Below are 57,671 nucleotides of genomic sequence, written 5' to 3'. Positions count from 1 at the left end.
AGCCCTCTTTCATGAGTGGAAACACCCTATAAAAAAACAAAAAAGCACTCCCGTAGTACGGGGCACTTTTATACAAAAAGCAAACATATAAGTGAATCAATCATAAGCCCAAGCAATAGTTTACCCCGTGTCCAATCCGCTGTCAAGGAAGTTATCTGTGTTAATTTGCCCATTGAACAAGATTGGAGGGAATCCACTTAAAAGCTTCAAATCAGAAGGAGTTTCAAGAAAATGGTCATGAAAAAGGGGAGAATACATCTCCCCTTACAGCCTGATCTTAACGAAGCGAATCATCGTCTTCTTCCGTCGACTCGTCGTCATTTTCATCTTCAGTGTCTTCCTCATCACTGAGGTCTTCATCGTCTATAACCACGTCTTCATCACTATCATCATCTTCGCCGTCGAACAGCTCTTCTTCGCCATCCTCGTCTTCACTGTCTGCATCGAAGTCGTCATCGGCGCTGTAAGTTTCTTCTTCCTCATGATAGTCCTCTTCGTCGTCATCGTCTTCGTCATTAATGATACGAGGACGTTTGGCGCCTGTCAGAGTATCTTCGGATTTATCCACTGGATACCAACGTTTCAAGCCCCACAGATTCGTACCGACACAGGCGAAACGCCCGTCAATGTTGATTTCAGTATATAGCTGAGCGATAACGTCATTAATGTCTTCGTCGGACATGCCGCGCAATTTGGCGACTTCATTCATCAGGTCACGGTAATAATATGGAGTATTGGCCGCTTTCAATACCATAAATGCCAAATCCACCATTGGAGTCTCGTGGACTTTCTCCGGGTCAATCTTCAAGTTGAGTGGGGTACTCACCTAGGGACACTTCCTCTCACACGTAATTCACAAGAACATGTTTCAGAGCATACACGATACATGCAATACTAACATATCCATTATCAAAACTAAGTAAAACCTATTTGGAAGCAAATTGCAAGTTAAACATGGGTATCCGTACAATTTGCAGTAGTATGCCTTGAACAAGGCGGCGCACGTTAAAAAGACGGGGTCCCCCCCGTCTTTCGACTGTACCCGCTCCGGGAGAAGTCCCCAAAGTTGTTGCACAAGAGCTTATGCCCTCCATGTATCGTATGTGTCCACGATCACTTTGACACGACAAGCAGGCCTATTTCAATAAAAAAGGGGCAGGTTTCCCATGCCGCTGCTGACGCTTGCTCATACAATACCTCAGCATGGCTCATCGGAGGGGGACTGTCTCAAATGGACTATCCGGGTTTTTTGCAGCGTTTGCACGAGGGCATTTCGGAGCCGTCCGGCAGTGGACGGCACAAACATATCATTACGTTCGATAAGCCTCACCAATACCGGGAATGCCTGTCCTATCTCAGGAAGCTGAAACCAGAGCTTGCGGGATTACGGCAAGTACAACCAGCGCGTCTGATTCGCGCTCTGATCGCCCCGCTTCCAGTGGGAGACAGGCTGGGCAAATATCACAACGGTGTTACCGTTGAAGAAGATACGCGCATGAGGGTACATGGAGGAGCGGCCCACATGCCGAGGACGGAGAAAAACCTGCCCATGCCGTGGGGAGTCAAACAGGTACGCGCCTACAAGGCTTGGCCTTCCTCTACAGGAAACCGAATCAGGATTGGTGTGATCGACACAGGAGCGGATTTTCAACATCCTGATCTGCGGCATTCTCTTGCCAGAGGCATCAATCTGCTTAATCGGACCATGCTGCCCTATGACGATAACGGTCACGGCACTCATATTGCCGGTACCATCGCGGCATCCAACTATGACGAGGGTATGGTTGGTGTAGCACCACAGGCGCTAATTCATCCTGTAAAAGCGTTTGACCATAACGGGGCCGCCTACGTCTCGGATATTATTCTTGGCATCGACTGGTGTGTATTGAATCGTGTCGATATCATCAATATGAGCTTCGGCATGAAATCGCGCAGTAAAGCGCTGCTTGATATGGTAAACAAGGCGTACCAAAACGGTATCGTGATCGTAGCTTCCTCAGGAAACGAGGGTAAGCGTCGGAGTATTGACTACCCCGCCCGTTATTCCCAGACCATTTCGGTCGGAGCTACTGATAAATACAGACGCATCGCGCCTTTCAGCAACCGGGGACAATTTGTAGACGTGTACGCGCCGGGTGAAAAGATCATTTCCTCATGGATACACGGCAAGCATCACGAAATGAGCGGCACGTCTATGGCTACTTCCCATGTGACTGGAAGTATTGCCCTACTCCTTTCACTGAGACCGGAAATGGAGCCTGGAGAAATCAAAGCACTGCTCAAGCGTACCGCTACACCGCTGCGCCTTCGTAAAAGCACCGGGCGCAACTCTATATCCACGAAACTTGGAGAAGTCGATGCCTTCCGACTGATGCAGGAGGGAACGAAATAACTGATGAAGTAAATGAATTACCTCTAAACGTTTAACGTTGCGCCCGGCCCCAAAGAGTGAATGGCTTTTACAGAGCTTTCCTGTTCAGTCCAGCCTTCTCTTATCAGCTCGTCACGCACAAGATCGGTCTGCGGCTTGGGCGCATGAACGAGCACAACCTGTTTACCGGGCAACTCCTTCAACATTTGCCTCACATCCGATACCCCCTGATGCACCTTGTAAATCAAATGCCGAACTATACAACAGTCATTCTGGTCTGTTTTCTGACGCGTTTTTTGATTCGTACAATCCAGCAGATGTTTACCAAAAGAACCACTCGCAGCATGTCCCGTCAAAATAACACCGTTAAGATTACTTTTTCCGCTACCTTCTCCATCCCCTGCACTCGGCGGATGATCTGATAAATACTGATAGTACCACCGCGCCCGTGGCGAATCCATCATGCCATCTCCGGTTACGATCACAGCCGCAGTATTCTGTTCCAGCAGCCGTGCTCGCTCCGCAGCATCACGAGGCACAAAGATCCTGCCACTGTGCAGCACATGTTCTATCCGCACGGGTGCTTCCGGGCGCAGCCATTCTTTCAAACGGCTCAAACGCTGTAATCCCTGCCATATGTCCGGCTCTACAATTATTGCTTGTTCAGGGAACTGCTCGCTGGCCCACACGATCAAATCCTGTCCCCGGCCAAAGGCGGGTACTGGAAGCAGCACATGACCACCAGAAGACAATATCTGTTCCATCCCGGCCCGCAGCCGCTCCAGCTTCACAGGTTGCGGGTCTATATCCATGCCATAGGCATTATCCATAATGGAGATATCGGCTAGATTAGGTTCCGGTGCGTCAGCAGCGAGCAGCTCGGATTCGCGGCTGTAGTCTCCCGAAAAGAATAACCGCTTCCCTTCCATTTCTACCACGTACCACACTGCGCCAGCCAAATGCCCACTGCGTCCCCACATGATCCGTACATCCGGACAAGCCTCCTGCCACACCCCTAACGGCGCTTCATCCTCCAGATGACGGTAAGCAATGGATTCGATATCTCGTTCGTCGTATGGCAATTTGCCGCCTCTCGATTCTACATAAGTATGCCAGGAGCGAAAATAGGAACCTAACTGTTCCGCAGTGGCCTTTGTCGTCCAAACCTCTCCCCGGTATCCATACTTATACAGTAAGGGGAGCGCCATTGAATGATCTTCATGTGCATGAGACAGCAATACAGCAGTCAGCCTCTCAGCCTCCTGCGGCGGAAAAACCGGATACTGCCCGGTTCCTTCCTTTTTCACGCCACAATCCAGCATGATACGATGCTGCTTTCCTTCCAAAACATAGCAGGAGCGGCCGTGTTCGCCCGCACCACCCCAAATTCGAAGCTTGGTCATCATCATTTCCACTTTCTTTGCGAGTTTAAGCTTTCCATTAAGATCAGCAGCAGTGTGGTCAAACCGACTGATATGACCGCCATTGCCATACCAAGCGACACCTGCCCCTGTTCGAACTGGGCAAATATGTAGGTTGCAGACGTCTGGACGGATGGCGGCAAAATCAACAATGAGCCGACCAGTTCGCGCGAAGCAATGGTAAAGGTCATCATCCAGCCTGCCAGCATCCCTGGTAAAATCAGCGGCAGCACAATCCGGCAGAATACATAAGACGGGCGACCGCCAAACACCTGTCCTGCCTGAAAAAGAGCGGTGTCTACCTGCGTAAAGGCGCTTTTGACATACTGGACTGTATAAGGAACAAACAAGACAACATACGTCAGAATGACCATACCGTACGTGTTATACAACGGAATCGGCATCCACGGCGAGTTCCACCATAAAATAAGGCCGACTACCATAACAATCCCCGGAACCGTGTTCGGAAGCAAGCTGAATGCATCCACTGTCCGCTGGAGCCTCGTACGTGAGCCGCCAATAACGAGCGCAAACCATGTGCCCAGCACAACGGCAATCGTCGATGCACCCAAAGAGAGAAATACGCTGTTCAGCAGCGCCTCCATGCTCTCTGAGCCCCAAGACAGCAGTTCCTTGTAATAATCGAGCGTAAAGTTATCCCAAGCCAAGCCGATCCCCCGCAGCTTCATGGTGGAAGCAGCGATAATTGAAAAATAAGGGATACCGATGGACGCAATTAGCAACAATAGGATAAATGTGACACTTAATCCCGTAGTCCAGCCAGATACACGAAGACGGGAAGGACGAGAACCTTTACCACCTACCAGCCTGTATGTGTACTTACGGTTGATTACCGATTGCACATACCATACGAGCAGACAGGCGGTTAAAAGCACCGAGGCCATTGATGTCGCCTTGCCAAAATCAATCGGCCAACTGGAAATGTATTTGTGAATTTCCGATGTCATGACTTCATACCCGATACGTCGTCCAAAGGTGGCGGGGGTTCCAAACTCGGCAATCGTTTTGACGAAAATAAGCAGTGCGCCCATTCCGTAAGCCGACAGCAGCAGTGGTAAAATGATCCGGCGGAACCTGTACAGAAAGCCGCCGCCCATAACGGATCCGGCCTCTTCCAGACTGCCGCCAATCCTAACCAGCGCACCGCGCAGCAGCAGGTACAGGAACGGAAACAGATGTAGACTCATGATCATCACCATGCCGCCAAAGCTGAAAAAGAACGGGGTCAAGAAATGCAGGCTCGGAAACAACTGCTCCAGATACCCGTTTTTTTGCATAAACAAAATCCAACCCATGGACCCGATATAGGGCGGGGTCATAAACGGAATCAATAGCACCACGTCCAACCAGCGCCAGCTAGCGAGACGCGTGTTGGACATGATCCACGCGAGCGGAAGTGCAAGCACCGTCGTTCCGGCAATAACACAGATGCCCAGCCAGATCGAGCCGAACAGCACACCCGCAAATCGGGATGCAGCCAACGTCTGGAAAGGCGCAGACCATTGTAATCGTCCATCTACATACACACTTTGGATGAAGATTTGTAGTAACGGCAGCACGATCAGTAAAGCAAGCGCGATCAGAGCGAGCGTCAGACACCACGCTCTGATCTGTTTGACGGATAAGACCCCCATCCGCTTACTTGAACATTTGCGTGAACTTCTCCGTCACGTCAGGCCCGTGCTCGCCCATCCATTCCCAATTGGTTTTCAGCAACGGAATCTCATCCAGATTGGCGCGCTTATCTGCTTTGACATCCGTGCGGCCCGGAAGCAAGGAAGCGTCCGCTACCAGCTTCTGTGCCTCGTCCGACAGCAGATAGTCAATGAATGCCTTGGCATTCTGCTCATGCTGTGTCGATTTGAGAATCGCCGCAGGGCGCGGGCTGATGACTGTTCCTTCCTTCGGATAAACAATGTCGATTGGCTCGCCTTTGGCTTTGGCCTTGTAAGTCATGTAATCGACCGCAGCAGCGACCATGCTTTTGGCTCCGGTAATGACCGGGTCCAACGCTTCCTGATTGGCTCCAGCCATCGCTACGCCGTTAGCCTTGTACTGCTCGAACAACGTCCAGCCCCCATCGCCATTGGCACTCAGGTAGCCTGTCATAAAATCCAGCGCCGAACCAGACAGCGACGGATCAGGAATGTTAATTTGGTCCTTGTACTCTGGCTTCGCGAGATCGGCCCATGAAGTCGGCGGTGTCTTCACCAGCTTCGTGTTGTACGCGATGCCTAATGCGGAAGCACTGGTGCTGAAGTAGTTGCCTTCTTTGTCGGACCAATCGGGATTCAGCTTGTCCGCGTTTTTGGCATCCGGGTAAGGGAGCGTGAGACCGTCTTTTTTCAAGCCTTGCACGGACGGAAGAGATGCCAGTACCACTACGTCTGCTACCGGATTCGCCTTCTCAGCTTCCATCCGGGCCAAAATTTTACCCGTCGTTCCCTGGAACAGCTCGACCTTCACTCCGCTTTGCGCCTCATACCCCGCTACCAGCTTTTTTGCCAGCCCGTCAGGGCCTGCGCTGTAGACAACCAGCTTCTGATCGGTGGATGCCGCCCCGGCTTGTCCTGCTGATCCGGTGGCTTGCGCTCCATCCTTGGATGGTGTAGCCGTTCCACAGCCTGCGACAGCCAGTCCAAAGGTCAATGTTAATGCGAGCATCGCGCCCTTTTTCCAACCTGTACGAAAAACGTGCTTGTTCATCATCTTGTGTTATACCCCTTTTCCCTATGAATCGAGTTGGTGGATGTGTTGCGGTGATACCCAAATTTGCTTTTGTTCCCCGATAGGCAAGCGGGTGGAATGATATGCAGTCCATAGCTCGCCGTTCTCTGCCCGTATTCGGATTTCATAACGGTCTCCAACATAACTGATATGACGAATCTCCACTGTAAAAGAATGCTGGTCTACTTGATCCTGTTCCCAGCGGACATGCTCGGGACGGAATAGCGTCCGTTCCGGCTCCAGCCAGTTCGATTTACCGATGAACCTCGCCACCTCTGGATGAGATGGGCGACCGTAGATTATCTCCGGTGTTCCGGTCTGCAAAATATGTCCGCTTCTCATGACGACCACTTCATCGGACATCGACATGGCCTCGATCTGATCATGGGTGACGTACAGGGCAGTCAGCCCGAGATCGCGCACCAGCGACAGCATTTCGATGCGCATCTCTTCGCGAAGCACCGCGTCCAGCGCACTGAGCGGCTCATCGAACAAGACAAGCCGCGGCCGGATGGCAACCGCGCGGGCAAAAGCGACCCGCTGCTGCTGGCCACCAGACAGCTGATGAGGATACCGATCCTCCATCCCCGACAGTCTGACCTTGTCCAGCGCCTCCAGCACCGCTATTCGCAGCTCCTTGCCACGACCGCTACCAGAACCGGGGCCTTTTCCATGCTTGCCCGCTCGCAGGCCGAAGGCCACGTTTTCAAACACCGTCATATGCGGCCACAACGCGAAATCCTGAAACACCATGCCGAAATGACGAAGATGCGCAGGAATATCCTTTTTGCGTTCAGCCGAAAAAAGAACTTCCTCTCCCATCGTGATCGTGCCGGTATCCGGCGTCTCCAGCCCAGCGATCATACGCAGAAGCGTTGTTTTTCCACAGCCGGATGGACCGAGCAGTGTCGTGAATTGTCCCCGCCGTACGACCAGATTCGTCTCGTGCAATGCGGTCATATGGCCGAAGGTTTTACTCAACCCGTGAATATATAGATCCTGATTCATCGCATTACCTGCCTGTTCTTATGACTGACCCCAGTGTAAAGCTTGAATTCGCAGCCTGTGTTATTGGAAAGTTAAAACAAAATTAATTATTTCAATGAATTGTGTTAACACTCATAGATTTAATCTATATAGAGGGGATTGATACCGCCGCGCATGGAGCGGGCATGAATTTCCGATCAACGTGAAAGCGAGGCATTCCAAGTGAATTTAAGTCTTCTGAAGCTGCATATTGTAGAGTTACTGGACAAGCACCATAAAATTACCACAGTAGCCGAGCTTCTCGGTCTGAAACAACCGACCATTACCTTTCATATGAGAAATCTGGAGCGGGATTTGGGGGTGAAGCTGTTCGACACGCGTATGGGCAAAATCATCCTGACGGATGCCGGGCACGCGCTGCTCCACTATGCCGGCAAGATTAATGCGCTCGCCGCCGAGGCGGAGCGGGTCGTATGCGAGTTCGACACACTCCAGCGGGGGAGCATTCGAATCGGCGCAAGCTATGTACCAGCTACCTATGTGCTTCCTGCGGTGCTGCACCGTTTTGCCCGGGAACATCCGGGAATTCATATTGCCTTGTCCGTGAAAACTGCTCCGGTAATCAAGGACATGCTTGCCCGTCACGAAATCGACCTTGGCGTTATTTCAACAGAGCCGTTTCAAGTGCCCACGCTTGTATCGGAATCCTTGGGCGAGGATGAACTGGTACTAATCTGCGCACCTGAGCACCCGCTCGCAAGCGAAACCGATTTAACACCTGAGCGAATCGCTTCTTCCTCTTTCGTGCTGCACGGCAAGGATTCCAGCACACGCCAAATGACTGACAAATGGCTGGAGCGTGGCGGACGCCGCCTCCCCTCCTATTTGGAGCTGGATTCGCTGGAGGCGATCAAACAGGCGGTCATGCTGGGAGAACACGTCTCTTTCGTCTCCCGCATAGCTGTGCAGTCCGAGGTCGAACGCGGGATGCTGGTCATACGGCCCATTCCGGGCCAACGTGTGGAGCGGTACATTTATATGGTTAGCAATAAGGACCGTCACCGCTCGGCGCTAATCCGCCAATTTGCTGAATATTTGTCAGGGAACCAAGAATAAATCTTACCTGTCATATAGAAATTATGTAATTTTTTAACCGGAGTACCCGCTTGCCTTGACATACGACTGACATTACACCCGTAAAGTGTAGCGTGTACCCCCATTCGGACGAACAGGAGATGATTGGATGAAAACTGGTCTTCGTATCACAAAGGCTTTATCGGTACTAACCCTGAGTGCAGTGCTGCTTGTAACGGGATGGAAAGGTGCCGAGCCTGCACAGGCTGCCGCCAATGCCACACCAAGCTATGAGGTAAAGCTGCTGCTGGATACAGCTCAGGTCCTCAATGCGGACGGCTCTTTGAAAAGCAGCGTAGCCAACGAGTTTCAAATTAGCGAAGATGCGCAACGATTGAGCATCGAATATTTTGACACGGATCAACTGCAATTGAACAACGAGGGCTGGAACGTGAGATTTCGCAAAAAAGAGGATAAAAAGAATTATGAATTAACCTACAAAAAGCGGTACACAGTCACGAACGGAGATATCAACGCGGCTCTCAACCAAGCGAATAAAGAAGGCTTCAGCGCATCCGACGATAACTACGATGCTGAGGTGGATTGGGGTTATAGCAAGCAGACGCTGAGCTTTTCCAATGATAAAAAAACGAACGCTTCCAAAGGATTAACTCTTCCTTCCCCGGATCAGGCGTTAAAGCAACTATTGGACAATCTTCCGGGCAAGCTGCAAAACTGGAAAACCAGCAACTGGGGCAAACAAGCCTTGGCAGACTCCAGAGTACGCGGTCCTGTACAGGTCAGCAAATATGGAGGAAGCTTCCAGGGATTGGATACCGATGTTGAAGTCTGGCCTATCCGCAGTGCGAACGGATCAGGTACAGATACCATCATTGAAATCTCCTTCAAAACCTCGGACTACAGCGTTGCCTCCAGCAATCGCACCAAGCTGATCAATCTGCTGCAATCCAAAGGATGGCTGGTTCCCGCCGATTCCCTGAAAACGAATTTAGTGCTGGAACGCTACTAAGCTACTCGAACAAAAAAGGAACCGCACATGCCACCCTGCTGGGGATGGTACGGACGGTTCCTTTTATCATTAAAGTGGTTTGCTTACATGCGTTCCGGTGCAGACACGCCTACCAGCTTCAGCACATTGGCAATGGTGGTGCGGACCGCGCCAAACAGCGCCAAGCGGGCCTGCGTTTGAGCGGCATCCTCAGTGATAACGCGCTCTGCTTTATAGTAGCTGTGGAACAACGATGCCAGCTCATAGACGTAGCGAATCATACGGTGTGGCGCAAAGCTCGCAGCCGCTACCGATACTTCCTCCGGCAGCTCGCCGATTTTGCGCAACAGGTCGTATTCATGCTCAGCCGTCAGTTTGGACAGATCAACCTCTGCCAACGGCAGTACGGCAATTCCTTGCTCCTCGGCTTGACGGTATACGCTGCACGCGCGAGCGTGGGCATACTGCACGTAGAATACCGGATTTTCATTGGAAGTGGAAATCGCCAAATCCATGTCAAAATCCAAATGTGAATCCATGCTGCGCATCGTGAAGAAGTAACGGATCGCGTCCACGCCCACTTCTTCCATCAGGTCTTCCATCGTCACGGCCTTGCCGGTACGTTTGGACATTTTTACCTTTTCCCCGTTTTGGAACAGACTGACCATTTGGGCAATCAGCACTTTGAGCTTATCCGGGTCATTGCCCAGTGCTTCCATAGCTGCTTTCATCCGTGGAATGTAGCCGTGGTGATCCGCTCCCCAAATGTTGATGATTGTGTCATACCCACGGGCATATTTGTCGCGATGGTAAGCGATATCCGGGGTCAGGTACGTGTATGTACCGTCATTTTTGATCAAGACACGGTCTTTATCGTCGCCGTACTTGGTTGTGTTCAGCCATGTGGCTCCGTCCTTCTCGTAAATCTCCTCACGGTCACGCAGCTCATTCAGCGCTTTAAGCACTTCACCGTTTTCATACAGCGATGTTTCGCTGAACCAGGAGTCAAAAGGTACACGGAACAACTCCAGATCGCGCTTGATCTTGTTCAGTTCCTTTTCCAAACCGTAGTCACGGAAATATGCTGCGCGGTCGCCTGGTGTCAAAGACAGCAGAGAATCGCCCTTCTCAGCCACCAGCTCCTTGGCAAACCCGACGATGTCCTCACCGTGATAACCGTCCTCCGGCATCTCAGCAGGCTGTCCCAGCTCTTGCAAATAACGCGCCTCAATCGAGCGGCTCATGTTGTAAATCTGGTTACCCGCATCATTAATGTAGTATTCACGAGTTACTTTGTATCCGGCAAAATCAAGCACGTTGCAGAGGGCATCCCCTACTGCCGCACCGCGCGCATGGCCCAAGTGAAGGCTACCTGTCGGGTTCGCACTGACAAACTCGATTTGTACCTTTTTGCCTGCACCTTCCTGCACACGTCCGTAATCTGCTCCCTGTTCCTGCACTTGCTGAATAACTGCATAGAGGTAGCTCTTGTTCAGGCGGAAGTTAATAAAGCCCGGTCCAGCAATTTCCGCGCTTTCAATTGAAGCGGCAGCCAAGTCCATATTTGCGATCAAATCTTCTGCAATTTGACGCGGGTTTTTCTTCGCAATGCGGGTGAGCTGCATCGCAGCGTTTGTAGCCAAATCACCGTGCGACTTGTCCTTCGGCACCTCCAGCGTAATCGTCGGCAGCTCTTCGCGGCTCACGATTCCGGCAGCCAGTACCGCTGCCTCGATAGCTGAGGTCACCTTTTGATTAATGAGTTCCAGTGGATTGCTTGTCATGATTGTTGCTCCTCCTGTATATGCAAACTGATGGCAAAGTGCCCCGAGAAATCCTCAAATACGTACAGATCATAAGTCCAGCTCACCTGTCCGGTAAATCCGTCCATTCGAATATCGAGCTTCTGCGTATGCGCAGACATGTTCAGGCTTAAATAAGGCGATCGGTAAAATCCAGGCAATCTTCGTCCCAGCGCAAATGACTGCTCTGATTGCACTTCGCCGTGACGGATCAGCTTGAGCTCATCCGGTCCGATTTTGACCGTATTCCTTATCGTTCCGCCCTCAGGTCCCTCTTGGGGCTCATCGTACCTTATATATAGATGCTTCCCACGCATGATGGCTTCTCCGGGAAGTTCCTGTACCACATCTTCTCCGTCGTGATGACTATGAAGACGGATTTGGACCTTTGCATTGTGTGGCATGTGTTCAAACTCCATTCTATCGCTATCCTACTGTACTACTATATCCAGTTCCCGTTTGCAATTCAAATGAGATTTTACAAAAAGATGCTTTCATCCACAAAAAAAACAGCTACTGCGGAGTGACTCCATCGGCTGCTTGGCTAAAGCTTTCGATAAATCGGGAAGCCAGTGAAGACATGTATTTATCCTTGAGCCAGACAGCCGCCACACGAGTATGCAATTCTTCACACATAATTTCCTTCACAATTAACTGGTTATTGCTGCCCAGAGACAGCGCGGACCGCGAAATCATACCGATACCCAGTCCTTCATTAGCCCAGTGAAGCGTAGTGCGGGCATCATCGTTTTTGCAAAAGAAATTCGGCTCAAAGCCATGCTTCATGCAGGCATCGTGGATCAATTGCTCAAAGCGGCGGTATATGATTAGCGGTCTGTTTTTCAAGTCAGACAGTGGAATCGTCTTCTGGTCAGGGTTCCAGTCATGCTCTTCTGTCATCACCGCGACCATCGGCTCCGAGGCTGCATATCTGCACCCCAGATCGGTGGTGTTGAACGGCGTTCTGACGATACCGACCTCTACAATCCCCTTGTTCAACAGATCGAGGATCATGAACGTATTTCCCTCATGGATTTCGAATTTTACGCCCGCATAGGTTTTGTGAAATTCGGAAAGCCTGTCTTTCATCAGGGCTGCGCCGGAAGAAGAGACGGTTCCAATCGTGAGCGTTCCCTTCATACCCATAGCAAAATCGTTTATTTCCCTCGTCGTGGCATCCGTCAGCTCCAAAATCTGCTTGGCCCTGTTCTGCAAAATGATTCCGGCCTCTGTCAGATGAATGCTTCGCGGGCCTCGATGCATGAGCTTAACACCAAGCTCTTCCTCCAGCTGCATGAGCTGCTGACTGAGGGGAGGCTGTGCAATTTGCAGCTTTTTAGCTGCCGCTGTGATTTGTCCCGCCTCTGCAATCGCAAGAAAATACTTGAGATGTCTCAATTCCATCATGAACCTCCGGTACTGATATATGTAAAACCTATACCTCTAATATATATTAAATATTATTCATATAGTTTGGGATATGCCATAATCATATTCAGTTATCAGGTTGGGGCAACGGGCTTTATACAATATTCATGTTAGGTGATGGTTTATTTGCTGAAATTTGCTGTTTTTTTGAAGCCTTATAGGAAGGAAAGTATTCTTGGACCTCTGTTTAAACTGATTGAGGCGATTTTGGAATTATTGCTGCCTACCATGGTAGCCCTAATGATCAATCATGGCGTGGGCAAAGGAGATACCCATTATGTTTGGCAGATGGGCTTTTTGATGTTGCTTATGACCGTGCTGGGCTTTGGCAGTTCAATGGTGTGCCAGTTCTACGCAGCCCGGGCCTCTCAGGGATTCGGAACCACGCTGCGCAATACGATGTTTAAGCACATTTCATCGTTCTCTTATGCCGATCTGGATAAGTTTGGTACGCCCTCACTCATTAATCGGATCACGAACGATGTGAATCAGCTCCAGACGGCTGTGGCGATGCTGATTCGTCTGGTCATTCGCGCTCCTTTTATTTGCATTGGGGCTATTATCATGTCGATGATTCTGGACTTCCGCCTCGCTTTGGTACTGTTGGCGGCTACGCCAATTCTGGCTTTGATCCTGTATCTGGTGATCACGAAGGCTTCGCCGCTGTATCGCCAGTATCAGAAAAAGCTGGACAACATCGCTCTTGTGCTCAGCGAAAATCTTACAGGGGTAAGGGTCATACGGGCCTTTGCCAAAAGAGGAACCGAGCGAGTCAAGTTCAATACAGCCTCGGATGACCTGACCCAAACCGCCATCCGTGTCGGGCGCATTTCCGCTTTGCTCAGCCCAGCCACCTTGCTGGTGGTCAACGGAGCCATTATTGCGATTCTGTGGGTCGGCGGCATTCATATTCAATATGGATCTCTTACGCAAGGGGAGATTATTGCTTTTATTAATTATATCACGCAGATTTTGCTGGCTCTGATCGTGGTGACCAATTTAATCATTCTGTTCACCAAGGCCGCAACCTCGGCAGCACGGATTCAGGAAGTTCTGGATACACAAGCTTCGATTTCCGATGTTGCTACATCTGAAGGTCAGCCAAGTAAAGATCATACGTCCTCACAAAAAACCGTACCAGTTATCGCTTTTGATCACGTCTCCTTCGGATACAACCAAACGGGACAATTGACGCTGAGCGATGTTACCGTAAACATCTACCCTGGTGAAACGGTCGGTATCATCGGAGGGACGGGTTCGGGGAAATCTACATTTGTGAATCTCATTCCCCGGTTCTATGATGCGGTGGAGGGGCGTGTTCAAGTCGATGGCATTGACGTTCGCCAATATAAGCTTGAGCCATTGCGTCAGAAAATCGGGATTGTTCCACAGAAGGCGCTGCTGTTTACCGGCACCATAGCGGAGAATATTCGTTGGGGTCATGAACACGCCACCGATGAGGAAGTTGCCCGAGCCGCAGCCATCGCGCAAGCGGATGAGTTCATTTCCAATCTGCCCGAAAAATACGATGCTCCGATTGCCCGGGGGGGCCTTAATCTGTCGGGAGGTCAAAAGCAACGTCTAACCATTGCCAGAGCTATTGTAGGGAATCCGCAAATCCTCATTTTGGACGATTCCTCAAGTGCACTTGATTTTGCAACCGATGCCGCCTTGCGTACATCGTTACGGGAAAATAGCAGCAGCATGACCGTCCTGCTTGTATCGCAACGGGTCAGCAGCGTACAGCATGCTGATAAAATTATTGTGTTTGATGAAGGGCGGATTGTCGGTGTCGGCACACACGAACAGTTGATGAGCAGCTCAGATGTATATCAGGAAATTAATCGTTCCCAGCTCTCAACGCAGGAGGTAGACCAATGAGCGGTAAGGAAACCTGGAGAAGATTATTAACCTATGTGGGTCAATATAAAAAAACAACGTTTTGGGTCATCATCAGCGCGATTCTCAGCGTGCTTGCCAGTCTGATCGGCCCCTACATGATTGGTCAGGCCATCGACCACATGGTGGATAAGGGTGTGGTGGATTTTAGAGGGATTGCGCACATTCTTGCCGGATTAGGCATGGTGTATGCCGTAGGCAGTTTGTTTAGCTGGCTGCTCACCTATTTGACGAACCGTATTGCTTATCAGACGGTCAATGATATGCGGCGAGAGTTATTTGATCATTTTAATATCCTGCCATTAAGCTTTCATGACAATCACCCACAAGGTGACAGTATCAGCCGTTTTGTGAACGATATGGATGCTGTGTCGGATGGGCTACTTCAAGGCTTTTCCACCTTGATTACCGGGATGATTACGATTATAGGCTCGATTGTGCTCATGCTGTATATCAGTCCGATCATGACGCTGGTCGTGCTGGTGTCAGCCCCGGTTACGTATGGCGTGGCACGGTTTATTACCACACGATCCCAACGCATGTTCCGCGAACAGGCCCAAATTTTAGGGAGCCTGAATGGTTATGTGGAGGAAATGATTGGCGGACAGCGGGTGGTTACAGCCTTTCATTATGAAAACCGCTCTTTTGACGAATTCGCCGCCAAAAATGACCAATTGTATCAAGCCGGGGTAAAATCACAGTTTTATGGATCATTGTCCAATCCCTCCACCCGGCTGGTGAACAACATGACCTTCTCGGTCACGGCGATGATCGGCTGTATATCCATCATTTTGGGTGTAATTTCGGTAGGAGGATTGTCAAGCTTTCTGATCTATACGAACCTGTTCGCCAAACCCTTTAATGAAATCACAGGGGTACTGACTCAGTTCCAAGCCGCTACGGCTTCTGCCCAGCGCATATTCGCTATTTTGGACTCACCGTCTGAGCAGCCGGAAAAATCGAACGCCGTACATTTGGAACGCAGCAAAGGCACGATTCTTTTTGATCATGTCAAATTCTCCTATACCCCGGAGCGTACGCTCATTACGGACTTTAGTCTGGAGGTTAAGCCGGGTACCCGTGTTGCGATTGTCGGTCAAACCGGGGCAGGCAAAACAACGCTCGTCAACCTGCTCATGCGCTTTTATGATGTAGATAGCGGCTCGATATCCATCGACGGGGTAAATATCAATGACATGAGCCGGGATAGCCTGCGGACTAATTTTGGCATGGTGCTTCAGGATACATGGCTGTTCAGCGGTACGATTCGGGACAATATCGCTTACGGAAAGCCTGAAGCGACGGAAGAAGAAGTGATCGCGGCTGCAACGGCTGCCAATGCACATAGCTTCATCAAGCGGCTGCCTCATGGCTACGATACGGTCATCAGCGGCTCAGGCGACAGCCTGTCGCAAGGTCAAAAGCAGCTACTCACCATCGCGCGGGTAATCCTCGTCGATCCACCTATGCTCATTCTGGATGAAGCGACCAGCAGTATAGACACCCTGACAGAAGCGCGTATTCAGAAGGCGTTTATGAAAATGATTGCCGGACGCACCAGCTTTGTGATCGCCCACAGACTATCGACCATCCGCGAAGCGGATCTGATTTTATACATGAAAAACGGCGATGTGGTCGAAAGCGGAACCCATGAGGGTCTGCTTGCAAGCGGGGGGCATTATGCCTCGCTCTATAACAGCCAGTTCACTACGGCCTAGCATAGGGGGCTGAGGGGATAAGCCGATTGCTCTTTTGCAATCGGCTTTTTTTGTGATGTACGCTAAAACAGAGGGTACTTCGTTAAATAAGATTAATATTTTTTCATGAAAGTTGTTACAGACTTTAGGACTGACTGCATATCATGCAAGTCAGCTTTTTGCCTTTTTGAAATGAGTGTAATTTTAACGATTACATTTTTGTAAGTGAGCATGGCTTCATCAAAAGATTGCAGTACGGCTTCTTTTTTATATGCTTCCGTTTCATGTGTCGGCCAAAATACCAAGTCATTACTTAAGGTATCTTTCAGATAGATCAGATCAATAAGCAACAACGTGTCATCTTTTTTCTTATAGATGATTCTCTCTTGCGTTTCCTCGTCTGTTGGCTTACCATCACGGGTTAACATCGACCTGGCACCAAATGACCAATCCTTTTCAATGGCAACAATATTATTCCCTTGGGTACTTTCCAGAAAATTAAAGGGTGCCAATTGAAGCTTTTCGGACATATCCATGAATAAATCACGATATTGTGCATAGCTAAGAGATGCATCTTTCTTGCTATCGTCCACTCGTACACTTGGAGCAGGGAACATTGGGTTTGCCGCTATCTGGCTGCTGTGTAGCATCATTGCAGCCGGTGATGATAAGAATACACAAGAGAGCGAGCATCATTTTTTCTTTTTTCATCCGAATAGCCTCCTGAGCTTTAGATTAGAATCTTAAATAATAGCGTTTTCACAAAACTGAACCCGGTCACTCTCAACGGTTTGGACTTTCTCTGTAGCCTCACAAAATGTTTACCAGTAAAAACCCCCATCTTCCCAAGCCATTGTTTAAAACTGGTTGATAGGTGATACTTTTACCAATTCCCATCCGTGATCGAAAGATTAGGAAGTGTATGCGATCTTACTTGTAGGTACTCATAAAATTTTAATTAATGGTAATTATTTCAATTAAAATTGTATCATAATTTCTCCATGCCCAAGGCCAATCCCTCCCTAATAGAAAAAGGCCGGCACATTGGCCGACCTGATCAACACTCGTAAGCGGTTTTGATATTATTATTCCAATTCGCCTCTTGTAGTACCTGTACGAACTGAAACTTGACCCGACATATCAGCACTACCACTTGTGAGGTTAACATAAAAATCTCCGGTAGACCAAGCACTTGAGTTAATAGGAGAAGACCAATCTTCACCGGGATATATAGTTCCACTAAGCTTAACCGTGCCTGCACCTGAGCCTTGAGTTACTGTTAACTTAATTTTTTGACTGCCATAATTACGTACCCATACTTTAACGTATCCATACCCTGCACGAATGGTGAAAGGCTTTGACATTTCTGTACCCCTAAGTCGTACATCAAGCACAGGATCAGTGGCCTGAGGAGTAATGACATGATCCCCCACTTTTGGTGTATTCACATCGGTCGATGTGTTTGCAGATTGGGAAACTGCTGTTGAGTCAGTTGTAGCTGGTGCAACATCCGTAGTAGCTGTGGCAGAAGCAGTTAATGGAATGGCAACAGCTAAAGACAAGACAGAAAGCAAAGAAACTTTTTTAATGTTCTTCATACTCATAAGCCCACTTTCTTTGATTTTTTTAACCTGTGTACTTTATCAATCAACCAGTATGTATAGAAACTATTAGAGCATTCATGATCAATAAGGTTTTTTACAGGTAGTTATATTCATTTACATTATAAGTCTTTTATTGTAATTATTCAACAATAAAATGGATTTCCATTCCATATAAAAGGCACGCTACGGAATTGAACCGTAACGTAAACCATTTCTGCATGTCCCCCTTTAAAATAAAATTACATACGTTGAATATAATCGTTTCCCATATAACAGCCGTTACACCGAATTTATTACATTTTATGACATGATAATGTATTTTTATTTCAAATAAGTCATTTTATAGATATCGTGATACAATCATATTCGTTATGTGATGGGAGGGATTAGTTTTGCATAGAGCAGGATGGGTGAGGAAGCTGGATTTTCTCGGAAGAATCGTTTTACCGATGGACATAAGGAGAGGATTGGGCATTGAAAAACAAGATGATTTGGAATTTTCTTTACAAGAACAAGGCATCATCCTAATTCAAATAGTAAAAAAACAATGCAGGTTATGTGGCTCTAATCATAGTTTGATGCCTTATAGAGATTCCTTCGTTTGTATTCCATGTATACGCGAGCTGAAAGCAGTATGATCTGGTTACATCGGTTGCATATTTTTGTAAGTTTTTTGGGTCTGAAACATACGGTTGTACTGATTAATAAGTTCATCCAATAACATAGACTGCTCAAGAACACACGCATGTCCGAAACCGTACTGTTCAAACAGATCATGAAGCTGCTGCCGGGCATTCTCCATTTGTTGTTGTAACGTTTCATCTGTATTCATTGACATTCCCTCCTAATGTATTTCATTTTAGGATGGAATGAGCAAATTCGAATCATTATTTTTTTCAACCAAAAATTTGCAAAATAAAACAAAAAAAGACCAGCATTTTAAGCTGGTCAATGGTAATGAATTGATCCTTGATTTATGCACCACCGATGTAATCCTGAAGTTGGACTATGCCATGAGCTTGATGATTAGCTTGGACTGGTAGTGCAAATACCAGTAAAAAGCCAGTTACTGTCAAGAACAAAGCCATCTTTTTGATCATTTTTTTCCCACACCTCCTGAGACATTTTTTCGTACCAAGACAGTGTTTCAGGAGCGGCATGCACTCTGAAACGGCCAAACAAACCTGAACAATTGGAAATAAGTAGTGCATGGTTTATTGTAACAGCTTTTTCAAAAGCATTTATTAAACATTTGAAACCATATGGATATCTACCTTTATTTAGGCTGTACTTGGCCATCTTATACCAAAACCGTACGTACTGTTCCGGTAAAACCTGCTGTGAGTACAGGTCAGCAGACGATGGCTCCTGATAGGCTGCAATTTGAGACTCAAAGCGCTGGAGGATATGATCCACATCCATGTTGTACCGATTAGCGGCTTCTATAACGTTCAAGAGTTCGGCAAAAATTTGTTGCTCGCCCGCCATATACTCTACGTAATCCGGCAGCACGCTAACATCTCCTGACATAAGCCTGTTCACGTACGTATTCATTTTTCCCCACTGCTGAAATAAGCCCATCCAGTGGAGTGTGTCTGAATCCTGCTCCTTTACCCAGCTTAAATCAGTATGTGCACGGAGATGCTCTAATGCCTGATCATAATGTCCTTTGGCATCACATGCATTTGCACATAACAGATCACCGTAGGCTATATATACAAAAAGTGGTCTACTTAGTTTCTTTCGTAGCCCTTGTTCCTTACGTCCAGAGTTGTGAACCATGTCATATTGCATTTTCCCTAGCCGTCTCATTTCCTTAGCAAATGTATATGTCTTGTCCCAATAGCCCATGGATCTGTATACATTCGCTAAGTCTTTTAATGCATCAAGCTGATCCATTTCATCCAAACGATTGATAAACGATTCAAATTTAGCGGCGGCTTCAAGGTTAACCGCTTGGTCTTTCCCAATATTTATTGTGAACAAGCGATACTGGCACACGGCAAGTCGTTCTGAGTGCTGATGCTTCTCACTCTCAGCCACCTTTGTATACAGAAAAGCAGCGGCTTCATTATACCCGTCTTTGAAAATATTTTCGGCTACCCCATAGAGCAAAGATGGATAGGTAGCATGGTCTAGCAATAGATAGACGACTCTTTTTAAACAATCGAGCCGATGAAGCTCCACACATCGGTGCAAGTACGGTCTAATTTTTCGCCAGTTCAGCGGTTCATAAATAATATACTCTTCAATATAACGCTCATAGAAATGATCCGGTGGTAACTCCATTCCTAGCGTAATCAGATCCAATTGATTCACGGAAATGGACTTATTGCCCGTCACAATACCACTGACGGTACCCGGATTCAATCCCGAGATATGTCCAAACGCGGTCTTGCTCAACCCTTTTTGTTCCAGGTATTTTTCTAATTCTGCTCTTATCCCAGGTGTGATTTCCATGTATAAACCACCCTTTCAACTTGAACTGTAGTATGATTCTCATTTCAATAAATCCTATAGTTGGAAAACATATAATATAATGAATCATTTACCCATTCATAATTATACCATCTATTGGAACAATAAAGAATAGTTCTATTTTATTGCTTCTTATCTTTTTAATAGGAGATTTTTGACATGAAATACATTGCCATGACGAGAATATTAGACCATTTGGGTCGCTTCACCATCCCCAAAGAAATATTATATACGTGCGATTTTGAACCTCTGGATACCGTTGAATTTTTTATAGACACAGAGAAGGGCATAATTATTTTAAAAAAATACATCGGTCAATCCTGTAAATTCTGTCAATCAACCGAAAGATTAAGCGCTTATAAAGACTCTCTCATATGCAATAGGTGTATAAATATGATCAAATTCGCTTTCATATCCAAAGCTAAAAATAACCTCACACCGAAACCTGTGCAAGATACAGAAACAGATAAACGGATGCTCCAGCCGAAGGAAGTCATGGCCCAATTGCTTTTGAATTTGTTAGAAAAGCATCCTAACGCCACTCAACAAGAATACGCCGATATGTTACGTATATCACAAGCCCGGGTCAGCCAGCTCAAACAGATCCTAGAGAAACATCAATATTTCAGGAAAAAGCAATGATTCTGCCACGCTTCTATTCTTCTTTATCATTCCAGTTCAGGAGGGATTATTATATGAAAAATACAGGTATGCTGCGCCGATTGGACTCATTAAACCGTATCGTTATTCCAAAAGAAATCCGTACCACCATGAACTTGGATATTGGTGATTCAATAGAATTTTTTGCCGATCATGAAACAGGCTTCTTGGGTATGCAAAAATATGTTGGCGCTTCCTGTAAGCTGTGTAACTCAACTGAAAATCTAACGTATTTCAGGGGTTCGCTTTTATGTAAGAACTGTACTGTCGAATTGAAGGGGAATATAAGCGTCAGTCCAATACCGATTCCTGTTGTTAAGGAACATACGTGTACAGAAAAGCGGACTTATCAGTCATCACAAAATCTGATCGAAAGCCTAAAAGAACTCATGCGCAGATATCCTAATGCAACACAAAATGAATATGCAAAATGGCTTGGCGTGTCACAAAGCCGTGTATCTCAACTCAAAAGGTTATTGTAGATTGTCACTACATGTTAACAGACATATAAGCCAAGCCTTCTACATGACAGGTTTGGCTTATGTTCTTACTCTACATTAGAAAATTGTGAAATTATTATGTAGTCCATCCATAACCGTTGACCCTCACTAAAACATGCCACAATAATTTTAGTTCTTGAAGTACCTCTTTATAAGTTCCACGGTCGCTCCAAAAATATTTTTTCTTTGAAAAATACCCTTTCATCTTATATAATAAAAAAAAACACGAACAAACGTTTCGGTTTTATCTAAACCTTGAGGTTTTGTGTATAGCCGACACCTATACATTGGTTTATATTTGGAGGCTGGATATGGATATTAATGAATTTCAACAATGGGTAAAGCAGTATTACCAGGAGAGAAGCTGGTCGGATTTAGATATATTCGTCCGAATTGGTTTCTTGGCAGAAGAAACGGGAGAGGTTGCGAGAGCCATTCGCGCCCTGGAAATCGGCAGAGACCGTCCCGATGAGATCGATGGTTCATTCGAGGATAACAAGAAACATTTAACAGAAGAACTTGGAGACGTACTGGGTAATCTTATCGTGATCGCCAACAAGTATGACATCACCTTGGAAGACATATTTCGGGCACACCAGCAAAAACTTGCAAAGAGATATTCATAAGGGGGATCTAATATGAAAAGCATTGCTGTTTTCTGCGGTTCCAGTGATGGAGCGTCTACGATTTATCGAGAGCATGCTATTGCTCTGGGCAAGGCACTTGCCGAACAAGAGATAAGCCTGGTTTATGGAGGAGCAAGCGTTGGTTTAATGGGTGCAGTAGCTGATGCGGTACTTCATGCAGGAGGTCACGTCATCGGTGTGCTCCCTCACTTTTTGCAAAGCCGTGAAATTGCGCATAATAGCCTGAGCGAACTAATCGTTGTTGATTCCATGCATGAACGAAAATCTAAAATGGCAGAGATTTCGGACGGATTTATTGCTTTACCAGGTGGCCCAGGTACGATGGAAGAATATTTTGAAATTTTTACATGGGCACAATTAGGCTTGCACGAAAAGCCATGTGGCCTTTTAAACATTAACCATTATTACGATCCTCTTATTTCCTTGTTTGATCGTATGGCTGAGGAACAATTTATGCAGGAAAAATATCGTGCGATGGTAATTACGGATACTACTCCGCAAGGAATCCTACGACAATTTACCAATTACACTCCTCCTGCCGTCAAAACATATATCACGAGCAAACAGACCTGACATTAGAATGGTACATATGGATCAACAGACATATTGTCCCAAATGATATAAAGGGAACACCACCGTCAACATCATCCCAGTGGTGTTCCTGTGAAATTGAGAGAAATTACAGGTTATACACCTGCATTTAACTATGTAGTCATCCAGTGAACGATGTCACGCCTAACGAGAACACCAAATTTAAATACCAGCGCCCGTAGCGGTTGGATGATCCATTTGCTCACTTCCCTGAAAATCACGGCGATAGAACCAACCGATCAGAACGGCAATGGTTGTCATAGCCGCAGCCAGTAAATACACCTGCACCATGCCGAAACGGTCTGCATACCAGCCCAGGAATAACAAGGATAGGCCGAAAGCGAGATTCGTAAGCACATCAATACCCGCCATCACTTTAGGGAGCTGAGCGGCCGGGGCACTCGTTTGCAGCAAGGTACGGCGAATAATTCCTGCCATTTGAACCGGTAAGCCGGATACAGCAAAAAGAACAAGCGCAGCGACTGGGATCGTATTGAGCGCAAACACCACCGTAATCAGCACATATACGAGCAACGCTCCGAGCATGTACAGAAAGCTGTTTCTTTGCAGTCGCTTGACCAAGCCAACGACGAGCAGTCCGCCCAGAATCGTACCCGAGAAAAAGGAGGCATTCATAAAGCCCCACCAGCTTGCATCCTGATGCAGCACCTGAGTAACATACGCCAGAATAAATACGCCAAGCCAGGAGGTTCCTCCAATGGTGTCCACACTATCCACGATCATCAAAGAACGAATGCGGCGGTTATGCCAAATGATCTGCCAGCCTTCCCCAAGCTCTTTCCAGTGAGAGCCTTTTTCCTTTGCTTTTGCTGTTTCTGACCCGCTCGTGGCAAACTCTGAAGATTCGGGGCTTAATTCCTTTTGATCCAGCGGATCACGAATGAATGAAGTAATAGTTACAGCCACCAAATAACAACAGGATGCGATCACAAGCGTATTCAGGGAACCGAGCCATGCCACAATAATTCCGCTCAACGCCCAGCCTGCACATTTAACCACTTGATCACTGACCGCCACCATGCCGTTGGCACGCATCAGTCCTTCGCCGGTTGCCAATCGGGGTACAAGCGCATTACGTGCCGGGTTGGTCCAGCCATCCAGAAATGACATACCAAACACCATCACGAAAATGAACAGAAACGACCTCTGATCAGGCGTGATCCACAAATAAAGCAGCAACAGCGTAAAGATGACAAACTGCCCAAATTGGGAAAATAGCAAAATACGCGTCAGTCGAAATCGGCCGAGGACTATCGGTGCAACGAGCCCGCTAAGCACTTGGGCAGACAATCGGAAGAGCGGAATCAAAATGGTCGTCATTAAAGAATTACTTGAGCTGAACACCAATACCACTACACTCAACATGTAGATGATATCTGCTACGTTGGAGATCGTCTGAGACCCCCACAGATAATAAAAAGAGCGTCTGATCAAAAAAATTTCCCCCTCTTTGGTACATCACCGAATTATGTATTGCCATAACCAGACCTCCCCTTGTTGATATTACAATTCTGTAAAATGTCTGGTTTTTTGTATATTCTACGCATAACCTTAAATTTCCTTCTTTTATCTTTATAGGAAATTCGGTGTCCAATCTGCTTTCAAGCCCATTTTCCAACCTGATCCAAAATAAAAAAAGCGCCTACAGCGCTCTTTTCCTCCAAAAATAGGCGATAAAGAGTACTTCGACGCTTCTTAAAATACAGTTACATTTATTTTATGTCATAACACGATGATATTTGAATGTATATTTAGCTCGTTTTGCTCTCTATTTCGTTAAATCCTCCACAAATTTAGGCAATACAAACGCCGCTTTGTGTATACGGGGACTGTAATACCGAGTATCCATCTCTGGAATTTGAGCCTCGTCTATTTCCAACGGATCATACTTCTTGCTCCCCAGCGTGAATGTCCAGAGACCACTCGGATAGGTTGGAATATTCGCACCGTATACACGTACAATCGGGAAAATCTCCTTCACATCTTTGTTGACCTTCTGAATCAAGTCAGCCTTGAACCAAGGGTTGTCCGTCTGCGCCACGAAAATACCATCTTCCTTCAGCGCTTCAAATATACCTTGGTAAAAACCGCGCTCGAACAGCGGCGCTGCCGGACCGACTGGCTCTGTTGAATCGACCATAATCACGTCGTATTCATTTTTATGCTCAATAATGTGCATGTATCCATCATTAACCAGTACTTCTACGTTGGGCTCATCCAGCTTCCCGGCGATTTCGGGCAAATATTGTTTGGAATATTCGATCACCTTGCCATCGATCTCAACCAGCACAGCCTTTTCCACTTCAGGATGCTTGATAACCTCACGAATAACGCCGCCATCGCCGCCGCCCACAACCAGAACCTTTTTCGGATTCGGATGGGTATTCAAAGCGGGATGTGCTACCATTTCGTGATATACGAATTCATCCTTCACGGTAGTCATTACCATACCATCCAGTACAAGCATGTTGCCGAATTCCTCTGTCTCGATCATCGCCAGATCCTGAAACTCCGTTTTTTCGGAGACATACGTTTGTTTGATTTTTGCTGTAATGCCGAAAGAGGGAGTTTGCTTCTCTGTAAACCACAAGTCCATCATTTCAACCTTCTTTCTCATCAAATTATGTGTCCGACAATCCTTTTATCGTTCAGGCCGCGCCCTCGCGGTTCTGGTCGTGGCAATATAAACATTGACTTCCTTAATATCTGCAATACGCACACGCCGTGTTTGCTATATTTATTGTACCAAACACACTGTACTTTCACACTTTTTGCTTATAGGCGATACTTGGATAGCCTGAAAAAGCCTTTTTAGACTCGATCTCGTATAAAATGTACACGTACACGCATCTGATGAATAGACGCTTTCGGATTGACAATACTGAGAACATCAACCATGGAAGGAGGTGGCAGGATGGCCGCTACAACCGGGCAATTCCCCAAACGCAAGCCGCTCTGGCTTCGATGGTTTCAGGGACTGCTGTCACTCACCATTCTGACGGTCATCGCTGCCTGCATTCTGCTCGCCTATTTATATACCACCAGTCTCCCGCTCGCGGATACGGACCGGAATTCGCGTCTGCTCGATAGCCAGGGCCAAGTCATTGCCACCTTCTCTGCCGGAGGCAAGGAATCCATTCCTGTCCAGTTGGATCAGATTTCACCCGATCTGATTGCAGCTACACTGGCTGTGGAAGACCGGAAGTTTTACGATCATTTTGGCTTTGATTTCAAAGGCCTGGGCAGGGCCGTGCTTGTCAATCTGACCCATTGGGATATGTCGCAAGGAGCCAGCACGCTGACTCAGCAGCTTGCACGCAATTTGTATCTATCTCATGAGAAAACATGGACACGTAAGGCCAAGGAAGCCATCTATACCGCGCAGCTTGAAATGAAGTACACCAAGAAAGAGCTGCTGCAGATGTATTTGAATGAAATCTATTATGGTCACGGTGCCTACGGCATTGAAGCGGCTTCGCAGATGTATTTCGGTAAATCAGCAAAAGATCTGGATTTGGCTGAAAGCGCCCTGCTGGCAGGAATTCCGAAGGGACCGACCTATTATTCGCCGTATAATCATATGAAAAACGCAAAGGATCGGCAAAAAATTGTGTTGGATTCCTTGGCGCTCACCAGCAAAATTACTCCGGCCCAAGCTACCAAGGCCTATGAGGAAATGCTTGCCCTGCGGCCCGAGAGCCAGCGCCGGACGGTAGAAACAGCCCCCTGGTTCCGCGACTACATCCGCCAGCTTGCAACGAATCAGCTGGGAATTAGTGAAAGTGTGCTGGAGCATGGCGGCCTAAGCATTTATACCACGCTGGACATGCACATGCAGCAAGCAGCCGAGGCGGCTGTAGACGAGGGCATGAAGAACAGCAACGGACTGGAAACGGCGTTGATCTCCATTGACCCGCGCAACGGGCATGTGAAGGCCATGGTTGGCGGGACCAACTATGTCGGCAATCAGTATAATCATGCACTTGCCACAACCCGGCAGCCCGGCTCGTCCTTTAAGCCGATTATGTATCTGAGCGCACTGGATTCTGGCGAATTGACAAGTACGTCCAAGTTCGAAAGCCGACCGACGTTGTTCCACTACGACAACAACCGTAAAACCTACAAGCCCAAAAATTTTGGAGACAAATATTTGGGCGAAATCGATCTGCGGCGTGCGATTGCGGCGTCCGATAATATTTATGCTGTAAGCACCATTTTGAAGGTGGGGACAGACAAGGTCATGGACCTCGCCCGCAAAATGGGCATTACGAGCGAGCTGAAGCCCGTGCCTTCCCTCGCGCTGGGCGTATCGCCTGTCAGCCCGTTCGAGATGGCCTCGGCCTTCTCGGTCATCGGCAGCGGCGGGCAAAAGGTCGCCCCGGTGGCGGTGCTGCGCATCACTGATGCGGCCGGGCGGTCGCTCTATGAAGCACCGCAGACCGCTCCGGTGCAGGTAGTGAAGCCCGCCTCTGCCTACGTCCTCACACGCCTTATGGAAGGCGTGTTCGAGGAAGGCGGCACCGGCAACCGGGTCGCAAAGCTGATCAAGCGCCCGGTTGCCGGGAAGAGCGGCACAACCAACACCGATGCGTGGATGGTTGGCTTCACACCCGAGCTGTCCACCGCCGTCTGGGTCGGCTATGACAAGGGCAAGGCCATCAGCACGCAGGATGCCCGGCGGGCGGCACCGATTTTCGCGCAATATACGGAGAAAGCGCTGGAGAATGTGCCGCCCAAAATCTTTCCCATCCCTGACGGTGTAGTCAGCGCCTATATTGATCCAGCCAGTGGCAAGCTGGCTGCGCCGGACAGTCCGGATAAGCGGCTGGAGGTATTCGTCAGCGGCACGGAGCCGAAGGAATCGCTGTCAGGACAGGATAACCCACCGACAGCGCCACAGACTGACCAAGCGGAGCGGCAGGCAGAAAAGAAATCATGGTGGAGCAATTTCAAGCGATGGTGGATGGAGTAACAACAAAAAAGACTGAAGGAACGCTATAAGCGCTTCTCTCAGTCCTTTTTTACTTCATTTTATTTCCTCATATCTCCCATGTATCTCTCTTGCCACGATTATCCGCAGCTTCCCCTTCCGGTACGCTTTTCCCCAAAGGTTTGCTTACCAAAAGCAGCTAAACGAGTCGATACGGTTGGTGTCTACACCATAATAAGTCCAGAAACGACCATTCCACCGAAATCCCGCTACGGATGTTCTGCCTACAAAGATGGGATACAGCCAGAAGCGCTCCCCATTCGTCAGCCATACAAACGTGTTGCGGAACAAACACCCGGAGATGGCTAAAGGGTCAATAGCATAGGCCGTGACCAGTGGCTTTGGTGGCGTAAATTGCGGTGGTGGGGCTGTTGGCGCTTGAGCTTGGGGTCCGAGTGGACCTTGGGATCCCGGTCCTATAGGGCCAAAAGGCCCCTGCGGCGGTGGCGAAAAAGACCCTCCCCCGGGTGGTGGTCCCATCGGTGACGGGAACGAACCCTGTGTGCCAGGAAATTGTGGAAGCGAGGGACCGGACGGTGTGAATGGACCCGGAGTTCCCGGTTGCGTTCCGAAAGGGACCTGTGGCATTAAAGACATGTGTTTCACTCCTTGTGTTCTAGGCTGATGTATCCTATGCGGGACATCAGCCCTTGGACTGGGCGAATCCCCATACCGTCGCCGCATTCCGCTATTTCGTCCCATTTCATCAAAAGTTCTATCCTGACCCGATTAACTCCCTGTCCGAGAGTATGATTTTCTTCATGACGTGCTTCTTTTATCGTTGAATATTTCCATTAAAAAAGAGAGAAGATGTTAACATCCAATATACAGTCCAAGGAGTTGACCTCATGCAAGATTCTAGTCCAAAAATTACAACATTTTTCATGTTCTCCGGTCAAGCAGAAAAAGCCATGCAATTCTACACCTCTGTGTTTAAGCCGTCCGATATTATTAGCGTAATCCATCAAGAGAATGGAACCGTGTTACATGCTGTATACACCCTCAAAGGACAAACCTTCATGGCTATTGACCAAAATCATCAGGACAAGCACCCTTTTTCTCCGGCCCTATCGCTGTTCGTCACCTGTGACTCGGAAGAAGAAATTCACCGCGTGTTTGATCAGCTATCGCAGGAAGGACAAGTACTAATGCCGCTCGAAGCCTCGCCCGTAAGCCAACTATTTGGCTGGGTTCAAGATAAGTACGGAGTTTCATGGCAGTTGAATTTGGCAAAAGGGTAACCTGCGATGTCCTAATATCCCGATTGCAAAATAACCCGACTAAGATAACTCTGATCTCAGCCGGGTTATTTATTATTGAAGTGCATTCATGATCACATGCTGACCTTTACCTTGATGATCATGTTTGGTATGTTCATTCTGGCATTGCTTACCTACATGAAAAAGAAGTAGACCGCCCCTAACCAAGGTATCAGTCTACCATTCGACCCTACTGCCGTACACGATTAGAATTATTATACGCTAATCTCCTAGAATCAAAAACAGATTACATAGAATTATCTACTTCATGCGATCAATACTTTCAACAAATTCGCGATTCCGTTCCAGACAAATTACAGCATGTTATATTGAATAAAAAACATACTGGTCAATTCCTGTCTGTTTACAATAAGCGAGACAACACCAAACTTTTACGGTTATCTTTTTCTTCCTAAATATGAACGGGTATAATTAAAACAATATTCCATCTTTTTTTGATTATAATATTAAATTTGATATTTGTTAGTAGAAGGATGTGTGAAATTGTCTAATAAATTAAGCAATAACAATATTCAAAAAAATTTTAGTGCAGATTGTGAAAAATGTTTTGGTTTATGCTGTGTAGCTTTACCTTATGCAAAATCTGCTGATTTTGCTTTTAACAAGGATGGAGGGACTCCTTGTCAAAACTTGCAAGCGGATTATCGTTGTGGTATTCATAAGAATCTAAGAAATAACGGCTTGCGAGGCTGTACTGTATATGATTGCTTTGGGGCAGGTCAAAAGATTCCTCAAGTTATGTACAACGGAAAAAGTTGGCGAGACAACCCGGCAATAGCTGAGGAAATGTTCAATGTATTTCCCATCATGCAACAGCTTTACGAAATGCTTTATTACTTAAATGAAGCTCTTAGCTTAGAAGAAACTCAACCCATCTATACAGACTTACAAAAAGCTATGGCGAAAACCGGCAACTTACTGATCAAACTCCAAAATCCCTCATAGATCTTCACGTACCAACCCATAGGGCACTTGTTAATGGTTTACTTCTACAAGCAAGTGAATTAGTGCGTGAAAAAGTTAAGCAAAAAGACCTTATCGGTGCAAATTTAAGAGGGGCTAATCTTAGAGGTGCCAATTTGAGAGGAGTTTTACTTATTGCTGCTGACCTCCGAGAAGCTGATATGAGAATGACCGACCTTATCGGTGCAGATTTCAGAGACGCTGATTTAAGTGGAGCTAATCTCGAAGGAAGTATTTTTCTTACACAAGCACAATTAAATTCGCTAAAGGCAATTGTAAAACCAAATTACCCCCTTCTCTAAGCATTCCAGACCATTGGTTAAATTAGATTTTATAGATTTCTCTTTTCTGATTTCTTTCTAATTATCTAGCAGACTTCGAGGAGTTTATACAAAAGACAATAGACCGCTACCTATGATAGTGGTCTATTGTTGAACCTAACTCCCGACTGTTCGTGATCCTAACGCATCACCTTGATTAGAGCACACACTTCCTCTTCACCGTACCCTGCATCCAAAGCCTTTTTAAAGAGACCTTGGGCAAATACGGGGAATTCATTATTCATCCCTGCTTCACGAGCCTGTTCCATGAGAAGATCCACGGTAACCATACTCATATTCACAGAACTCTGTGGCTTATCGTAAGCTCCGCTCTGAATTAACTCACTCTCATACTTTATTACCCCGCCAATAACGGGAGATATCTGGGCAATCATCGCCCCAAAGGTATCCACACGAAGATCATCTGATTCAAGAATACGTGCAGCGTGGAAAAAACCGAGATACGAACCAAATAGATACGAAAGAAATGCCAAATCCGTCGTAGAAGCTGCGCTAACCTGCCCTCCCAAGTACAATACATTTCCAGCCAAGCTTTTAAGTAGCGGCTCACACTTCTGAAATGCAGCAGGAGAACCGGATGAAAAAATCGTAGCTTCTGGCTGTCCCATCTGGGTAGGAGAAGCTACTATAGCTCCGTCTATATATTCAGCATGGTGCTTTTGAGTCCACGCTTCGTAATCTCGGGCCTGCTGTGGGCTTCCAGTGCTTAACTGGATGAGAATCCGTCCTGCCATATCCACTTTCACTTCGTCCGTGTCCAGAATATCATACGAAGCTGCATAATCAGATACACAGATAATTGACACTGCGCTCGCGCTTATTGCTGCTGCTGCATTAGGGGCCAAAACCGCGCCTGCCTTCACAATCAGTTCAGCCTTCTCACTTGTCCGATTCCATACCGTAACTCTATAACCACTTTGAAGTAACGATTGAGCGATTGCAACGCCCATAGAGCCCAAACCTATTACAGATACGCTGTTCATATTATTCACATTCTCCATTCTATTTTCTTTACGTTTCCAGATTCACTGGAATCAGATGTAGTAAATGAATGTCTTTAGAATCAATCATAGAGGCAAACGTTTGGAAAGCAGGCACAGATTTGAGCTTTTCCATCGCCGCCACTGCCATTTGCATATCAGACCAATATACAATGTCTGTCCATTGTGTTTCGTCAGAGGTATGTAGCAGTTGACGCTCTACTAACTCCATTACATATTGCTCATTCTTCATCTTAAAACTCTCCTCATCCTCTTCATTCAAAAAACATCCTCACACCTTATATCACAGTCATTTAATGCGAAATAAGTTTGACTCACTGTTATTCCAGATGTGTGTACCTTGACTTCGAGGTTAAGCATACGTAATAATAGTGCCAACTATTGTCACTATTATTTATTTTCTTTTAAAAGAAGGAGCAAATTATGCACAAAGCACAACGGCTCGTTCAGCTCATCATGTTAGTAAATGAACGTAAAAAATTTACCATACAGGAGTTAGCCGACGAATGTGGCGTTTCACGTCGAACCATGATTCGTGATCTGATGGAGCTAAGTGAACTCGGAGTTCCCCTATATTCTCAGACAGGGCCTGGAGGTGGCTATCGAGTGCTGCGCGAGAAGGTCCTACCACCAATCAGTTTCACAGAGCATGAAACGATGGCATTGTTTTTTGCCTGCCAATCATTACGCAATTACAAATCCCTCCCCTTCACAAACGAAGTGGACATGGCCCTGCACAAGTTTTTTCATTATCTATCTAGTGAACTTAAGCAAAAGATCGAACAAATGCAGCAGCGGCTTGTCTTCTGGATACCTCCGCATGACATAGAAGTGCCTTTCTTAAGAGATCTACTGGAGAGTGCGCTGGAACAACGCGTCATTACAATTGTTTATGAAGCAGCCACGCGTCGAGAAAGGATGATCCAGCCACTCGGTATTTATACAATGAACGGATTATGGTATTGCCAGGCTTATTGTTTTCTTGCAGAGGATTATCGAGTGTTCCGTGTGGATCGAGTGAAGGATTTCTTTGACGAAGGGGACCAAAGTAAGAAAATCGATATGAACGGGGATCATATTGAGCAATGGGTTATGCGCATGGATGAAAGTGATATGGCAGAATTGGAAGTAGATTTAACATCCGAAGGTGTACGTCGATGTCAGTCAGACTTGTGGTTGGCACCATCTATCGAATTGAATGAGAATGGCTCGGGCACGATTCGTACAACAATGAGTTCATCATTTACGACATGGGCGGTACATTTTTTTCTTGGGCTTGGCATGGAAGCAAACGTAAAGCAACCTCAAGTAGTACGTGAACAAATAAAAAATAAACTCCATGATCTGCTGAGCCAATATGCTTAGCCATATTTTCAAATTGTTCTGAGCCTGCTCTGAATTAGAGTGACAGGCTCAGAGGTGTGTCATGGACGATAATCATAAATATCACCCCTGCACTCAACTTGCGCCGCCCCTTTCGATTCCAATCATACTTAAACCTCTATGGTAAACGCACTTCACTAATTTCACTCCGTAGTCCACACTCTGCGAATCTGGGCTTCTGCTTCTTTGATTTCAAGCAAATATACGTCCGGATTCGAAAGTGTTTTCCACTCCTCAAACCCAAACTGCGAATCGTAATGTCGAATGAGAAGTGACAACAGAGCCCCATGAGTTACAATGATGATCGTTTTTTCTGTCCGTTCTATAAGCTCCTGAACAAGCTGTATTCCTCGATCTGCCGCTTCACGGGATGATTCCCCTCCCTCCAGCTTCAAATCCTCGTCCAGATAGGTCTGTTTCAGCACGTCCATCCAATGATCTAAATGCACACGGCTAAGCACCCGTTCCTGAAGACGTAGATCAGTATATACCTGCAACTGTTTCCGTTCAGCCAAAGGCTGAATGGTTCGCACGGCCCGTTCCCACGGACTGGATACGATATATTCCACACCTACATTCTCCATAAAATCAGCCAACTGCTCAGCTTGCTGGATACCCTCATCGGTGAGTCGGGCATCTGGCTCCTGTCCTGTTGCTTTGGCATGTCTCGCAAAGTAAATCTTCTTCACGTAATCACTCCTAACCAGTAAAGTTAGTTACACTTCTACTTTCATGAACCTCTGATTAAACCTGAATAAAGTAAAAAAGCACTCTTTGCAAGAGTCATTGTCACACAAATTTAGAATTCTACATATTGACAAATAATTATTTTTATGTTATAATTAAGGTTTACATATTTTAATTTCGTGATACGATTCCTTTGTATTACATCAACTCTTTTAGGAGGATTCGATGCAATTGGACAAGGGAATACAGATACTTCAGGTTTCTTCTACCATCATGGGACGAACAGAGAGCATTCACCCCACCTTAATGTGGGACGAAGATAATATGATTTTAGTGGACACGACTTACCCCGGGCAATTACCGCTTTTACAAGAGGCTATTCTAAGTACCGGATTCACCATCCATAAACTTACCTCCATATTCATAACACACCAGGATCTTGATCATATCGGCAGTTTAGCAGATGTAATCCGGACTTGTCCATCCCCAGTTCAGGTGTTTGCCAGTTCTATCGAAAAGCCCTATATACAGGGAGAAAAGCAGCTTATAAAGCTGACACCAGAAGCGATAACTCAAGCTGTAAGCTCCATGCCCGAATCCGTCTCAGTAGAGTGGAGATATGCATTCCGGCGTACACTTGAAAATCCCCCGAAGGCTGCCGTAAACTCCACGATCGTTGCCGGGGAGGAATTGCCCTTCTGTGGAGGGATCGTAGTTATAGATACTGCTGGTCATACACCGGGACACCTAAGCTTCTATCATAAGACCAGTCAAACTTTGATTGCAGGAGATGCTCTGAACGTAGTGAGTGGCGAGCTACAGGGGCCAGATCCACAATACTGTCATGATTTTAACATGGCGAAGGAATCTCTTAAAAATCTGCTCCCCTATGATATTAAAAAAGTGATTTGCTTTCATGGAGGGCTTTACGGAGGCAATTGTAATCGGCGGATATCTGAAATATGCGGTTTGTGACTTACTTATCTAAAGAAAAGACTAACCAGAGATTCCAGTTAGTCTTATCCTACATATTTTACTGTTAAACCCTAAGAATTTACCTAATGATCTTACGCAGTAGGAAGCTGAATGCTGACTAGGCTTTCAAATAGACTCTCAATACAGGTGCATCAGGAGAAGCAGACGAACCTTCCAATATTTCCACATGACTGATCATTTCTTGCCCGTCTGGAACAATTACCGGAGTAATTACCGGCAAGCCATCCTGTTGAATAGCGTTCAGATCAAACTCCATCAATAATTGCCCCGCTTTAACGTTATCGCCTGTTTGGACATGAGGGTTAAAGCCCTGCCCTTTGAGTGAGACGGTATTAATCCCGACATGTATCAAAACTTGTACACCACATTCATGCTCAATTATCAGGGCGTGCTTGCTTTTCTCCATCACATGAGCGACTTTCCCCGTAAAAGGAGCCGTGACCCTGCCTTCAGACGGATGAATAGCGATGCCTTCCCCCATAGCCTTCGTAGAGAACGCAGGATCTGGAACCTCTTCAAGGGAAACCACTTGTCCTTTAATTGGTGCTACCATGTCGAATTCTTCAATACGAGGAGCCGCCTTCTTTTTCAACCATTTAAACATAACGATGCCACCTTATTTACAGATTACATTCATAAACAGTGAGCAGGACTTAACTACACTCTTTTAGGAACCGGTTCCACAAAAGAAATAAATAAAAACCGGATTTTGGAACCGATTTATATTTGAATTATAGTGAATGCCTTTCCAGGATGTCAAGGCGCTATCAGTCAAATAACCACATATATCGACAATTATGATTTTGTTACTTTGATATGCTCCAACAAATCATGGGTTAGATCCTTTCAAGAAGTTCATTTTCTTTGATTATATTCAAAACATTTTAACATGTAATCCAATCTCACCGAAGGCAAATGTTATGCTCCTATGTAGTTACTAACGCTTTCCAAATCTGACTTCATACCTAATAGAATAGCCACAAGGCCTAATCCCCAAAATACAATAGCATCATTTATCTGCCTTAATACATAGTTATTCCACTTAATAGGTAGGAATGGTATAACCACCATAGATAAAGCCTATCTCAGTCGAGCCATTTGCTATTACAATTACGTATTCAAGTGTTTTTACTCTCAAAAAAGTATTTTTTATGGTATACTTTCCTAGTACAACATACGGCTAAAAGGGCGGTCGGCTAGTCTCCCCGAAGGGAGGTGATGCCCATGGAGGTTAAAGACGCAATTTCTTTGATGATCATGTTTGGCATGTTCATTCTGGCATTGCTTACCTACATGAAAAAGAAGTAGACCGCCCCCCTACAAGGTATCGATCTACTTCTGAACCTTACTGCCGACTGCTCTTTAAGCAGTTTTTGTACACTGGAGTCGTGTTGACGCACGGCTCCTTTACTATTCTTACCTCAGTATAGCTCATTTTATTACGTAAATACAGTTTTTTCATTCAAAAATTTTACTGATTCCTCTGCTATTTACTTGTTCAGTACATATTCTATCAGGTATGAAAGCTTGCAATTGAAAGCATCACAAAGCTTAAACAAAGTTTCCAATTTGGTCGTTTCTATATTCGTTTCACGATATAATTTATTGATTGAATTTCTGCTAAGTCCCGATAAACTCCTCAGCTCCGTTAAAAAAGCAGTTCCTCCAAATACGGAGAAACTGCTTCAGTGGTTGATCTTCCGCTTACCCTTCCAGCGCCTGCTTCAATTCCTCAGGCGAAGCGTCCCACCATTCCTCATTATGAGAAATCAGCAGGCTTTTGAGTGCTGCTTTATCCTCACTGCCGAGATCCTCCAGCATGAAACGACGCTTGAGCGCGTAATCCATACGGTTGACGTGATCGGCGAGGATTTTCCAGCCGCGTTTGGCTTCGTCGTCAATCAGCATCTCACAGGCAGTCGCGCCACCGTACACACGTCCTTCGGGTGTACGATCCACGGCTACCCATACCAGCCACACCTGGCGTCCGTTTGGTACATCCTCTTTATTGGTAGAAAACTTAATCCCGCGTTCTACTTTACTTTTGGCATGCATGGCACCGACATCAATTTTGGCCTCGCCGCGGTCAATAATGACCGGGGACATGCTGTTCAGGTCGATTGAACCTGCGCCGAAGCCCTTATGTTTACTCTTGCCACTGACAATGTTCAGTGCAATCTGTTTTTTGCCGTCCGGCTGATTTTCACTCATGCGTCACTAAGCCTCCATTTTCCGTCTTGACACTCATTCTACACTATAAATATTTTAACTAATAATCTCCCGAAAGCAAACATATACATGCTGTAGATGCTTGTCAACGGGAGGTATCCATTGTATGACCCCAGCACGCACCAAAATCGTTTTATTGTCTACACTAGCCCTCGGTCTCCTCGTAGGGACGTTATGGTTTGCCTGGCAGCCTGAATCTAAGTCCGATCCGCAATCCTTGGGCAAACCGCCGTACGATTCCCAGTCGGAGTCTGCGCTTGCGCCAAACATGGGCAAGCCCCTGGGGGCAAACATCCTGCCTGACGTACCCCAAAGTCCTCCACAGCCCGCTTCGGAAATTCTCAGCAAGCGTGTGGTGGAATACCACATTGACGTGTCCCTGGAGGAAGGACAGGTTTTGCGGGGCACCGAGACGCTTACATGGAAGCATCCGGGCACAAAAACCGTGAATGATCTATATCTGCACCTGTACCCCAATGCCTTCTCTTCCATGGAAACCACCTTCATGAAGGAATCCGGGGGCAAGCTGCGCGGCGACACCATGCCCAAGAACGGCTTTGGCTCCATGACACTAACTGAACTTAAAACGGAAGACGGTTTATCCCTCCTGCACCGGACTCAATACGTGCAGCCGGATGACGGTAACGTGAACGACCGCTCGCTCATGAAGGTACGTCTCCCCAAGCCAGTCCGAGGTGGTGAAAGCATTACATTATATATGAAGTTTGAGGTAAAGCTACCCGCCATCTTCGCACGTATGGGCGCAACAGATGATTTTGTCATGGCGGGTCAATGGTTTCCCAAACTTAGCGTCTACGAAACCGCAGGACAGCGTGGACGCGCCGAGGAAGGCTGGAATCTGCATCAGTATCATGGAAACTCCGAATTTTACGCCGATTTCGGAATTTACAGTGTGCGGATTCGAGTGCCTGAAACATACATCGTGGCTGCAACTGGATTCCCCACCCGTGGAGCAGTCCGGCAAAATGGACAAAAAATATATCAGTTCTATGCCGATGACGTGCACGACTTTGCATGGGCCGCTTCACCGAATTTTGTAGCCGCAGAAGAGCCATTTTCCTCTGCCGAGGTGCCGGGTGTCAAAATCAAGCTGTATCTCGACCCATCGCACAAAGAGCTCAAGGGACGCTATATGAGTGCAGCCAAGGCCGCTCTTTCCTATTACAGCAAGTGGTACGGACCTTATCCATATTCGACCCTGTCCATCGTTGTACCACCCAAAGCAGGCAGCGGCGCGGGCGGCATGGAATATCCCACACTCATTACGGCTGCAGCGGCTGATAACCTGAATCCAGGCTATAGTCTGGAGCGGACAGTCGTTCATGAGATTGGGCATCAATATTTCTATGGAATGGTGGCAAACAACGAATTCGAGGAACCATGGCTGGATGAAGGCTTTACCTCTTATGCAGAGGAACGGCTCATGGAGCAAGAGTACGGACTTATCCCCAACTTGCCGTTACAGTCTGGACAGGTATCTTCCCCGCAGCCGTTAAACCGTGAGTCCTGGAAGTACGGCTCAGCTATTAAATATGCACAAAATGCCTATTCTCGGGGTAAGCTGGTGCTGCGTGGCATTGAACGCCAGGTCGGCGTAAAAAAAATGGACCGAATTATGCGTACCTACGTCCAGACCTACCGATTCAAGCATCCATCCTCACAGGATTTTCAGCGTATCGTCGAAAGAGTCACCGGACGTTCGTGGAGCCACTATTTTGAACAATATGTATACGACGGCCAGATGGCGGATTTTTCAGTGGATCGCATTACGAACCGCAAGCTGGCCAACGGATACGAAGCAACCATCACACTCAGCAAAAAAGGGGCAGATTATCCCAAGGTCCCTGTTCAAGTTACCTTCAAGGACGGTACAACGATATTCAAGGCATGGGACGGCATGGGCAAAAGCACCACCTATCGACTTAAAAGTGCATCCCCGGTCTCCCATGTGATTGTTGATCCACTGTACACGATTGCGCTGGAGAACAAGCATATCAATAACAGTCTGAAGGACGAACTGAACGAAAAAACCCAGACCCGTTGGAGCATAAGTGTAACCAAGCTGCTGGAGACACTGCTTGGAAGTCTGTCATGGTGAGGTGTCTATAGATGCGTACCGTTATAAAAGAAGGCTGGGCGCTTGTGCGCATACAATTTTATATTGTCATCATTCTGTTTCTGTATCGACTGCTATGGGGCGTTTTTCTCTATCGGGTGGTACAATCCGCCGTTACTCCCCTGCTACTGCGCTACCCTGATCAGGGTCAAAATGAACTGGGGCAGACCTTGTTTTGGATGGAGAGCCAGATTGCCCTGACAGACAACCGAGAGGTTCATATGTATCTGTGGATACTACTGGGGGCAACGGTGCTGCGTATACTGATTACCCCCTTCATCCGGGCGGGAATATACCAAAGTCTGCACACCCATGCGACCGAGCCGCAAAGTCTGTCTTTTTTCCGTGGAATGAAACGTCATGGTTTATCATCGCTGATCTATTACGTCATCGAGCTTGGGCTCTTGCTGCTCCCTGCTTTCTGGGTGGTGCCGAGGCTCTACCCTATCGTAGCCGGGGCGCTGCAATCTCCCGCCTATCTGCTGCATGTGCTGCCCTATGCCATCGGTTGGATCGCCTATGGCTGGTTCATCCGCCAGTGCATCCTGTACATGCAGTTAGGCACCGTAGGTGGTCACGCCATACTGTCGTCGCTGCTCGCCTTCTTTCGCCAAATCCTCCCGGCTATCGGTATTTCGCTTCTGCTCGGCGCAGGTGTGCTGCTTGTCCTTGGTCTATTCGGCACGGTGGCGATGATTTGGACTGGCATGCTGGCACTCATTCTCCAGCAAACGTATCATTTTGTTACCAGTCTGGTCAGGCTATGGCACATCAGTTCACAGTACCGCCTATGGCATACCGATATCTCCGGCAGAGGTTGAACCCCCACTCCGTTCCTCCTGAGCAATTTCTGGCTGTCGAAAGGCGACTATCTATATCCATTCCTATCCATGAAAATGGCACATAACTGAATACTCTTAACAAAATCTGTTCCCGCGATAAAGGGAGCAGATTTTTTTGTAACTTTTTGCGATGAAACATTTGCCAAAGCCAGCCAACTTTGTTACAATAATCGCAGTGAACTGATAGTAACAACTTTGTAATCTTTATTGTAACCTTTACCTTAAAAACATCGTTATCGTGAATACTGCTCTCCAAGGTGCACATCTTAAGTTAAGCCTAATTCCTGGCACCTAGGAAGCGGGGGAACCAGTTTGGGTGAATTGATCTCGCAACAGAGTGGTCATAGGGGAACCTTCTACCGAATCCTTAAGCTAACCTCGCAGGCATTGGAAGGGGTATATTTTTTTTGAAGAAGAAACTAACAATCGCAGCCATGGGTCTTGCCATTGCCTTTACATCTTTTACATTCGGTGGCGGCAGTGCATTTGCAGACTCCAAGATGGACCAGGTCATCCAAGATACCAAAGGAACGAGCTACAGAAGCGGAGGCACTACACTCGACGGATTCGATTGCTCCGGCTTCACAATGTATGTATATCAAAAACTGGGAATTAAACTGCCGCATCAATCCGGATCACAATTCAAAATGGGATCTTCCGTATCCCGCGATGAAATGAGACCTGGAGACCTGGTGTTCTTCAACACCACAGGTAGAGGCATTTCCCATGTAGGTATCTTCATGGGTGAAGGGAAATTTGCCCACTCCTCATCTTCACGTGGTGTAGTTGTTAGCTCACTGAACGAAAATTATTACGCTAACCGATATGTCGGTGCCAAAAGAATTATGAGCACAGATGCTTACCACGCTGTAGCTTCTGAAACTCCTGATGACGACAACGTAGAATAACTAACGAACAGCAAGCTAACCTGAGCCGCAATTGGATTCTGGCCGGAATCGAATTGCGGTTTTTTATGTCCGCAACATCAGAAACGTTAACTTTACTGACGAACTGACACCTCAAAAGGTTTCAGTTTTTGCGAACATCGTCGGTTTTACCGTCACGGCGGGGGAGCATATGAGCAGTAAAGCCTTCTTATTGAATGTATACCCGACTTGGGTATGAAATAAACACGCTTGCCAATCCCCTGCAACTTGTCTACAATCTGTTGTTAATAGTTTAAGTACTTGTAAAAGGAGGATGGGAAAACATGCCGGCCTCAATATCTAACTACCGAATCGTGCCGATGGACGAGCAGCAGGCGGCTGCGATATGTGAGTGGCGCTATGATCCACCCTACAATATATACGGCTGGCTACCTTGGGAACAAATGAAGGCGCTTGAGGTCGAATTTGGAAGCCCCACGCTCCGCCAGGAGCAATATGTAGCCGTACTGGATGACGAGAACATACTAACCGGATTTGCTCAATATTTCCCGATGATTGGCGTGACCCGGCTGGGTCTGGGAATGCATCCCGGATTGTGCGGGCATGGCAGAGGCGCCGAATTTGTCCGTGCTATTGCCGAGGAAGCCAGACGACGCAACCCTGAGAATGAAATTGATCTGGAGGTGCTGACCTGGAATGGGCGCGCCATCCGGGCTTACAAGGCAGCCGGATTTGAGCTTACGGATACCTATGAACGTCAGACTCCCGATGGCAAGAAGCCGTTTCATTGTATGGTGTATCATCCTGACCACCAGCCTCGTGTTCTATGATAAAAGCGCCTTCGGCATACAACTGCATTGTTGTATATCGAAGGCGCTTTTATCATACGGTAGGCCACGATTAGCTCAATGACTGCTACGCATTTTCTCAAAAGCTTCATTATATTGTTGGGCTTCCTTAATATCCACGGCCATAATGCCACCGTCATCCCAGGAGGTTAAACGCAGGGTCACGGTCTTATAATCAATCGTAATAAATGGATGATGATTAAATGCTTCCGATATAGCAGCAACTTCATCCACGAATGCAATCCCTTTCATAAAACTGGAAAAATTATATTTCCGGACAATCCATCGTCCTTCCTCCAGTTCCCAGCCCTCCAGCTTCTCCAGATGTGCTTCAATCTCTTCTTGTGTAAAAGGCATGATACGACTCCTCCCTGTTTATACGGAAGCCTTTCAGCCGCTTGAATGCGACCAAAACTACGATATATTGGTGTCCATATTACCACGGCCCCGTTGATAAATCTATAAAACGGCCTGCTCAAATCAAAGGTACCGACGTCAACTCCTCATCTCCAATGAGCACATAGATACGGTGCTGCTCCGGTTCATAGATGACAACGCCGCTGCCCACAGTGATAACGGGCTCTGTACTCAGTGCATAAAACAGGTCTTCAGCCAGCGCTTCATTGACTTCCTGACGCCCTGCCGGGTCCAGCCTGTCCCAATCTTCTGCTTCCATTTCGAAAAATTCATAGCTATCTGGAATGCGTCCCACAGCCTCTGTCAAATCGTTCAAAATTTGTTCATACTCCCGTCCGTGCTTCACTCCCATGCCATTTCCTCCAATTCTTCCACCATTCATTACATAATCACCTTATTATACCGGAAATTCGTACTTAACAAAAAAGAGAGTTTTGTCGATAAATACTATAATCCGTCTTGTAATGACGTGCCTGGGGCAAGGACGACCCCGGCGGCATGAAAGGATTCAAAATCTATTCTCATGGATGAGGTGTATCATGCAAATTTCAACCATTATCGGACTTGTACTCGGGATTGTGTCATTGGTCGTCGGGATGATTCTCAAAGGCGCGCCAGTAATCAACTTGGTCAACAACCCCGCTGCTTACATGATTATTTTTGTCGGAACGGCAGCAAGTATTTTTATGGCCTTCCCGATGGAAGAAATCAAACGGATTCCAAAACTGTTCAAGGTTATTTTCACGGAACAAAAGCTTTTGGACCGTAAAGAGCTCATCGGCACGTTTACCGAATGGGCATCCATTACCCGTCGCGAAGGTCTGCTTGCGCTGGAATCCAAGGTAGAGGAGATCGACGATCCCTTTATGCGTGGTGGTATGCGTATGATTATTGATGGTAATGATCAGGAATTCGTGCGGGATGTTCTAATGGAGGACATTAACGCCACCGAGGATCGACACCGCTCCGGCGCGCTGATTTTCTCTCAGGCTGGTATGTACGCTCCAACGCTCGGGGTACTCGGTGCCGTCGTAGGTCTGATTGCCGCTCTGGCCGATCTTAGTGACATGGCCAAGCTGTCTCATGCCATCGCGGCAGCCTTTATTGCGACGTTGCTTGGTATTTTTACAGGTTATGTCCTGTGGCATCCAATGTCCAATAAGCTGAAACGGTTATCCAAAAAAGAAGTGGAGCTTAAATTGATGATGGTCGAAGGCCTGCTCTCAATTCAATCAGGTATATCCACCATTGCGATCAGCCAGAAGCTGACGATATTCCTGACTCCAACCGAACGGGCTACCCTGACCAAGAAGGATGGGGATTCCGGTGAGTAAAAAAAGACATGAACCGCACGAGGAGCATGCCGACGAAAGCTGGCTGTTGCCATATTCCGACTTGATGACCCTTCTGCTAGCTCTTTTCATCGTCTTATTCGGGATGAGTGCGATCGACGCCAAAAAATTTGAAACTATGGCTCAATCCATGAGTGCGGCTTTTAGTGGCGGCACCGGCATACTGGATCACTCTGCCGCCAATCCATCGTCACAATCCGCAGATATGGGCAAAAATAAAGAACAGGTAACACAACCTATAAAGTCTAAAGCCACTTCTACGGCTGAACTGCAAAAGCAACTCGCCCAGCGGGAAGAAGAAGATTTGAAAAAGCTCAAAAAGCAGATGGATCAGTATATTGAAAATAATGGTCTGACTCCGCTGCTCAATACGAAGCTGAACCAATCCCAGCTCATGATCACCATTAGCGATAACGCCTTGTTTTCATCGGGTCAGGCTGAGGTAAAACCGGAAGCACGAAAGCTGGCCAAGTCCATCTCCAGCATGCTCCAGCAATTTCCCGGATATGATGTCATCGTATCAGGCCATACAGATAATGTGCCGATTTCCAATAGTCAGTTTCCGTCCAACTTTGATTTGAGTGCCAAACGATCTCTGAATTTCTTGCGCATTTTGCTGCTCAATCCGCAGCTTGATCCAACCAAATTTGTATCCATCGGTTATGGTGAGTATCGTCCACTAGCAAGCAATCAGGATGGTCAAGGACGCTCCAAAAACCGCCGTGTCGAAATTTCCGTACTACGTAAATATCAGAACGGCACACAAGTTATCAGTCCTACCTCAAGCTCGAATGAAGGTTGATTATGTATATGTTATATAGACAAAGGCACCGCCGCATTTTTTATGCAGCTGGTGCCTTTTCATTGTGCTATTCCACTCTGCCCCTTGTCCTATCCATTGCCCTGCCATCTATCAGCCATGAGAAGCCCTCAGGTTTAGCTGAGTGTATAATTCAGCATCTCACCTAGCTCCTGCTTCTCCGTCTCTGTCAGGTCACGCCAGGCGCCTCTCTGAAGCGACCCCAATCGAATATTCATAATCCGCAGACGTTGCAGCTTCTTCACCTCATAGCTGAAGGCAGCACACATGCGCCGGATCTGACGGTTTTTCCCTTCCGTCAATATGATGCGGAATACATACTCAGATACACGCGTCACTTCGCAGGGGAGCGTTCGCTGACCGAGTATTTTTACACCTGTGGACATCCCCTGCACAAAAGATGGTGTGACGGGTCGATCCACCGTTACGATATATTCCTTCTCATGCTTGCCTTCCGCCCGTAAAATCTTATTCACAATGTCTCCGTCATTGGTAAGTAAAATAAGACCTTCCGAATCTTTATCCAGACGTCCGATTGGAAAAATCCGCTGCGGGTGCCCCACAAAGTCGACAACATTCCCTTGAATGTGGCTCTCTGTCGTGCTTGTAATCCCCACCGGCTTGTTCAAAGCAATATATACGTGACCGGACTTCTCGCGGAGTGGCTTGCCGTTCACACGGACATCGTCGCCCTCCTCCGCCTGACTGCCCAGCACCGCCACCTCGCCGTTAATCGTCACGCGGCCGCTCTCTACCAGCTTGTCCGCCTCCCGGCGCGAGCAAAAACCGGTTTCGCTGATAAACTTGTTAATGCGCAACCTGTGTACCCTCCATTTCTACTGTCACGCTTCCTTCTGCTGCCCGTCCAGTTGCTCAGGCTCGGCAGTTGGAAGCTGCACAAGGGCTGTCGTTCCCTCTCCCTCTATACTTTCAATATCCAGTGTGCCTTTATGACTCTGTATAATACGCTGGCTGACCATAAGTCCGAGTCCTGTACCTGTTTCTTTGTTTGTGAAAAAAGGTTCCCCCAGCTTGGACAGCATCTCTGCTGGAATGCCCGTCCCTTGGTCCCGTATGAAGATTTTAACGCTTTCTCCCTCCAAGAACAAATGAATCGTTATCGTACCACCCTTGCTCATGGCCTCCATACTATTTTTAAGCAAATTAATGAATACCTGCTTTAACTGATTTTCTTCGGCATATACGAAGGCAGGCTCCTCCGTTACTTCAAGATTGAACACAATGCCCAGCAGATGCGCCTGACTATCGAGCAAGGAAATAACGTCACTCACAATATAGCGCACATCTTTTTTCTGAAAATGTACAGCCTGCGGCTTTGCCAATATTAAAAATTCGCTAACGATCAGATTAATACGATCCAGCTCGGACAGCATAATATCGTTATGCTTCAGATTCAGCGCTTTATTTTGCTGCTGTAACTGGAGAAACCCGCGCAGCGTGGTCAGCGGATTACGAATTTCGTGCGCCACCCCTGCCGCCAGTTGTCCTACCGTCGTCAGCTTCTCCGATCTGCGCAGCAATTCCTCCATCCGGTTGCGGCCTGTAATATCCCGCGAGACGCTGATGAATCCCAGAATTTGGCCTTCTTCATCCAAAATGGGCGATGTACTCATACTAATCTCTACCGTACTTCCATCCTTACGCATTCGAATGGACTCAATAGACACCATACTCTCTCCCTGAAGCAATCTTTCCTTCTGAAATTCGTACTCTTCCTCTTGCTGTGGCGGTACGAACTGGAGTTTACGCCCGACCAATTCTTTTTTGGTCCAGCCGTACAAGGCTTCAAAAGCATGATTGACCCGGATGACACGCTCCTCCTGATCGGTCACATGAATCGCATCAGCGGTCTGATTAATGACAGACTCTAAATGCTCCTTAACAGAACGGTTCTCCTCATACATCTGTTCGAGTCTCCGTGTATACATCCCAAGGTTATAGGCCATCGCATTGATGCGCTCACCTAGTTGTGCAAGCTCATGACCACCCTTAACTTGTAGCCGTGTGTCAAAATGGCCATCGGCCATCTCGTTCACTTTTCCCAATATCGACTGAATTGGACGGACAAACAAGCTTGCCAGCACATAACTGCCAATGATCACAACCTCTAGTAAAACAATAGAAATGGCAATCAGACTGATTAATTGCTTATAAATAACGGAAGAGATCGTATCATAATTCATAACAATTCGAATGACATAGGCATCACGGTTAGCCGGATAAAATGGTATGTAACTGACGAGGACCCGTTGGCCTTTAATATAGCAGTCCTGTACAATACTCTCCCCGGAGAAAATCGCCTTGGAAACAGCCAAACGATCCTCCTGCACCCTCGCTAGTTGATAAGTGCCGAATCGGATAGGCTTATTGTACATGTAATAATATTTTCGGTCGTTTCCATGATTGTCCATCGTAGCGCCACCGAAGGTTGTGGGGTTAATTCCTGTTATCTCCATGATGCGGTAATCCACTTGTTGGGTTTGCTTTACGATTTCATCGGGGTTGAGAATCGGTATAAAATTTTGTACTTCACTGTCCTGAAAGGAGATTCGGATCATATAGTTGCGCTTCTGGTCATAATAAAATCCCCACTTGTTAATATGGGTGGCATCTGAGCCTGTATAGTCAAATGCTCCAGTCCAAAAATGTTCCAGATGTTGACCATGCACCAATCCAGCCTGTCCATGCTCATATAATTGATCAACTGCATTTTTCCAATAGCTGGTCAACGGATCGCCAGATATGATTTCTTTCGGATTCGACGATTTGGCGACCTTATACCCCTTTCCATCACGCACCATCAAGGAAATATCAATATCCCCGCTGCGCTTGGTCATCTGTTCGAGTTGTTCCTGCGTAATATGATCGATATCAGGATCTAGCTTGCTGGCAGCCAGCGTGGCAAAGAGCCACAAATTATATCCAAGCTGCTTGTCGACAGCCTCCCAGCTTTGTTGAGCTTGTTCAATGGCACCTCCAATAGTCTTGGCCGTCAGAACCATTTTCGTTTCGCTGTCACTTCTTAAATTTTCGTGGGTCGTGTAATAGTTGAGTGCAATATTTAACAAAAGGATGAACAGAACGGACCCCGACAAAATGATCGTAATTTTGATTTTTATCGACACACTGATTTCTCACCTCTTGCCGTATGCTGGCGATTACTGGCAATTGCTAACTCAATGATACCGTAATACCGCCTGTGATACCAGCATTTACATTTCCCGGATAAACATAAATACACACAGCTTGTATACAGTTGTCAATATACGAACGTTTGCCTACAATATAATAAGATAATCATCCACAAGTCGTCCACAAATACACAGCTTTTATTATGAACTGTGGATAAACCTGTGGATAAGTGCCGTGTTATCCACAAAATTATTCACATCATGTTAACAACGGAATATTTGTTCGTTGGATAATTCGCATTTGAAAGGAGCATTTTTACCAGTGACCACGATAGATCACGCTTATTGGATGAAAGAAGCTATTCAAGAAGCGTATAAGGCAGAAGCGTTGGGTGAAGTGCCCATCGGAGCTGTCATCGTAAAAGATAATGAAATCATAGGTCGCGGTTACAACTTGCGTGAGACAAACGCTGACCCGACAGCACATGCCGAAATGGTCGCCATTCGTCAGGCCAGCGAGCATCTGGGGGCCTGGCGCCTGCTGGATTGCAGGCTGTATGTCACTCTGGAGCCGTGTCCCATGTGCGCCGGAGCCATTGTACAATCACGGGTTCCCTATTTAATCTACGGCACCACCGATCCGAAAGCAGGCTGTGCGGGCACGCTGATGAATCTCCTGCAGGAGCCTCGATTCAATCATTGCACTGAGGTGATCAGCGGCATTCTTCAAGAGGAATGCGCCTCGCTGCTGACGGATTTTTTCCGTCAGCTCCGGCAAAAAAGAGCCGCTGCCAAGTTGTTTTCCCCACCGTCTTCATCCTGAGGATGGGAGCTAGATCGCTTACTTATACACAACCAGTGGTGCAGCCGTTATTTACGTCTCATTGCTAATTTCCCATGGAAGGAGATCAGCCCATGCCTATGAGCTTGTATAACACGCCTCAAGGTATCTTGTTGCGACCATTTAGGCTGGCGGATAGTGAAGCCCTACTTGCCCTCAGGCTTACAAATAGGGAGTCTCATGCGCCGTACGAGCCACTTCACGGCGACTCATTTTTTACGCTGGAAGAACAGCAGGAATATATCCGTCAGAAATTGCGTCAAGCAGAGGAGGATCGGGGATATTCGTTCGGTATCTTTCTCTTGGAGGACGAGCGTCTCGTCGGGTATATCTCTATTTCTAATCTTGTGCGCGGCGTGGGACAATTCGCCGATATCGGCTACATGATGGATCAGCACGAACAAGGCAAAGGACATATGACCGCAGCTTTGAAGCTGGCCATACAATTTGCCTTCCGCGCCCTATCGCTTCACCGTCTTCAGGCCGGTACCCTGCTGCATAACGAGCGCTCACAGCGTGTACTGCAAAAGTGCGGCTTTCAGCCTGAAGGTATTGCTCGCAAGCTGGTACAAATTCAAGGGACATGGCAGGATCATCGAATGTTCGGGCTTTTAGCCGAGGATAACGTGTGGCAGACCTGGACCGCTACACCATCTGCTCAGAGCCATATATGACAAAAAACCGTCTGGCTCTAAGCCAAGCGGTTTTTTTCGCATCACATCATATGGATAATGCCTTTACAATCACGTCATTCCTTTACTTAAGGAGCAACGGTTTGCATTTTTTGTTGAAATTGTTCGATCGTCAGGACTTGGTCCCCTGTTGGAATACCCACTTTAAATGTTGCTTTTTCATTGATTTTGCTGTATTGCGTGTAGCCAGTCACAGACAATTTTACGTTATCTTTTGTGGTCGGATCATTCATCTCTACATTCGCATTCAGGTCTTGATACACAGGAATATCATCCTTGTTCAAGGCTGTGTTAATGTCGAACTGTTTCACAGTCAAATAGTTTTTCAACTCATCCAGCTTTTTGCTAACTTCGCTGGTGTTGGATTGCAGTTCTTTCTTCGCTTCAGCCAACTCTTCTTTTTTCACTTGCAGCATACCAGCATACTCATCTTTAGACATCACATCAAGGACTTTAGGAAGCGCCTTAGTGATAAATGTATTTGTCGCTTGCTTCACATTGTCGTTCGTTATTTTAAACTGAACCACTTGTTTAGCTTTAATGCCTTGTGGCAATTTAGCATCCTTAGGATCAATATCAAAGAAGTACGTTGCTTGATCATACTCACCCAGAATAGCAGCAATGACTTCATTCGCAAATTTCTGCGATTTTTCCTGATCCATTGATGCAGGGTTAAATTCTTGTCCAGACTGTTTAGCCAGCTCCTGCGGATCAATAATCAGGAATTTGCCTACAACTTCCTGTGGAAGCGGGTAAAATGGAACGTTCGGAATTTTAACGTACAATTTATCCTTGGTCATAACCATTGGAATGGTAAAGCTGGTGGAAAGATCACCTTTCAAATGAATGCCCAGCGTCATTTCAGATTGTAGAGGTTCTTTTTGATATACGCCATCCAGCGTAATGTCTGCATTTTTCAGCATGCTCGTTACCATTGCGCTTTGCTCGCTTGGAAGGGAAGCAGATGTGATCGCCAGATCTTTAACCGTAAATTGACTTTTGGATTCATAAGAAGTCAATTTCATTGCATTAGCAGTACCGTTCGTAACAGCTTCCTTTGGTTCTACTTTCTTGCTACAACCTACCAGGGCTACCGTCAAAAGCAACACCATAGTGAGTACCAAGATGGATAACTTTTTACTCATTGTGTAGATTCTCTCCTCTCGTAATTAACCCCTTTTATAATACTAACAAAAAAAATACACACCCCTCTATTTTACCGCATATTCACAGGCAATGAAACACTTATTGGAAAATTTTCTTACAATAAGCACAAAGACACCCTGATTCTTTAACCAGGGTGTCCTGTACTTCACTATATTTTTAGGCAAAAAGTCTAACTGCTTATGATCCTTCTCTGTTGTGATGGTCTACGTGATTCCGCTGCTTCACCTTTTTGGAACCAGATAGTGGCTCCTGTTGATGATTACGCTCACGCTTTTCGTTTCCTTCACCGGGGTCCTGTGCCTCGGGAACAGGAACGGCTTTAGGCTTGCTCATTTATGCATCCTCCGTTCTCAGACTATTTTTAAATACCTAAGTAAATCCGTTTATTACCATTTAAAGTAGGACTATTGATGGTGCAGGTCTTCTGTTTTATCATGGTTAAGTGCATCCTGATGACGGCGGTCATTACGATCCTGCTGCACTTGCTGTGCCTGATGACTGTTAACCGGACGCTGCTCCAAATCATCCACAATGTTAGACAGGTTTTTATCCAGTCCGTTTTTGGCTTTTGTCATGTAGCTTCCCCCTCATTCCTTCATGACTACGAATGCGTCAATGACTGTAACGTCTGAGCACACTGGTGAATATGTCGAGTGTAATCGGACACCAGCTGCTGAATAATATCTGTTCGTTCATCCACAGACTGTCCGTCCCGTTCTACATCGACCAAGCTAACCTGCACTTCCCGAGAATCTACATAAGTACATGCAAAATCAAAGGAGTACATTTGTCGGCCCTCTACCTCAATATGGATTCGTATAGTCCGGTTGTCTGCTTCATCTGCTTGTACCTGTGATTTATCCCCTGAATTCAAAAGTCTCGGCAGTTGTTCCTGCCAAGCCTCTACCAGCTTTTGCTGATCTACTGTCATTTCTCGATTCATGCCAGCACCTCCACATCTGATAGCGTGTGAAAAAAACAGGCTTTTTATACAACAAAAAAGCCATCCTTTACGATCTCTAATCATCAGCGCTTAAAGGCTAATGTATCAGCTAATCGTATTCGAATGGCTTGGCTCATTTATAATAATGGCGGAGAGGATGGGATTCGAACCCATGTGAGCTTGCACTCTAACGGTTTTCAAGACCGCCCCGTTATGACCGCTTCGGTACCTCTCCAGGTGGTAATTGGATAAATTTGCTTCCCATTTAAAATAAACTCAGGCGCAACAAAATTATTTTACCACAGACTTTAAACGAATGCAATCCTTACTGTTTGGGAGCAATAACTTCTGCGCCTCGCATGTATGAACGCAGCACTTCCGGAATTACAACGCTTCCGTCCTCCTGCTGATAATTCTCCAAAATAGCAGCCACTGTGCGTCCTACAGCCAATCCTGAACCGTTCAGTGTATGTACAAATTCAGGCTTTGCTTTCGGCTCCGGCCGAAACCGGATGTTAGCACGACGCGCCTGGAAGTCCTCTGTATTGGAACAAGAAGAAATTTCGCGGTACATGCCACTCTCAGGCAGCCACACTTCCAGATCATACGTTTTGGCAGACGTGAAGCCCATATCCCCGGTGCACAGTGCCAGCACACGATATGGAAGTCCAAGCAGTTGCAAAACACGCTCTGCATTGTTCGTCATTTTCTCCAGTTCCTCATAGGAGGTGTCCGGGTGAACCAGCTTAAGCATCTCTACCTTATTGAACTGATGCTGGCGGATCAAGCCACGTGTATCCCTTCCTGCCGATCCTGCCTCAGAGCGGAAGCAAGAGCTGTATGCCACATAATTTTTTGGAAGCTGATCCGCGTTCATAATCTCTTCGCGGTGATAGTTCGTTACCGGAACTTCAGCCGTAGGAATGAGATAATACTCGGTATCGCGCAGCTTGAACAAATCCTCTTCAAACTTCGGAAGCTGTCCCGTGCCATACAGGCTATCCCGATTCACAATGTATGGAGGCAGCATTTCCTCATAACCATGCTCACTACTATGCAAATCCATCATAAAGTTAATCAGCGCACGCTCCAGACGTGCTCCCAGTCCTTTGTAGAACGTAAAACGGGAACCTGTCACCTTGGCTGCCGCCTCAAAATCGAGAATATCCAGCTCCTGTGCCAGCTCCCAATGTGCTTTTGGCATAAAAGAAAACTCGCGTGGCTCCGACCAACGACGAATCTCTACATTATCCTCCTCTGAAGCACCTACAGGCACCGACTCATTGGGGATATTCGGAATGGACATCACCAGCCCGTCGATCTGGACCTCCAGCTCGCGCACTTGCTCATCCAATTCTTTAATACGGTCGGAAACCTGACGCATCTCAACAATAAGGTCGTCCGCATTTTCTTTATTCTTCTTCAACTTGGCTACTTCACCGGATACGACATTTCGGCGATTTTTGAGCGCTTCACTTTCCTGAAGCAACTCACGACGACGCACATCCAGATCCGTAAAGCCATTTATCAGATCCAGAGATTTTCCCCTATTTTGCAAAGCTTTTTCAACCCGACCAAGCTCATTACGTAAAATCTTTATATCTAACACAGGTAATCCCTCCTACACTACAAACCTGACTTTCCGCTATTCGCGGACCATATCTACAAAATACTGATGTAACCGGTAATCGTCCGTTAATTCTGGATGGAAGGATGAAGCCAGCAAACGACCCTGACGTGCCGCCACGATCTCGCCGTTATACTCAGACAGCACATCTACTCCCGTTCCAACAGACTGTATTAATGGCGCGCGTATAAACACAGCACGAACCGGTTCCTCAATCCCTTTAATATCCAAGTCTGTTTCAAAGCTTTCCCGCTGGCGACCAAAAGCATTACGTGACACCGTAATATCCATCAGTCCCAGATGGGCTTCTTCCTGTCCTTGAACCGTTTTGGCCAGCACAATCAACCCCGCACAAGTGCCGAAGATAGGCTTGCCTTGATCGGAAAACTGGCGTATGGCATCAATAAAGTCATACTTGCGCATCAGCTTGCCAATCGTCGTGCTTTCACCGCCGGGAATGATAAGACCGGACAGCTCATCGAGCTGCTCGATCTTCTTCACCGCCACACCTTCTGCACCCGCACGTTCAACGCTTCGTATATGCTCAGCCACAGCACCTTGCAGCGACAGAACTCCTATTTTCATGCCTGTCCCTTCCTTCTTACCAACCACGATCCTGCATGCGTTCATGCGGTGCCAGCTTGGAAATTTCAATGCCCTTCATTGGAGCGCCCAGATTCTTGGACACTTCTGCAATCAGCTTGTAGTCCGTATAATGAGTAGTCGCTTCCACGATGGCACGTGCAAATTTCTCAGGGCTATCGGATTTGAAAATACCAGAACCGACGAAGACACCATCAGCGCCCAAATGCATCATCAATGCCGCATCGGCAGGTGTTGCTACACCGCCCGCAGCAAAGTTGACCACTGGCAGCTTGCCGTGCTCATGCACTTCCAGCAACAATTCGTAAGCAACGCCAAGGTTTTTCGCTTCTGCATACAGCTCGTCCTTCGAAAGGTTTTGCACCTTGCGAATTTGGCCGTTGATAAAACGCATATGGCGAACAGCTTCGACAATATTTCCGGTTCCAGGCTCACCCTTTGTACGAATCATGGATGCTCCTTCGCCGATGCGACGCAGTGCTTCTCCCAGATCCTTGGCTCCGCATACGAATGGAACGGTAAACTCCCGCTTATCGATATGGAAAACTTCATCCGCAGGCGTCAGCACTTCGCTCTCGTCGAGATAGTCAACACCCAGAGATTCCAGCACCTTCGCCTCCACAAAATGGCCGATACGAGCCTTAGCCATAACGGGAATAGAGACCACCTTCATGACCTCTTCCACAATCGTTGGGTCAGCCATACGGGCAACCCCGCCAGCTGCACGGATATCTGAAGGCACCCGTTCAAGAGCCATTACCGCTGTAGCTCCTGCCGCCTCTGCAATTTTAGCCTGTTCAGCGTTCATGACATCCATGATTACGCCGCCTTTTTGCATCTCTGCCATACCTCTTTTTACACGTGAAGTTCCCGTTTCCATGTCGTTTCCTCCTGTAAGGGTTACGTTTAGATTCTAACTTAATATTTTACCGCACAGACGCCAAATACACAATCATTTCAATCCGCAAAATACGTAAGGTAGAGCAAGAATCCTCGGCTCTATCTGTCTGGTAATCAGACGATTAGAACAGGTTTTTAATGCCCTGGAACAAATCACCGAAGAAGTTACCAATTGCCCGGAAAAGCATACGGAACCAGCCAGCCTCTTCTACAGCCGTCGTAGTTACCAGATCAACGGTTTTCACCTGGCCTTTTTCCACACCATCCGTTTTGTACGTATAGCTAATCGTTCCGACTTTTGCCCCTTGCTTCAAAGGTGCCACGAGCGAGCTTTCCGGTGTAATATTGGTTGTAAACGTCACTTTAGGATTGCCCGCACCCTTAGGTACGACAAAGCTTACCGCATCTTTGGTCACAACAGGTACTTCAGTTTCTGTGCCTTTGGAGACAGGCACATTTTCGGCACCCTTAACTACCGTCTTTGGAGCCACTACCTGCTTCACTTCAAAATTATCAAAGCCATAGTTTAATACTTTAGCAGTCTCGGTAAAACGGTGCGCATCCGAGTCAGCCCCCATAACTACACTAATGAGACGCATTCCGTTGCGTTCGGCTGTTCCCGTAAAACAGTTGCCTGCATTAGCCGTATGACCTGTTTTCATTCCATCCAGACCAGGATAAGCAAACTTTTTAAAGTTGGTTATATTCTTGTTTGCTTCTAACATCCAGTTGTAGTTAATAATCGGCGCCTTGTCCGTCGGGCGGAACTTGTACGATTGAATCGTCGTAAACCGTGTATAGTCTGGGTGATCCTTAATAATGTTACCAGCCAGTGTAGCTGCATCTCTCGCTGTCATTACGGTTTCACGATCGGTATCCGGTTGAAACCCTTTAGGCATATCGCCACGGTCTAACCCTGTAGAGTTGATGAAATACGTATTTTTCATGCCCATTTTCTGAGCTGTTTCATTCATCAATTTTACAAAGTCCTGCTCGGTTCCAGACACACGCTCGGCAAGAGCTACCGTTGCATCATTAGCAGAGCCTACCGCCATGGCAATATACAGCTCTTCTACCGTATGTTGATCACCTTGAGCTAGAAAAATACGTGATCCGATGCTCTTGGCAGCATTCTCTTGAACCGTAACCTTATCCGTCCATTTGAGTTTCCCTTGCTTGACCTGCTCCGCTACGAGGTACTCTGTCATCATTTTGGTCATACTTGCTGGTGGGAGCGGCTCATCCGGGTTCATAGACAGCAATACCTGCCCTGTGGAAGGCTCAATCAAGATAGCCGAGCGCAGCGCCAGACTAGGTGGCTTAACAGAGCCTGTCCCCGTAATATTGACCGCCTCTGTTGTCGCTCCGGCGGCAAACGTAGCTACAGACGGATCAAAATTGCCCACAACCGGCAATGCTGACATGTACATCATATTAAGCACCATGACTGCTGTTACGCTCTTTTTAATCATGCTGCGTTTCTTATTTTGTTTATGATTGTTCGCTTTCAAATGAATACAAACTCCTCTCGTACCTCAACCCAATCCGCTATATATAACGAAACGGTGGATAAAGCCTCTACTAGGCCAATGAAATTAATGTTTTAAAGTTCCGCTTTGTTTCCTCAGTTGGAGCCAGTGATCAACTTTTTCTACTCTTATCTTGGAATGAGCAGGTACTAAGTAAGCCCTATGTCCTAACCTGTCCTTACTTCATCAACCCATTTGTAAAAGGCAGACACTTGTCTATTCTATCACAGGGGTATCTCTAAAAAAAGACAGGCAGAGCGAAATACGCCCTGCCTGTCGTCAAGTCTGCTACAGTCGAACTTTATAATGAATAGTTTGGTGCTTCTTTCGTAATTTGCACATCATGCGGATGGCTTTCACGTAGACCTGCACCCGTAATACGGATAAAGCTCGTATCATTACGAAGCTCCTCGATATTAGCAGTACCACAATATCCCATACCGGAACGAAGACCGCCCAACAGCTGATGAACAGCGTCGGATAGTGGCCCTTTATAAGCGACACGCCCTTCGATGCCTTCCGGTACCAGCTTCTTGTCGTCATCTTGGAAATACCGGTCTTTACTACCTTGCTTCATCGCAGCCATGGAACCCATACCACGATATACTTTAAAGCGACGTCCTTGATAAATCTCGGATTCGCCTGGACTTTCTTCCGTACCTGCAAAAAGACTTCCCAGCATTACCGCAGAAGCTCCCGCCGCAATGGCCTTCGTAATTTCACCGGAATATTTAATGCCACCGTCTGCAATAATCGGAATATTATATTCCCGTGCTACTGTCGCACAATCATAAATAGCTGTTACTTGCGGAACACCGATTCCGGCGATCACGCGCGTTGTACAGATAGAGCCTGGACCAATGCCGACTTTTACAACCGAAGCCCCGGCTTCAATCAGTTCACGCGTTCCGTCACCAGTAGCTACATTACCTGCTACAATTGTCAGATCAGGATAAGCATCACGCAATTTGCGAACCGCTTCAATAATGTTAATATGATGACCGTGAGCAGAATCCACAACAATCAGATCCACACCTGCATTTACGAGTGCTTCAGTCCGATCAAACGTATCTTTGGAAATACCGACAGCCGCACCGACCAGAAGACGCCCTTGTGCATCTTTCGCTGCGTTTGGAAATTGAATAGCCTTCTCAATATCTTTAATAGTGATAAGCCCTTTGAGGTAATTTTCATCATCGACCAAAGGAAGTTTTTCAATTTTATGCTTTTGCAGAATACCTTCTGCTTCCTGCAAGGTCGTACCTACAGGTGCAGTTACCAGCTTTTCCTTCGTCATAACTTCACTAATTTTAAGATTAAAATCGTGAATAAAACGAAGATCGCGGTTCGTAATAATACCCACCAGCTTATTTTCCTCGTTTACAACAGGTACGCCAGAAATACGATATTTACCCATAACAGCTTCAGCATCGGATACCAAGTGATCTGGAGTCAAAGAAAATGGATTGGTGATAACACCGCTCTCTGAACGTTTTACTCTATCTACCTCTACTGCTTGCTGTTCAATCGACATATTCTTATGAATAATACCGATACCGCCTTCACGAGCCATAGCAATTGCCAAAACTGCCTCAGTAACAGTATCCATACCAGCACTCATCAAAGGAATATTCAGCTTTACGTTATCACTCAAACGGGTCGCTACACTTACTTCTTTCGGCAGAACCACCGACTTGCGAGGTACCAGCAAAACATCGTCAAAGGTAAGGCCTTCCTTACCGAATTTATCTTCCCACACCAAGATGATCCTCCTTCAAATTGTTTAGTCTGTATTGGTCTTGTTGTCTGTCCGACATGGACAAATCAAGGCTCTCTGAAAATATATTATTGCAATCTTAGCAAAGCGGTATAGGGGTGTCAAGCCTTCCTCAGCAGCCATAACTTTTAGTATTCCCCTGTACAAACAAGTGTACTCGCAGGGAGGACATCCTTTATAATTAAGCGTTTCCTGAGATAAAGTCGACCCTTTTATAAAAAAATAACCCGCTTGGAAAAAGGCAGATTAGAGATTACATATAAGGTTCTGGAACGTAATATACACAAAAAAGACCACAATCTCAAGGAGATCATGGTTCTTTTTACTTTT

59 protein-coding genes, 1 tRNA gene, 2 pseudogenes and 1 riboswitch are annotated in these 57,671 nt (G+C 46.8%); of the genes and pseudogenes, 25 read left to right on the top strand and 37 right to left on the bottom strand.

Features of this window, described 5'->3' with window-relative positions; translation table 11 throughout:
- Positions 1 to 277: 277 nt before the first annotated feature.
- A complete protein-coding gene (gene rpoE / locus QD47_RS14890) occupies positions 278 to 826 on the bottom strand; it encodes a DNA-directed RNA polymerase subunit delta (RefSeq protein WP_044646873.1) in 549 nt (182 codons plus the stop codon).
- A 405-nt stretch (positions 827 to 1,231) separates the two neighbouring features.
- Between rpoE and QD47_RS14885 the strand changes: the two genes are divergently transcribed.
- Entirely contained in the window at positions 1,232 to 2,392 is a 1,161-nt protein-coding gene (locus QD47_RS14885; RefSeq protein ID WP_044646872.1) for a S8 family peptidase, read from the top strand.
- 23 nt (positions 2,393 to 2,415) lie between these two features.
- Here QD47_RS14885 and QD47_RS14880 read toward each other — a convergent pair whose 3' ends face one another.
- Genes QD47_RS14880 through QD47_RS14865 form a run of 4 tightly spaced genes read right to left on the bottom strand, consistent with a single transcriptional unit; the run spans position 2,416 to position 7,548 of the window.
- Positions 2,416 to 3,780, bottom strand: coding sequence for an MBL fold metallo-hydrolase (locus QD47_RS14880; protein ID WP_044646871.1), 1,365 nt, complete (start codon positions 3,778 to 3,780; stop codon positions 2,416 to 2,418).
- The gene (locus tag QD47_RS14875) at positions 3,777 to 5,447 is read right to left on the bottom strand and encodes an ABC transporter permease (RefSeq protein ID WP_044646870.1); all 1,671 of its coding nucleotides are present in this window, start codon (positions 5,445 to 5,447) and stop codon (positions 3,777 to 3,779) included. The genes QD47_RS14880 and QD47_RS14875 overlap by 4 nt, the downstream gene beginning before the upstream one ends.
- A gap of 4 nt (positions 5,448 to 5,451) precedes the next feature.
- Positions 5,452 to 6,522 (bottom strand): ABC transporter substrate-binding protein, encoded by a 1,071-nt coding sequence (locus tag QD47_RS14870; RefSeq protein WP_044646869.1) that lies wholly within the window; start codon positions 6,520 to 6,522, stop codon positions 5,452 to 5,454.
- A gap of 21 nt (positions 6,523 to 6,543) precedes the next feature.
- Complete coding sequence (locus QD47_RS14865; protein ID WP_044646868.1) at positions 6,544 to 7,548, bottom strand: ABC transporter ATP-binding protein; 1,005 nt, start codon at positions 7,546 to 7,548, stop codon at positions 6,544 to 6,546.
- A 201-nt stretch (positions 7,549 to 7,749) separates the two neighbouring features.
- On the opposite strand from QD47_RS14865, the gene QD47_RS14860 reads away from it, so the two are divergent.
- Together QD47_RS14860 and QD47_RS14855 are read left to right on the top strand one after the other, a co-directional pair.
- Positions 7,750 to 8,643 carry a LysR family transcriptional regulator gene (locus QD47_RS14860; RefSeq protein WP_044646867.1) on the top strand — a complete coding sequence of 298 codons (894 nt, stop codon included), beginning with the start codon at positions 7,750 to 7,752 and terminating at the stop codon, positions 8,641 to 8,643.
- 127 nt (positions 8,644 to 8,770) lie between these two features.
- A complete protein-coding gene (locus QD47_RS14855) occupies positions 8,771 to 9,631 on the top strand; it encodes a hypothetical protein (protein WP_044646866.1) in 861 nt (286 codons plus the stop codon).
- Positions 9,632 to 9,714: 83 nt separating this feature from the next.
- On the opposite strand, the gene argS is transcribed toward QD47_RS14855, so the two are convergent.
- From argS to QD47_RS14840, 3 genes are all read right to left on the bottom strand, one after another.
- Positions 9,715 to 11,394: an arginine--tRNA ligase gene (gene argS, locus QD47_RS14850; RefSeq protein WP_044646865.1), complete on the bottom strand. Its 1,680-nt coding sequence runs from the start codon at positions 11,392 to 11,394 to the stop codon at positions 9,715 to 9,717.
- The gene (locus QD47_RS14845; RefSeq protein ID WP_082067191.1) at positions 11,391 to 11,831 is read right to left on the bottom strand and encodes a YwiB family protein; all 441 of its coding nucleotides are present in this window, start codon (positions 11,829 to 11,831) and stop codon (positions 11,391 to 11,393) included. Before QD47_RS14845 ends, argS begins: the two co-directional genes overlap by 4 nt.
- Before the next feature lie 94 nt (positions 11,832 to 11,925).
- On the bottom strand, positions 11,926 to 12,816 hold the full coding sequence (locus QD47_RS14840; RefSeq protein WP_044646864.1) for a LysR family transcriptional regulator: 891 nt from the start codon (positions 12,814 to 12,816) through the stop codon (positions 11,926 to 11,928).
- Positions 12,817 to 12,966: 150 nt separating this feature from the next.
- Here QD47_RS14840 and QD47_RS14835 point away from each other — a divergent pair, with 150 nt between their 5' ends.
- Entirely contained in the window at positions 12,967 to 14,721 is a 1,755-nt protein-coding gene (locus QD47_RS14835) for an ABC transporter ATP-binding protein (RefSeq protein WP_044646863.1), read from the top strand.
- The gene (locus QD47_RS14830; RefSeq protein ID WP_044646862.1) at positions 14,718 to 16,457 is read left to right on the top strand and encodes an ABC transporter ATP-binding protein; all 1,740 of its coding nucleotides are present in this window, start codon (positions 14,718 to 14,720) and stop codon (positions 16,455 to 16,457) included. Before QD47_RS14835 ends, QD47_RS14830 begins: the two co-directional genes overlap by 4 nt.
- Positions 16,458 to 16,549: 92 nt before the next feature.
- On the opposite strand, the gene QD47_RS14825 is transcribed toward QD47_RS14830, so the two are convergent.
- The 3 genes from QD47_RS14825 to QD47_RS14820 all read right to left on the bottom strand — a co-directional run bounded on the left by QD47_RS14825 (position 16,550) and on the right by QD47_RS14820 (position 18,034).
- A complete protein-coding gene (locus QD47_RS14825) occupies positions 16,550 to 17,029 on the bottom strand; it encodes a hypothetical protein (RefSeq protein ID WP_044646861.1) in 480 nt (159 codons plus the stop codon).
- On the bottom strand, positions 17,019 to 17,147 hold the full coding sequence (locus QD47_RS33740) for a hypothetical protein (protein WP_268794250.1): 129 nt from the start codon (positions 17,145 to 17,147) through the stop codon (positions 17,019 to 17,021). The genes QD47_RS14825 and QD47_RS33740 overlap by 11 nt, the downstream gene beginning before the upstream one ends.
- 374 nt (positions 17,148 to 17,521) lie before the next feature.
- Positions 17,522 to 18,034, bottom strand: coding sequence for a hypothetical protein (locus tag QD47_RS14820; RefSeq protein ID WP_044646888.1), 513 nt, complete (start codon positions 18,032 to 18,034; stop codon positions 17,522 to 17,524).
- A gap of 398 nt (positions 18,035 to 18,432) precedes the next feature.
- On the opposite strand from QD47_RS14820, the gene QD47_RS14815 reads away from it, so the two are divergent.
- A complete protein-coding gene (locus tag QD47_RS14815) occupies positions 18,433 to 18,678 on the top strand; it encodes an AbrB/MazE/SpoVT family DNA-binding domain-containing protein (RefSeq protein ID WP_052646776.1) in 246 nt (81 codons plus the stop codon).
- Between the two features lie 5 nt (positions 18,679 to 18,683).
- Here the strand turns inward: QD47_RS14815 and QD47_RS14810 are convergent, their stop codons facing one another.
- Positions 18,684 to 18,872, bottom strand: coding sequence for an aspartyl-phosphate phosphatase Spo0E family protein (locus QD47_RS14810; protein ID WP_044646860.1), 189 nt, complete (start codon positions 18,870 to 18,872; stop codon positions 18,684 to 18,686).
- A 194-nt stretch (positions 18,873 to 19,066) separates the two neighbouring features.
- Positions 19,067 to 20,500 (bottom strand): helix-turn-helix domain-containing protein, encoded by a 1,434-nt coding sequence (locus tag QD47_RS14805; protein ID WP_044646859.1) that lies wholly within the window; start codon positions 20,498 to 20,500, stop codon positions 19,067 to 19,069.
- Between the two features lie 177 nt (positions 20,501 to 20,677).
- Here QD47_RS14805 and QD47_RS14800 point away from each other — a divergent pair, with 177 nt between their 5' ends.
- Complete coding sequence (locus QD47_RS14800) at positions 20,678 to 21,160, top strand: AbrB/MazE/SpoVT family DNA-binding domain-containing protein (protein ID WP_044646858.1); 483 nt, start codon at positions 20,678 to 20,680, stop codon at positions 21,158 to 21,160.
- A 53-nt stretch (positions 21,161 to 21,213) separates the two neighbouring features.
- A complete protein-coding gene (locus QD47_RS14795; RefSeq protein WP_044646857.1) occupies positions 21,214 to 21,660 on the top strand; it encodes an AbrB/MazE/SpoVT family DNA-binding domain-containing protein in 447 nt (148 codons plus the stop codon).
- A gap of 94 nt (positions 21,661 to 21,754) precedes the next feature.
- On the opposite strand, the gene QD47_RS31645 is transcribed toward QD47_RS14795, so the two are convergent.
- Complete coding sequence (locus QD47_RS31645) at positions 21,755 to 21,883, bottom strand: DUF3626 domain-containing protein (RefSeq protein WP_268794249.1); 129 nt, start codon at positions 21,881 to 21,883, stop codon at positions 21,755 to 21,757.
- Positions 21,884 to 21,989: 106 nt separating this feature from the next.
- Here QD47_RS31645 and QD47_RS14790 point away from each other — a divergent pair, with 106 nt between their 5' ends.
- A complete protein-coding gene (locus tag QD47_RS14790) occupies positions 21,990 to 22,304 on the top strand; it encodes a MazG nucleotide pyrophosphohydrolase domain-containing protein (RefSeq protein WP_044646856.1) in 315 nt (104 codons plus the stop codon).
- Between the two features lie 12 nt (positions 22,305 to 22,316).
- Positions 22,317 to 22,898 (top strand): LOG family protein, encoded by a 582-nt coding sequence (locus tag QD47_RS14785; RefSeq protein ID WP_044646855.1) that lies wholly within the window; start codon positions 22,317 to 22,319, stop codon positions 22,896 to 22,898.
- A gap of 180 nt (positions 22,899 to 23,078) precedes the next feature.
- Here the strand turns inward: QD47_RS14785 and QD47_RS14780 are convergent, their stop codons facing one another.
- Positions 23,079 to 24,371 carry an MFS transporter gene (locus QD47_RS14780; protein ID WP_044646854.1) on the bottom strand — a complete coding sequence of 431 codons (1,293 nt, stop codon included), beginning with the start codon at positions 24,369 to 24,371 and terminating at the stop codon, positions 23,079 to 23,081.
- Between the two features lie 334 nt (positions 24,372 to 24,705).
- The gene (gene speE, locus QD47_RS14775; protein WP_044646853.1) at positions 24,706 to 25,533 is read right to left on the bottom strand and encodes a polyamine aminopropyltransferase; all 828 of its coding nucleotides are present in this window, start codon (positions 25,531 to 25,533) and stop codon (positions 24,706 to 24,708) included.
- Between the two features lie 318 nt (positions 25,534 to 25,851).
- Between speE and QD47_RS14770 the strand changes: the two genes are divergently transcribed.
- Positions 25,852 to 27,909 carry a transglycosylase domain-containing protein gene (locus QD47_RS14770; RefSeq protein ID WP_044646852.1) on the top strand — a complete coding sequence of 686 codons (2,058 nt, stop codon included), beginning with the start codon at positions 25,852 to 25,854 and terminating at the stop codon, positions 27,907 to 27,909.
- A gap of 144 nt (positions 27,910 to 28,053) precedes the next feature.
- Here QD47_RS14770 and QD47_RS14765 read toward each other — a convergent pair whose 3' ends face one another.
- Positions 28,054 to 28,524 (bottom strand): hypothetical protein, encoded by a 471-nt coding sequence (locus tag QD47_RS14765; protein WP_044646851.1) that lies wholly within the window; start codon positions 28,522 to 28,524, stop codon positions 28,054 to 28,056.
- A 251-nt stretch (positions 28,525 to 28,775) separates the two neighbouring features.
- Here QD47_RS14765 and QD47_RS14760 point away from each other — a divergent pair, with 251 nt between their 5' ends.
- From QD47_RS14760 to QD47_RS14755, 3 genes and pseudogenes are all read left to right on the top strand, one after another.
- Positions 28,776 to 29,168 (top strand): VOC family protein, encoded by a 393-nt coding sequence (locus QD47_RS14760; RefSeq protein WP_044646850.1) that lies wholly within the window; start codon positions 28,776 to 28,778, stop codon positions 29,166 to 29,168.
- Positions 29,169 to 29,264: 96 nt separating this feature from the next.
- Positions 29,265 to 29,339 carry a putative holin-like toxin gene (locus QD47_RS34155; protein WP_354454516.1) on the top strand — a complete coding sequence of 25 codons (75 nt, stop codon included), beginning with the start codon at positions 29,265 to 29,267 and terminating at the stop codon, positions 29,337 to 29,339.
- A 351-nt stretch (positions 29,340 to 29,690) separates the two neighbouring features.
- Positions 29,691 to 30,498 (top strand): annotated as a pseudogene (locus tag QD47_RS14755) (pentapeptide repeat-containing protein).
- Positions 30,499 to 30,630: 132 nt separating this feature from the next.
- Here QD47_RS14755 and QD47_RS14750 read toward each other — a convergent pair.
- On the bottom strand, positions 30,631 to 31,494 hold the full coding sequence (locus QD47_RS14750) for an NAD(P)-dependent oxidoreductase (RefSeq protein WP_044646849.1): 864 nt from the start codon (positions 31,492 to 31,494) through the stop codon (positions 30,631 to 30,633).
- A 28-nt stretch (positions 31,495 to 31,522) separates the two neighbouring features.
- Positions 31,523 to 31,744, bottom strand: a complete 222-nt coding sequence (locus QD47_RS14745; RefSeq protein ID WP_082067190.1) for a hypothetical protein — start codon at positions 31,742 to 31,744, stop codon at positions 31,523 to 31,525.
- 191 nt (positions 31,745 to 31,935) lie between these two features.
- On the opposite strand from QD47_RS14745, the gene QD47_RS14740 reads away from it, so the two are divergent.
- Entirely contained in the window at positions 31,936 to 32,877 is a 942-nt protein-coding gene (locus tag QD47_RS14740) for a helix-turn-helix transcriptional regulator (protein WP_044646848.1), read from the top strand.
- A gap of 161 nt (positions 32,878 to 33,038) precedes the next feature.
- On the opposite strand, the gene QD47_RS14735 is transcribed toward QD47_RS14740, so the two are convergent.
- Positions 33,039 to 33,584, bottom strand: a complete 546-nt coding sequence (locus tag QD47_RS14735; protein ID WP_044646847.1) for a histidine phosphatase family protein — start codon at positions 33,582 to 33,584, stop codon at positions 33,039 to 33,041.
- Positions 33,585 to 33,807: 223 nt separating this feature from the next.
- Here QD47_RS14735 and QD47_RS14730 point away from each other — a divergent pair, with 223 nt between their 5' ends.
- Complete coding sequence (locus QD47_RS14730) at positions 33,808 to 34,557, top strand: MBL fold metallo-hydrolase (protein WP_044646846.1); 750 nt, start codon at positions 33,808 to 33,810, stop codon at positions 34,555 to 34,557.
- Positions 34,558 to 34,675: 118 nt separating this feature from the next.
- On the opposite strand, the gene QD47_RS14725 is transcribed toward QD47_RS14730, so the two are convergent.
- Positions 34,676 to 35,182 carry a PTS sugar transporter subunit IIA gene (locus QD47_RS14725; RefSeq protein WP_044646845.1) on the bottom strand — a complete coding sequence of 169 codons (507 nt, stop codon included), beginning with the start codon at positions 35,180 to 35,182 and terminating at the stop codon, positions 34,676 to 34,678.
- A 614-nt stretch (positions 35,183 to 35,796) separates the two neighbouring features.
- On the opposite strand from QD47_RS14725, the gene QD47_RS33915 reads away from it, so the two are divergent.
- Positions 35,797 to 35,886 (top strand): putative holin-like toxin, encoded by a 90-nt coding sequence (locus QD47_RS33915; protein WP_305954445.1) that lies wholly within the window; start codon positions 35,797 to 35,799, stop codon positions 35,884 to 35,886.
- A gap of 182 nt (positions 35,887 to 36,068) precedes the next feature.
- On the opposite strand, the pseudogene QD47_RS30785 reads toward QD47_RS33915, so the two are convergent.
- Positions 36,069 to 36,230 (bottom strand): annotated as a pseudogene (locus QD47_RS30785) (helix-turn-helix domain-containing protein); the annotation flags it as partial.
- Between the two features lie 52 nt (positions 36,231 to 36,282).
- Positions 36,283 to 36,789, bottom strand: a complete 507-nt coding sequence (locus QD47_RS14720; RefSeq protein ID WP_044646844.1) for a YwhD family protein — start codon at positions 36,787 to 36,789, stop codon at positions 36,283 to 36,285.
- A 124-nt stretch (positions 36,790 to 36,913) separates the two neighbouring features.
- On the opposite strand from QD47_RS14720, the gene QD47_RS14715 reads away from it, so the two are divergent.
- The 4 genes from QD47_RS14715 (at position 36,914) to QD47_RS14700 (ending at position 41,503) form a co-directional block, all read left to right on the top strand.
- Positions 36,914 to 38,926, top strand: a complete 2,013-nt coding sequence (locus QD47_RS14715) for a M1 family metallopeptidase (RefSeq protein WP_044646843.1) — start codon at positions 36,914 to 36,916, stop codon at positions 38,924 to 38,926.
- A gap of 11 nt (positions 38,927 to 38,937) precedes the next feature.
- Entirely contained in the window at positions 38,938 to 39,765 is an 828-nt protein-coding gene (locus QD47_RS14710) for a hypothetical protein (protein ID WP_044646842.1), read from the top strand.
- A gap of 285 nt (positions 39,766 to 40,050) precedes the next feature.
- A riboswitch (cyclic di-AMP (ydaO/yuaA leader) is annotated at positions 40,051 to 40,188 on the top strand.
- A gap of 5 nt (positions 40,189 to 40,193) precedes the next feature.
- Positions 40,194 to 40,694: a C40 family peptidase gene (locus tag QD47_RS14705; protein ID WP_044646841.1), complete on the top strand. Its 501-nt coding sequence runs from the start codon at positions 40,194 to 40,196 to the stop codon at positions 40,692 to 40,694.
- A gap of 302 nt (positions 40,695 to 40,996) precedes the next feature.
- On the top strand, positions 40,997 to 41,503 hold the full coding sequence (locus QD47_RS14700) for a GNAT family N-acetyltransferase (RefSeq protein ID WP_044646840.1): 507 nt from the start codon (positions 40,997 to 40,999) through the stop codon (positions 41,501 to 41,503).
- Between the two features lie 75 nt (positions 41,504 to 41,578).
- Here the strand turns inward: QD47_RS14700 and QD47_RS14695 are convergent, their stop codons facing one another.
- Positions 41,579 to 41,878 carry a 4a-hydroxytetrahydrobiopterin dehydratase gene (locus QD47_RS14695; RefSeq protein ID WP_007428083.1) on the bottom strand — a complete coding sequence of 100 codons (300 nt, stop codon included), beginning with the start codon at positions 41,876 to 41,878 and terminating at the stop codon, positions 41,579 to 41,581.
- Between the two features lie 118 nt (positions 41,879 to 41,996).
- Positions 41,997 to 42,290, bottom strand: coding sequence for a hypothetical protein (locus QD47_RS14690; RefSeq protein WP_044646839.1), 294 nt, complete (start codon positions 42,288 to 42,290; stop codon positions 41,997 to 41,999).
- Positions 42,291 to 42,477: 187 nt separating this feature from the next.
- On the opposite strand from QD47_RS14690, the gene motA reads away from it, so the two are divergent.
- Both motA and motB read left to right on the top strand, forming a co-directional pair.
- Positions 42,478 to 43,272, top strand: a complete 795-nt coding sequence (gene motA / locus QD47_RS14685) for a flagellar motor stator protein MotA (protein WP_044646838.1) — start codon at positions 42,478 to 42,480, stop codon at positions 43,270 to 43,272.
- A complete protein-coding gene (motB, locus tag QD47_RS14680) occupies positions 43,265 to 44,092 on the top strand; it encodes a flagellar motor protein MotB (RefSeq protein ID WP_044646837.1) in 828 nt (275 codons plus the stop codon). Before motA ends, motB begins: the two co-directional genes overlap by 8 nt.
- Before the next feature lie 134 nt (positions 44,093 to 44,226).
- On the opposite strand, the gene rluF is transcribed toward motB, so the two are convergent.
- The gene (gene rluF, locus QD47_RS14675; protein WP_044646836.1) at positions 44,227 to 44,928 is read right to left on the bottom strand and encodes a 23S rRNA pseudouridine(2604) synthase RluF; all 702 of its coding nucleotides are present in this window, start codon (positions 44,926 to 44,928) and stop codon (positions 44,227 to 44,229) included.
- A 24-nt stretch (positions 44,929 to 44,952) separates the two neighbouring features.
- Positions 44,953 to 47,256: a PAS domain S-box protein gene (locus QD47_RS14670; protein ID WP_044646835.1), complete on the bottom strand. Its 2,304-nt coding sequence runs from the start codon at positions 47,254 to 47,256 to the stop codon at positions 44,953 to 44,955.
- Positions 47,257 to 47,584: 328 nt separating this feature from the next.
- Between QD47_RS14670 and tadA the strand changes: the two genes are divergently transcribed.
- Positions 47,585 to 48,085: a tRNA adenosine(34) deaminase TadA gene (tadA, locus tag QD47_RS14665; protein WP_044646834.1), complete on the top strand. Its 501-nt coding sequence runs from the start codon at positions 47,585 to 47,587 to the stop codon at positions 48,083 to 48,085.
- A gap of 92 nt (positions 48,086 to 48,177) precedes the next feature.
- Complete coding sequence (locus tag QD47_RS14660; RefSeq protein WP_044646833.1) at positions 48,178 to 48,777, top strand: GNAT family N-acetyltransferase; 600 nt, start codon at positions 48,178 to 48,180, stop codon at positions 48,775 to 48,777.
- 86 nt (positions 48,778 to 48,863) lie between these two features.
- Here QD47_RS14660 and QD47_RS14655 read toward each other — a convergent pair whose 3' ends face one another.
- The 10 genes from QD47_RS14655 to guaB form a co-directional block, all read right to left on the bottom strand.
- Positions 48,864 to 49,940 (bottom strand): hypothetical protein, encoded by a 1,077-nt coding sequence (locus QD47_RS14655; RefSeq protein ID WP_044646832.1) that lies wholly within the window; start codon positions 49,938 to 49,940, stop codon positions 48,864 to 48,866.
- A 199-nt stretch (positions 49,941 to 50,139) separates the two neighbouring features.
- Positions 50,140 to 50,295: a small acid-soluble spore protein P gene (locus QD47_RS14650; RefSeq protein ID WP_044646831.1), complete on the bottom strand. Its 156-nt coding sequence runs from the start codon at positions 50,293 to 50,295 to the stop codon at positions 50,140 to 50,142.
- Between the two features lie 71 nt (positions 50,296 to 50,366).
- Positions 50,367 to 50,537: a hypothetical protein gene (locus tag QD47_RS32550; protein ID WP_170970755.1), complete on the bottom strand. Its 171-nt coding sequence runs from the start codon at positions 50,535 to 50,537 to the stop codon at positions 50,367 to 50,369.
- A 26-nt stretch (positions 50,538 to 50,563) separates the two neighbouring features.
- On the bottom strand, positions 50,564 to 50,905 hold the full coding sequence (locus QD47_RS14645) for a hypothetical protein (RefSeq protein ID WP_025683476.1): 342 nt from the start codon (positions 50,903 to 50,905) through the stop codon (positions 50,564 to 50,566).
- A 146-nt stretch (positions 50,906 to 51,051) separates the two neighbouring features.
- Positions 51,052 to 51,140 (bottom strand) — tRNA-Ser (locus QD47_RS14640).
- Positions 51,141 to 51,230: 90 nt separating this feature from the next.
- Complete coding sequence (gene serS / locus QD47_RS14635; RefSeq protein WP_044646830.1) at positions 51,231 to 52,514, bottom strand: serine--tRNA ligase; 1,284 nt, start codon at positions 52,512 to 52,514, stop codon at positions 51,231 to 51,233.
- A gap of 36 nt (positions 52,515 to 52,550) precedes the next feature.
- Positions 52,551 to 53,117 (bottom strand): pyridoxal 5'-phosphate synthase glutaminase subunit PdxT, encoded by a 567-nt coding sequence (gene pdxT / locus QD47_RS14630; protein WP_044646829.1) that lies wholly within the window; start codon positions 53,115 to 53,117, stop codon positions 52,551 to 52,553.
- Positions 53,118 to 53,133: 16 nt separating this feature from the next.
- Positions 53,134 to 54,015 (bottom strand): pyridoxal 5'-phosphate synthase lyase subunit PdxS, encoded by an 882-nt coding sequence (pdxS, locus tag QD47_RS14625; protein ID WP_014279080.1) that lies wholly within the window; start codon positions 54,013 to 54,015, stop codon positions 53,134 to 53,136.
- Positions 54,016 to 54,157: 142 nt separating this feature from the next.
- Positions 54,158 to 55,546 (bottom strand): D-alanyl-D-alanine carboxypeptidase family protein, encoded by a 1,389-nt coding sequence (locus QD47_RS14620; RefSeq protein WP_044646828.1) that lies wholly within the window; start codon positions 55,544 to 55,546, stop codon positions 54,158 to 54,160.
- Positions 55,547 to 55,865: 319 nt separating this feature from the next.
- Positions 55,866 to 57,323 (bottom strand): IMP dehydrogenase, encoded by a 1,458-nt coding sequence (guaB, locus tag QD47_RS14615; RefSeq protein ID WP_044646827.1) that lies wholly within the window; start codon positions 57,321 to 57,323, stop codon positions 55,866 to 55,868.
- Between the last annotated feature and the right edge of the window lie 348 nt (positions 57,324 to 57,671).

The sequence above is a fragment of the Paenibacillus terrae genome (assembly GCF_000943545.1).
GTDB classification, from domain to species: Bacteria; Bacillota; Bacilli; order Paenibacillales; family Paenibacillaceae; genus Paenibacillus; species Paenibacillus terrae_A.
Note: the sequence above shows the minus strand (reverse complement) of the source record. Positions and strands in the feature narration are given on the sequence as shown.

Bases quoted from the DNA above. Each gene is read 5' to 3' on its own strand.
- QD47_RS14885 (WP_044646872.1), top strand. From the start codon at position 1,232: ATGGACTATCCGGGTTTTTTGCAGCGTTTGCACGAGGGCATTTCGGAG.
- QD47_RS14880 (WP_044646871.1), bottom strand. From the start codon at position 3,780: ATGATGATGACCAAGCTTCGAATTTGGGGTGGTGCGGGCGAACACGGC.
- QD47_RS14875 (WP_044646870.1), bottom strand. From the start codon at position 5,447: ATGGGGGTCTTATCCGTCAAACAGATCAGAGCGTGGTGTCTGACGCTC.
- QD47_RS14870 (WP_044646869.1), bottom strand. From the start codon at position 6,522: ATGATGAACAAGCACGTTTTTCGTACAGGTTGGAAAAAGGGCGCGATG.
- QD47_RS14865 (WP_044646868.1), bottom strand. From the start codon at position 7,548: ATGAATCAGGATCTATATATTCACGGGTTGAGTAAAACCTTCGGCCAT.
- QD47_RS14855 (WP_044646866.1), top strand. From the start codon at position 8,771: ATGAAAACTGGTCTTCGTATCACAAAGGCTTTATCGGTACTAACCCTG.
- argS (WP_044646865.1), bottom strand. From the start codon at position 11,394: ATGACAAGCAATCCACTGGAACTCATTAATCAAAAGGTGACCTCAGCT.
- QD47_RS14845 (WP_082067191.1), bottom strand. From the start codon at position 11,831: ATGGAGTTTGAACACATGCCACACAATGCAAAGGTCCAAATCCGTCTT.
- QD47_RS14840 (WP_044646864.1), bottom strand. From the start codon at position 12,816: ATGGAATTGAGACATCTCAAGTATTTTCTTGCGATTGCAGAGGCGGGA.
- QD47_RS14830 (WP_044646862.1), top strand. From the start codon at position 14,718: ATGAGCGGTAAGGAAACCTGGAGAAGATTATTAACCTATGTGGGTCAA.
- QD47_RS33740 (WP_268794250.1), bottom strand. From the start codon at position 17,147: ATGAAAAAAGAAAAAATGATGCTCGCTCTCTTGTGTATTCTTATCATC.
- QD47_RS14820 (WP_044646888.1), bottom strand. From the start codon at position 18,034: ATGAAGAACATTAAAAAAGTTTCTTTGCTTTCTGTCTTGTCTTTAGCT.
- QD47_RS14810 (WP_044646860.1), bottom strand. From the start codon at position 18,872: ATGAATACAGATGAAACGTTACAACAACAAATGGAGAATGCCCGGCAG.
- QD47_RS14805 (WP_044646859.1), bottom strand. From the start codon at position 20,500: ATGGAAATCACACCTGGGATAAGAGCAGAATTAGAAAAATACCTGGAA.
- QD47_RS14800 (WP_044646858.1), top strand. From the start codon at position 20,678: ATGAAATACATTGCCATGACGAGAATATTAGACCATTTGGGTCGCTTC.
- QD47_RS14795 (WP_044646857.1), top strand. From the start codon at position 21,214: ATGAAAAATACAGGTATGCTGCGCCGATTGGACTCATTAAACCGTATC.
- QD47_RS31645 (WP_268794249.1), bottom strand. From the start codon at position 21,883: ATGAAAGGGTATTTTTCAAAGAAAAAATATTTTTGGAGCGACCGTGGA.
- QD47_RS14790 (WP_044646856.1), top strand. From the start codon at position 21,990: ATGGATATTAATGAATTTCAACAATGGGTAAAGCAGTATTACCAGGAG.
- QD47_RS14785 (WP_044646855.1), top strand. From the start codon at position 22,317: ATGAAAAGCATTGCTGTTTTCTGCGGTTCCAGTGATGGAGCGTCTACG.
- speE (WP_044646853.1), bottom strand. From the start codon at position 25,533: ATGGACTTGTGGTTTACAGAGAAGCAAACTCCCTCTTTCGGCATTACA.
- QD47_RS14770 (WP_044646852.1), top strand. From the start codon at position 25,852: ATGGCCGCTACAACCGGGCAATTCCCCAAACGCAAGCCGCTCTGGCTT.
- QD47_RS14765 (WP_044646851.1), bottom strand. From the start codon at position 28,524: ATGTCTTTAATGCCACAGGTCCCTTTCGGAACGCAACCGGGAACTCCG.
- QD47_RS14760 (WP_044646850.1), top strand. From the start codon at position 28,776: ATGCAAGATTCTAGTCCAAAAATTACAACATTTTTCATGTTCTCCGGT.
- QD47_RS14750 (WP_044646849.1), bottom strand. From the start codon at position 31,494: ATGAACAGCGTATCTGTAATAGGTTTGGGCTCTATGGGCGTTGCAATC.
- QD47_RS14745 (WP_082067190.1), bottom strand. From the start codon at position 31,744: ATGAAGAATGAGCAATATGTAATGGAGTTAGTAGAGCGTCAACTGCTA.
- QD47_RS14740 (WP_044646848.1), top strand. From the start codon at position 31,936: ATGCACAAAGCACAACGGCTCGTTCAGCTCATCATGTTAGTAAATGAA.
- QD47_RS14730 (WP_044646846.1), top strand. From the start codon at position 33,808: ATGCAATTGGACAAGGGAATACAGATACTTCAGGTTTCTTCTACCATC.
- QD47_RS14725 (WP_044646845.1), bottom strand. From the start codon at position 35,182: ATGTTTAAATGGTTGAAAAAGAAGGCGGCTCCTCGTATTGAAGAATTC.
- QD47_RS33915 (WP_305954445.1), top strand. From the start codon at position 35,797: ATGCCCATGGAGGTTAAAGACGCAATTTCTTTGATGATCATGTTTGGC.
- QD47_RS14720 (WP_044646844.1), bottom strand. From the start codon at position 36,789: ATGAGTGAAAATCAGCCGGACGGCAAAAAACAGATTGCACTGAACATT.
- QD47_RS14715 (WP_044646843.1), top strand. From the start codon at position 36,914: ATGACCCCAGCACGCACCAAAATCGTTTTATTGTCTACACTAGCCCTC.
- QD47_RS14710 (WP_044646842.1), top strand. From the start codon at position 38,938: ATGCGTACCGTTATAAAAGAAGGCTGGGCGCTTGTGCGCATACAATTT.
- QD47_RS14700 (WP_044646840.1), top strand. From the start codon at position 40,997: ATGCCGGCCTCAATATCTAACTACCGAATCGTGCCGATGGACGAGCAG.
- QD47_RS14695 (WP_007428083.1), bottom strand. From the start codon at position 41,878: ATGCCTTTTACACAAGAAGAGATTGAAGCACATCTGGAGAAGCTGGAG.
- QD47_RS14690 (WP_044646839.1), bottom strand. From the start codon at position 42,290: ATGGGAGTGAAGCACGGACGGGAGTATGAACAAATTTTGAACGATTTG.
- motA (WP_044646838.1), top strand. From the start codon at position 42,478: ATGCAAATTTCAACCATTATCGGACTTGTACTCGGGATTGTGTCATTG.
- QD47_RS14660 (WP_044646833.1), top strand. From the start codon at position 48,178: ATGCCTATGAGCTTGTATAACACGCCTCAAGGTATCTTGTTGCGACCA.
- QD47_RS14655 (WP_044646832.1), bottom strand. From the start codon at position 49,940: ATGAGTAAAAAGTTATCCATCTTGGTACTCACTATGGTGTTGCTTTTG.
- QD47_RS14650 (WP_044646831.1), bottom strand. From the start codon at position 50,295: ATGAGCAAGCCTAAAGCCGTTCCTGTTCCCGAGGCACAGGACCCCGGT.
- QD47_RS32550 (WP_170970755.1), bottom strand. From the start codon at position 50,537: ATGACAAAAGCCAAAAACGGACTGGATAAAAACCTGTCTAACATTGTG.
- QD47_RS14645 (WP_025683476.1), bottom strand. From the start codon at position 50,905: ATGAATCGAGAAATGACAGTAGATCAGCAAAAGCTGGTAGAGGCTTGG.
- pdxT (WP_044646829.1), bottom strand. From the start codon at position 53,117: ATGAAAATAGGAGTTCTGTCGCTGCAAGGTGCTGTGGCTGAGCATATA.
- pdxS (WP_014279080.1), bottom strand. From the start codon at position 54,015: ATGGAAACGGGAACTTCACGTGTAAAAAGAGGTATGGCAGAGATGCAA.